Source organism: Streptomyces sp. NPDC000594 (assembly GCF_040299965.1).
GTDB lineage: Bacteria > Actinomycetota > Actinomycetes > Streptomycetales > Streptomycetaceae > Streptomyces.
In genome coordinates, this window is sequence record NZ_JBEPCY010000005.1 from 412334 (window position 1) to 467491 (window position 55158).

A 55158-nucleotide genomic window follows, 5' to 3' on the forward strand; every position below is an offset into this window, starting at 1 on the left:
GCACGCGGCGGTGCTCGTCCAGCTCGGCCGAGTTTCCCCGGTCGGCGATCTCCCGGTCCGGACTCCAGGTGACCACGGCGCCCAGGTCCGCTCCGTCGGGCCACAGGGCCTCGACCGCCGCGTGGGCGCGGCAGCAGCCCAGCCCGGGAGGGATCCGGTTGTCGACCATGGGCAGGCCGCAGCTCGTTCCGGTACTGGTCCAGTGCTCGCCGATGCCTAACAGGTCGAACTGGTAGCCCAGGAAGTGTCGAATGGTGCCGCCGGGGTCTTCCCGGTCGTAGACCCGTTGCGTCACGGTGTCCGGCATCAGGGACTCTCCTATCCAACGAAATGGCTCCCGCCCCGGGCGGGCTTGCATCGATCAGGCACGAAGGGTCGGCGCCCCGGGTCGGTCAGTACTCGCGCGGCCAGGGCAGCGGAGCATCGAGGGCAGCGACGGCCCGGAGGCCCATGTACTCCAGCCGCTCCACGCAGTCCTCGCACCCGTACATCGGCACCTCCCACCGAGGTGTGCGGCAGGGGCCGAGCCAGGTCACCGGCACCTCTCCGCGCCCGCAGAACAACCAGCACCCCCCGACGACCCAGATCGCATCTCTGAGGTGCGGTCCGATGTCCAGGTGGACAGCCGGGGCGGAACGGCGGGAGTGCTCAGGCATCGGGCGGGACCTCGAAGAGCACGACGGCTCTCTTCCCGGAACGGCAGCGCACAAAGGCGAGATGCGCGAGGATCCGGATCAGCGGAAGCCCGCGCCCTCCATCGGCCAGAGCTGTGGGCATACCCGGAGGGGGGTCGGGCAGAACGGTGGAGTCGTCACCCACCAGAAGGATCAGGCTGTGAGGGCCCAGGCGGATCAGGTTCACCCTCACCTCAAGCGAGTCCGTGTGCCGGACCGAGTTGGTGACCAGCTCGGTGACGATGAGCAGGAGGTCGCCGGCGACGCGGTCAAGGCCCCAGTCCTTGAGGACGCGGACGATGTCGTCCCGCGCCTTCCGGGGAGTCGCTTCGGACCGCTCGTAGAAGGCACCGAAGAACGACGCGTCAGACGGTGGCTTGCTCGCCAGCATCGCCGGGGACATCACGGATGCTCCGAGCGAGCGCTTCCACCGTCATCCCATGCGGCAGGCCCGCCCGGCTCGCTGTACTGCTCCACGTATAGCCCGCAGGTCTCGGCCGTCCAGTTGACCGAGGCTCCGTAGCGGTGGACGAAGTCCCTGCCAGGTCCGGTTGGGGGGCAAGCGGGTGGGGGGTTCGTTTGGCTTGTTGACATGACAGCCTCGGCGGGGGTTGAAGGGGTGTCACGACTCTTGCCCCGTAGGGCTGGGGGTGCCCGTGGAACACACGGGTCCAAGCACGGCCGATCCGACTGACACGGATGCCCGGCTCGGTCCGTGACGAACTTAGGAGGGCGTATGCCTAACTGCCAAGAAGATTGCGCCAGTTTGCAGATAGCAGTTTGACTGGGTCAGAAGCCTGATCGAGCATGGAGATGAGCGCAATCTCGCGCAAGGATGCGGACGGGAGAGCATCGTGAAGCTAACGTTCCTGGGTAAGAACTCGACGCCGGGGGACAGCCCCACCCTGTACGCCAGCGACCGGGACAGCTACGTCGTCCAAGGGTGGAGGATCTACGCCCAAGACTTGCTCGCGAAGCTCAACGTCCCGGATGGCCATGCGGCTGTCGAGGTACCGACCGAGCTGTTTGAGCACCTGACCAAGGACGGCCTGGAGGCCGGCGAGATCAAGCGGTTTGAGGCCCCGATCATGTTCGTCACCGAGCAAGGGACCTGCGTTGTGCAGGGCCCGGCGATGCGCGACCCCGAGGCTCTGAGCCAGATGCGCCTGCCGGACTATGAGGATTGCATCGAGGTCCCCAAGTCCTCGATCATGGCCCTACTGGAGGAGAGCAGTGGACCTGATCACCAGCGCACAGCGTGACGAGCTGTTTGACAGCTTCACGCACGACGCGTTTCACCTGGAGCTGAGGGACGACTACGGGTCGCCCATTGAGGACAGCCCCTATGCGCGGTGGCAGCGAGGCGAGTCAGATGACTACGCGTGGCTTGGCCCCTGGATGACGCGCATGAAGCGGGTGACCGGAGAGGGTAAAGCGGTGAGGAGGGTCCGAGTGATCACCGAGCCGCACACGCAGTACGTTCGGTGGGAACACTCGTTGACGAACCTCAACCTGGAAGCCGGGGAGGATATCCGATGGTTGCCCCGGCACCTGCTGCCGGAGGGAGTCGTCTTTCCCGTGGCCGGCCGCGACTGGTGGCTGTACGACGATCGCCTGCTTGCCGTCGGCCACTTCGATCCCGAAGGCCGTGTGTTGGGGTCGGAGATCGTCACGGAGGCTGCCACGGTGGCTGAGTGTGTCCGGCTTCGTGATCTGCTCTGGGCCGTTGCCATCCCGCACGCTGAGTACAAGTCCTGACCCACCAGTGAGCACCGACGCACAGAAGGCACGAGAGGCGCTGGGTGCCCGACTTCGCGCAGCCCGTAAGGACGCGGGCTTCGTCAGCGGTCGGGCATTCGCCGCTGCCACAGGGTGGCAGGAGTCCAAGGTCTCTCGCATCGAACTTGGCCGCCAGTTGGCGAGCGACGAGGACATCCGTATTTGGTGCGCGAAGACCAATACTCAAGATCAGGCTCTCGACCTCATAGCCACGGTGCGGAACATCGATGGACTGTGGCTTGAGTGGAAACGCCAGCTGGGCGAAGGTGCAGAGAAGCGCCAAGGCAAGGCTCTGCCACTCTATGAAAGAACCAAGGTGTTCCGGATCTGGCACCCGACTTTGGTGTGGGGGACGCTTCAGACCGCAGAGTATGCCGCGGAGACGTTTCGACAGGTCGTGGAGTTCTATGGAATCCCAGACGATGCTGAAGAAGCCACGTCAAAGCGGCTGGAGCGCCAAAGATTCCTGACACAGGGTGGCCGCATCTTCAATGTTCTACTCGCCGAGCAGGCCCTCTACTCCAACTTCGGTGGGCCAGAGGTAATGAGAGGCCAGCTCGACCGACTGCTTGCAGTGATGGGTCTACCAGGAATGAGTCTCGGGATCATCCCTAGGTCTGCCCGCCTAGCTATCTGGCCGGGGAACTCGTTCTCGATGTTCGACGACAAGGTCGTCCTGGTGGAGACATATTCGGCAGAGCTTACCGTCACTCAGCCTCGTGAGATCGTGGTTTACGGCAAAGCGTTTTCGACACTGAAGAGATCAGCCGTGTACGGGCGGTCGGCCAGAGGGCTGATTCTTCAAGCAAGTCACCATTTCGAACAGAAATAGATAGGGCGGAGAGGGTAACAGCATGGTGGATCAGCCAAACTGGCGGACAAGTACTTACACAAAGACGGACACCTGCGTTGAGGTGGCCGACAATGGACCGGCGGTCATGGTCCGGGACACAAAGGATCGAGGATTCGCAACTCTGTTCGCCTCCCCCTCCGCCTGGGCTCGATTTGTTGAGTTCGGCAAGACCGCCTCAATTTAAGGATATAATGCGGAGCTATGGCGAAGAGAATTGTAACCACACTCGTAGATGACTTCACCGGCGAAGAAGCGCATAAGACTATTGCTTTCTCCGTGGATGGGAGATCCTACGAGATCGACCTCTCAGAGACCAATGCGGTGAAGTTCCGTGAAGCTCTCCAGCCTTACGTGGAGGCTGGTCGGAGGGCTGGCCGAAGCGGCAAGCCGAAGGTGGTGCCGGCATCCTCCGAGGATTCTGCGCAGATCCGCGAATGGGCCAGGGCTAACGGCTATGAGGTGAACGACCGAGGTCGTGTGGCGGCCACAATCCGAGAAGCCTACGAGAAGGCCAACGGCTGACTGCTCGCTAATGAATGAGTCGAGGCCCCCTTGCCCGAGCGAGGGGGCCTCAGTCGTTGAGAGTCCTTATAGAGAACCCCGCACAGGTTATGTAGGTGTGATCCTGCAAGAGTCGGTACGCCGGTCCGGGGAAGAGTGGTGCGGATCACTTCATTGATTCGTTATTTGTGCCGTGAGGTTGCAGAATCCGAGACGGGCAGGCGGGGAAGCCGGCCTCTGCGGCGGCCCGGGTGCCGGCGCCAGCAGTTCGGGGTGGCTGCCGGAGAAAGATTCATACCCGTACACGGTTCGAGGAAGGCACCCCCGGTGGGTCCTCGTTGAGTGAATGAAGGCATTACCCCCACCCCTTCAAGTGTGCGTCATGTCACATGAATGATTCATTCACGCGCCCGGGGTCGGCGCGCGCTCGAATGCACCCAGCCCGTTGATCACGGTGAGTGAATTATTCGCGCTAGATGATCACGTCAGGTAAATTTTGGGTGCGGAAGACGTGAGCGTCCTCACTCGACTACCCATTGACCTGCACTCCCGAGAAATGCAACGCGCGTCTTCCCTTAGGAAGAAAGCGGATGGTGGCGCGAGGTTTCCGAAAACCAAAAGTTGATGTGCGAGGCGGTCCCGGGTAATGTTCTGGGTGTCGAAAGGCGCCGCCCCAAAGGGCCGACCCGAGTACCGCCCACTGAGTGGGCATGCGGAAAGGGGGCAGGTGGAAGGGATTAGGCGCAGTGACAGGAGGGGCCCTGCGGGGCGAACTCCCAGCCTTTTAGGTGAATGACCGGCCTTGCTGGCAATGAGGCACAGAACGGCACACAGAGCGAAACAGGCACTAGAGCAGGTCCCTGCGTAAGACCCATGCCAATGGGTTGCAGGGAAACCGACTAGGAACAACATAGGCCACACCCGGTGAAGCGAATAGATGGGTTGAACCTAGAGCGCCCGTAGCTATATCTGCATGTGTTGCAGCGTGCGACGGAGTACGTCATAGGAGAGTGAGCGGATAGCGGGACACTGACCAGCCCGTATGTATAGGTCGAATTGCAGGGCAACATGATGTGTCCGGCTTCCCGCGCCAAAGCCGAGAGCGGCGGCGCATTGGATGACCTTAAGCGTCTGAGCCTCTGCCCTGGTGCCCCGACGGGGGGTCTATCGGTTCGATTCCGACCTAGGGCGCTGCGGCGCAGAGATGCGCCTCGCCTTGCCTCAAAAGTTGATGTGCGAGGTTGTGGAACGTACGTCAAAAGTTGATGTGCGATGTGATGGGGGTGGATCCGTGAGAAGTGCCACGATTGCCGACCTGTACGAATCCGTCGTCCGCTGCGGTGGTCTGACGTTCTCTCCGGTTCAACCCGCCCCGCAGGGTGGGTTCATGGTGAGTATCGCCGGAAGTGAGCGCACCATCCCGATTGATTCATTCACCCCTCAGGCACTGTCTGAGTACATGGCTGACTATGGCGGGCGCGTTACCGGAGAAGGGCTCTTCTTCGGCGCATGGATTGATGATGACCTCGTTTATCTCGACCTCTCTATGAACCTGGGGGGCCGTGCTGAAGCAGAGGTGGCGGGACGGCTGGAATCCCAGCTCGCCATCTATGACGTAATGAATGGAAAGGTGATCTCCCTATGACTAATGCAGAAGTGTTGGAGCGCTTGGAGGGCGTGGCCGACCTCGTGAAATGGGAACTTCGGTTCTTCGGTGATGGGCCGGAGGCGGATGTGGTTGACATTGTGGTGAGCGCCCTTCGCCTGACCCTGGAAAACCCTGATGCCTCTATGGAGGACGTGGCGCGAACTCAAGGAACCAGCCTCGGCGAGATGCGTACCTGGTGGAAGTGGAATGTCTGACGGCGCCAGGCAGAAGAAAAATCCCCTACGCCTCAAGAGTAGTGGGTCCTATGAGATCGAACTCTCGGAGGGGGAATGGGCGACGCTAGTTGCAATGATCGCAATTCAGCGTCAGCGATCCCGGTACGTACGCGAAATTGATGCCCTTCAGGGGGCGGCTAAGGCCATTCTCCGAGAGTGGCGCAATGACTGTGTGGGGCTCCGAGGGAGTGAACTGTACTGGATAAGCGCAATGGATATCTCGGGCCACAGGTACTCGGATGAGCTTCTGGTCATCAGGGGCAAGATCCATGGCCAGCTAGAACGGAAAGTATCCGACGACTGACAGTTTTGGTCGATCCTCGCCCGCTCGGGGATCGGTCATGGCTCGCCAGAGTCTGTTTCAGGAGATTGTTCGGAGTAGGGGAATCATGAGTGATGTAAAGGTCGGTAGTCGTGTCCGCATTTCCCTGGGGGCGACTCACGATATGCAGGCAGGTGTCTATTCGGGGGTTATCGAATATGTCAAGCCGGACCATGTGGGTGTATGGGTGAGGTGGAAGGGTCGAGGCGAGGCCGATGGCTTTCTTGCGGGGGCAGCAAAGAGAGACGCTGATGGTGTCTGGGTTGAAGGGCGAAGCTGACATGGGCGACATGAATGCTCTTGATGAATCCATGCTCGTAATTGCCCGCAGAGATGGCCGGAGCGCGAGTCGCCGACAGCGGAGGTACGGGAGTGTCGAGCTGGGTGAGACGGCGATTCGGCGATGGGCTTCCCAAGGTTTCAATGTCTTTTGGGTGAGAGTCGGCGATGGCCCACTGTCTAAGTCCTTCGATCTCGTCAACGGAGAACGAGTCTACGGAAAGTAAGGAGCCTTCATGGTTGACGAATTCGGTCGGGTCTTTTGTGGCGAATGCAAGAAGGAACTCCAAGCCGTAGCCGTCTGACGTGCTCTGCTCTGGGCCACCCACCTGCCGGTGGGTGGCCTTTTGCATGGCCTGTCAGCCGACAAGCCTTTCACGCCCAGGGGGTCAGCGTGCCTATGCAGCGCTGTGAAAAGTTCATTGCAATCCGCTCTGAATATACCGACTATGCCGACAAGCAGCGCACTTCATCCACGTTGGATCGATCTATGGAACGCACTGCGCAAGCTTCGCTGGGCTTGTCCTACGCAACCAGAGTCGTCATGGCTCGCAAGCTGAACAGTCATCTGCGCTACTGCCGTCTCTGCGGCTGAAAGGAAAGGAATCATGGATTTGGAATGTGAGTTCAACCCGGACCACTGGGCTGGTGTGCATATCGTCGCGGCCCGCCCCGATGGGAGGGGTCAGCTGATCACCGCCCATGTCTGCAAGAGCGACGTAGAGGCGTGGGTCGCCCAGCTCCACCGGCAGGACGGGCACCGCCTTGTCTCCCAGGAACCGATGACCGAATACTGCCGCCCGTACGGGCTTTGCGAGAAGGAGAGCTAGGAAATGCGGGGATATCCCGAGATTAGCTATAAGGCTGCTTGGTCACCTACAGAGAAAGAGGTGACGCTCATCCAGGACATCCGGGCCGGGATCTCCGGCCCCCTTGTCTCGCTGCCTGCTGCGACGCAGGACGAGGCCGACTCGGTACTCAATGAGCGGGGGTACTACCGCTTGGACAACTGGGAGAGAGTTTCACTCGGAGATCACTGGGCCGACCTCGTCCACATCGAGCTGCCGGGGGGCCTCCTGTGAGCGGCTGGCGATATGAGGTCTGGGTCTGCGACTCCGGCTATACGCGGCCGGATGAACACGACGGTTCGTGCGGCCTGTGGCAGGGCGCCGGAGTCCACTGGAACGAAAAGTGGTTCGGGGCCTTCGAGGAAGCCGCGCGACACGGCCATGCGACCGTTCAGGCCGTCCCCGTGGGTATTGACCTCGGCTGGAAGCCCTATCAGGCGTTCGAGCACGTCCAGGGTGGCGGGCTGTGCAAGGGCTGCTGGGCGCGGCACGAGCTGGCGCACACCAAGCATGCCGTCGATGCGGCAACAGGTCTGTGCCGAACCTGTGTCGAGGTGACCCAGCAGCGCCGGGGCCCGCTGACACGCACGCCGTTCGGCCCCCGGTTTATGTGCGAGGAGTGCCGGAGTGGATTCCGTCGCATGCACGAAAGCGCGAATCGGGATCCCGATCCCAGGGTGTACCGGCCGGTGCTCGACGTATCCCGTGAAGACTCGGAGGGCTGACGGCATGGGCAAGGGATCAACCCCGCGCGAGATTCAGCATTACCAGGAGCGCGAAGACGGCCGGACCGGCTGCTGGATCTGGAACTGCGGCTCCCCGGCGACGCGATGGATCGACATGGAGCGGTACGGCATCCGGCGCTGGCTTTCTGAGGCGTTCTGCGATGGCCACGGCGAATGGCCGGTCAGGGACTCCTCCCACACCTACCGACTGCGTTTGATCAAGGAGAACGACAGCAAGTGAGCACCAGCACGAGCACGACCCGGTGGATCGCCACCTACGACACGATCACCGGCGAACTGTGCATCCTCAGCTCGGACACCAGCACCCCTGTGCGGGCCTGGAGCCGTCGCCCCGACCTCTTCGCCGCGATACAGACGGTGATCCTCTGGGGCTGGGAGAACCCGACGGAAGCGTGGCGTACCGGCCCGCTTTGGATCGGGATCGGCGACTTCTACGTGACCGAGGTCGAGCCGATCCGGATCACCGTGGAGGCCCGGTGAGCTACATGAAGCGGTACGCCGAGGACCTGGAGCAGGTCCGCGAACTCGCTGGCCTGGCCTGGCACCGGCACGGGGGCGACCCGCACGGCCGAAGGGCTGGGCTCCGCGCCGTCTTGGACCACTGCGGATCTCTGGCCGCGCGCTACCACGACCCGGTCGCGGTCGCGGCGAACCTCTCCGTCGAGGCCCAGAACACCTACCTGGAGACAGCCCAGCAGTCGAAGCGATCGGGGGCCGCTGTCTGATGCGCAAGACCTTGAAGTCGGGCCTCCAGGTGAGCCCGCTCGGACGCTGCGGCGATGGCTTCTGCGCCGAACCCGCCACTGTCGTCGTCACCTTTGTAGGCGGCCGAACCGCAGCTCCGTCGAGCCCAACGGGATACTGCGAGGGGCACGTCGAGAAGCGGTTCGTGGACGACGACGCGTACGAAGAACGGCGCCGAACCTACGGGGCGCACATCGCGGGCCCCGGTGTCTACCCGCGCAGGTACTACGAGTTCCGGGGCCCCACGGACGAAGAGGCTGCCGAGCTGGCTCACGAGCGTGCCTCCGAGGAACGGTGGGCGGCGGAGGGGCGGATCGGCGAGTACCGCCGGATTGTCGAGCTGCGCACCGCTGCGAAGATCGACGGGTTCCTCGTGGACGGCTGGACGGCTGCCGCGTGCGTCGCCGTCCACGACCGGCTGAACGAGAGAAACCGACAGCTCTGGCTCGACATGCCCGTCCAGAAGCAGTGCTGGGTGGCGGTTTCGCTCGCGACTGGGAGCAGCCGATGAGCGCGGAAGAGAGCACGTTCGCCTACCACTGGGCCTTGGTCGAGTGGCCGGACGGAGGCCAGCAGCACATTCAGGTGGTCCGGACGACGAAGGGGGAGGGTGAGGCCCGGAGGCTGGCACGGGCCTGGGGGATCAAGCATCTTTCGCCTGTCACCCACTTCCGGATGCGAGTTCGCTACCTCGGCCAGTCGGACACCCGAACCAGATACTGAAGAAGGAGAGACATGACGAACACCGACGACGTGCCCCGGCTCTGGCAGGACCTTGCCGACGCCCTCAACGCCCTGGAGACGGCGAACAGGCACCTCTCCGTGGGCGACTTCGGAGACCCCACCGCCCGCCGGTACAAGTACCGGCCCGCTGTGTACGCCCGGAACGTTGCCGACCACACCAAGGCGATCTGGGACCCCCGCGCGAAGAAGTGGGTAGTCGCCGGGAGGTAGGCAGCAGCGCAACCGAACAGCAGCACCGATAGAGCGGCCATCGACCGATGGGCCGCCTTTTTCATGCCCGCTCGCTGAGCGGGACACCTCTGGTGGGGGCCAGGCCGACGGCCTGGCCCCTCGCCATGGGTGCTCATTCGAGAGAGGAGAAGCCATGGCGCTCTGCCTGGCATGCAAGACCAAAGGTGAAGAGCAGACCGGCACCACGGTCATCGCCGTGGGACACCGGGCCTGGGACCTGTGCGACCAGCACGCGGGGAAATTCAGCGAGTACCTGGCGGACCTGTTCGCCGACGACGGACTCGTACCTCCGGTGACGCCGAAGGGCACGGTCGTGGTGACCGGCACGATCCCCGGCTACGCCCCTGCCGACGCACGGCAGGCCGTCGAGAACGCGGGCTACTCGATCGTGGGCCACGTCGGCGAGGACACCGTGATGATCGTGTGCGGGATCCGACCCGCGCCGCACAAGGTCCAGGAAGCGGTGGCGGCCGGCGTGCCCTGCATGGACGCCACGAGGGCCGGGGTGTTCCGCAATGCGGTCACCACCGGCCAGTGGACTGCTAACGATCCTCTGCCGGGCGTGGTCGCGAAGAAGACCGCCGAGGACGTGAAGGCGGAAGTTGAGTCCGAGGCGCGCTGGCGCGAGGAGAAGAACCGCCGCCTGGCCGAGTCCAGAGCACGTGGGGCGCGGGAGCGCAAGGAGAAGGACGATGCGGAGATCCGTCGCCTGGCCAAGGCACAGCTCACCCCGGAACTGACCGAGAACCAGAAGGTGAGGGCCTGGGCTGAAGAGGCGGGCTTCACGATCAGCGCAAAGGGCCGCATCCCGGCTGCCGTGAGGACGGCGTACGACCACGCGCACGCTGGCCAGGACGTCCTGGTCGAGGTCGGCTGATGCCCAAGCTGAAGAAGCACCGCCACCCCGTGGACCCCCCGCGTATCTGCGTGGTCTGTGGCGAGGACCTGGACGAGCTGGCCGAGGAAGGTATCCCGTACGGCGACTGCCCGGTATGCGGCTACCTCGTCTGCGAGAACTGCGAAGCCGGGTACGACCCCGGGACCGGCCAGTTTGTCTGCCCCCGGCACGCGGACGATCCGCGAGCTGTCCACTGCACTGAGTGAGACGTCCATGAGCGAAGAGATCACGATTCCCGCACTCCGGAGTCTGCCGCGCCGGACGACCTACTACCGGCTCGATGAACGGCCCTCGCCGGGTATCTGGGCAGCCGCGAGAGCCGAGCCTGTTCCGGCGCGCGACATCCGGGGCGGAACCGAGGTCATCGGCCTCGCCACCCAACCCTCCCCCAACCGGCGCCACGACCCCTGGCGCCTCGGGCGGGTCCTGATCAGGACCAACCATCTCAAGTTCATCCGCATCGAGATCGGATTTCACAGTGAATGGCTGATCTGGGAAGGGGACCCCGAAACCCCAATCCCTGTCTACCGCCACCACTGATGACAAACAGGAGGAACCACGTGTTCGACACCATTCAGTTCGGCCCTCTCGGCGACGCCATCGACGGCGTCATGCCCCAGACCGAAGCCGACCCGATCGGCATCTACGCCAGTGCCCTGTCTCTCTTCTCCGCAGCCATCAACGGCCATGTGCGCGGAGACCGAGGCCGGCCTGTATCCGTGTGGACGGTGCTCGCGGGCCCGTCGGGGCTTGGCTGCAAAGGCACGGCATACAGCAACGCCCGTGCGCTCATGGGGCCCGCGTTCGCGGGCTTCTTCGCCAGCCGTCTCGTCTCCGGGATCTCCTCCGGGCCCTCCCTCGTCAGCAACCTCTACGGCATCGAACTGGCTTCGCTCGGCGGTGAGGACGGCCCCGACGGCCGGGCCCTGATTGTCGAGGAGGAATGGGGGGAGGTTCTGAAGCGCGCGAAGCGGTGCCCGACCTTCGACCAGAAGTTGCGTACGGCCTGGGACGGCAGCGAGATCGCCAACCGGACCAAAGGCAAGAACGGCACGGGCGAGGTGCAGAAGGTCGAGGCTCCACTCTTGGGCTTCCACGCCCACATCACCCCGGCAGAGTGGCACGCGCTCATCAGCCCCACCGCAGCACTCGGCGGCTCCTACAACCGCATCCTTCCCGTCACCGTCGAGCAGAGCAAGATGATCCCGTACGGGCAGAACTCGGCCATCCGGGCGGACAAGCGGATCGCCGAGGCGTACCGGTGGGCAAAGGAGAAGCCCCGCGTCGTCGCGCTCGCCAAGGAGGCGTACCGGCCCTTCGATGAGATCCGTTCCTTCATGGCGGGCAAGATGGCAAGCACACCGCCCCATCACGCGGTCTACTTCGAGCGCACCGCCGAGCAGGTACTACGTGTCGCCACCGTTCTCGCCGCGTCGGAGATGAAGACAAAGATCTCCAAGCAGGCTCTCCTTGCCGCATGGTCCTTTGTCCAGTATTCGATCAACAGTGTTGAGAAGCTGCTCACCTCCGAGGTACCCGGCAGCAAGCCGAAGGTGAAGGCCCTCCCCGACATGATCCGGGAACTGCTGCGCCGACACGGTGGCGAGGCCACGTCCACGCTGCTGCTGCGGTCGCTCCAGGCTCGGACCAACGCAGCGGGCCTCCGGGAAACTGTGGACCAGCTTGATGATGTCGAGTACTACAAGGGAAAGTCTGCCGGAGTCGGAGCGAAGCCGACCATGTACCGGCTGATCGACAGCAAGGAGAGCACACCCCGACAGGTTGCCGAGCAGCGCCCGGTGCTCAAGCTGGTCGAGCCGTCTGTGAAGCGGAAGACACGGCCGGCACCCGCACCCTCGCGGACGGAGATGCCGACCGTTCGCTCAGCGTCCACAGCCCAGTCTGCGGCGGCACCGGTCAATCCCTTCGCTGCCCTGCTGTGACAGGTGCAGCACCGTGTCCGGTGGCGGTCCTCCCGCCACCAGTGTGTCGAGTGCCGGGCCGTCTTCCGCACCGCCGGGGCGGCCCGGCACTCCGCCTTCTCCTGCCCGGGGGAGCCGGTTGCCCATGGTCCGCTGGGCTCCCGCGAGCACCAGGTCTACCCAAAGAGTATGGATCGGTCGTGCGCGCCGTGGGGCTGCCCCGACCCCGATCCCCGCCACCGCTGGCACGGTCCCGACCCGCTGTGCGACGACGGAACCTGCCCACGGTGCCTGCATGCGTGCGACTGCGACGTGTGCCGTGGGCTGCTCGCCGCCCCGGAGCTGTCCTTCCTGGACGGCGTCCCCGAGCACGAGCTACACCAGATCCCCCGAAGGAAGAGAGCACTGATGAAGACCCAGCTCGCCGAGCTGCGCGTCGGCGACTACGTCAAGGCCGAGGGCGTTGACACCCGAGGCCACCCTGTGAGCCGCATGGGAACACTGCTGGCGGAACCCAAGGACGTGACCGCCCAGAGGGACGGCCGGCGCTCGAAGGGATGGCGGCTCTTCGTCGGCCTCGCTGGCACGGACATCTCGGAGCGCTCGACATGGGTGACCATCTTCCCCGACGCCGGTTCGGTGGAGAAAGCCGAGCCACCGGAAGCGGGGAAGTGGCAGAACACTCAGCTGCGGGAGATCCCGGGGGTGAAGGCGACCAACCACGCGCTTCGGATCCACTTCGGGGGCAAGGGAGGGAAACGGTCCACGGAGCCGCAGGAGCCCGTCATGCTCGCTGGCGTGCAGTACACCGATGACGGGGTCTACGAGATCTACGACGTGGACACAGGGGCGGTGCTCCTGGCGGCCAAGCTCCAGACCTACGTCTGGTGGATGTCGGCGAAGCCTGCTCTTCAACCGGCGGCGGCCCCTCTGACAGTGGTCCCCGTTACCCTTCCCGGAGAGGCAGACGACCTCGGCACGCCCGTGTCCCATACCCGTACGGGGGCGATCGTGGGATACCTGCGAGAACCCCGCAATGGAGCCGACTGGGTATTCACGCCCATAGGAGAGACAGAGAAGTGAGCGACGAATTCAGTAACCGGGCAGAGGGATGGGCGCGGGACTTCGCTGCGCAGGCTGGAGTGGTCCATCCCTTCGGTCTTAAGGTGTATGCGGGGGTAACCCGGACAGCCCTCGACTACGATTTTGAAAGGCTGAGCGAGTTCGCGGCGGCGCGGGTGGCGATGAGCCTGGTCGATCAAGGGCACGAGGTCACCCTGAAGGTGCACGCCGGCAACTGGATCCGGCTGACCGTCTCGGTCGAGAACAGCCGGTTCGACCAGGCCGGGGACCGGGGCGTAGAGGCGTGACCGGGGCGGCCAAGGTGATGTGCCGCGACGCGCGGCATGGGGGGTGTGCTGGGCAGGTCCTCTTCCGGGAAGGGCCGACGAGCGCCGGGCCCCCGGTCCCGCGCTGTGACCAGCATCAGTCTCTTGCTGCGGACCGGTCTGAAAAGCGGCGTCTGATGTAGCTCAAGCGCTATTCCCAGGGAAACGAAAAAAGGCCCCCGGCCGCTTCCATATAGGAGCGGCCGGGGGCCTTTCTTGCGTCGGGTGCCAGGGTTTTCAGGCGCGGGGCTCCCCCGGCTCGCTGAGCTGCTGGTGAACCAGCGCCAGTTCGTCGTACGGAGAGGTCGTGTGCAGTGCTTCGCGCGTCTTGCGATCCTCTATGCGCTGGGCGGCTTCACCGAGGCCGAGCACGGCTCCGGCGACGGCCAGGAGGCCGTACCAGTCGATACCCGGGAACTGGGCGACGAGAAGCGGCACCAGGGCGGCGAGGACGGCGGCGATACGGACCGAGTGGGCTCGGACGAATGCCATAGGGCTCCTTTGGTTCATTACTTCACTTCATGAGGCGGGCCCAGGTGGCCGGGCCCGGATAGCCGTCGGCTGCGGGACCCTGCCAGCCCTGGGCCCGTTGGAACGCCTGGGTGGCCCGGCGGTCGGACTCACTCCAGCGGGGCCCCGGGCCGATTGCGTAGAAGTGGCCGTAGCCCTCTCGCACCAGGGCCTCGCCGAGCACGGTGACGTGCTCGTTGACCTGGCCCGTCCGGAACTGCTCGACGCCCGGGAATCGGGGCGTCCGCGGCCGGCTCGGCTTGACGGGCGTCGGCTTCGACGGGGGCTTCTCGGGAATCGCGACCTCGTCACCGGGCCGGACGAGGCTGGGGTTCTTGATCTGCGGGTTGAGCCCGATCACGGTTGCCAGCGACACCCCGGCTGCTGCCGCGATCGTGGCGAGGGACTGGCCAGCCTTCACGATGACTCGCTTCGCCTTCCCGCTCGACGGCTTCGAGTCCCCCGTGCTCGTTGCCGTTGCCCGGTAGGTGAAGCCGGGCTCTCCCTTCCTCGCGGGATCGGCGGTCACGATGCCCCCGCTGTACTTCGGGAGGCCGTATCCGTGGACGTAGGCGTCGCGCCGACGACGCTTGCGGGCCATGACGCCGTTGCCGTTCGCGTCGTTCGACGTCGAGGTGTTGCCCTCGTAGGTGTAGATGTACGTCTCGTCGTACGCGTAGACGATGCCGGTGTGCGTGCTGCCGCTCGTGCCGTAGATGACCTGCGCGCCGACCGCCGGATAGACGCTCCACCGGCCGGCCTGCTTGAACCAGTTCATCGCAGACCACACACTCGCGGTGCGCGGGAACAGGGAGGCGACTCCTGCCTTCATGGCCACCCACGACACCCAGACGGCACACCACGGCTGGTACTGCGACCACTCCAGCCCGGGAACGGCGGGGCTGTACTTCTGATGGCCGCTCGGGCGCTCGCCCGGAGCGCGCTTCGCGCGGTAGCCGACCTCGCCCTTGGCGATGGACAGGACCTTGGAGACCTGCGTCAAGTTCCTCCTTGAGGCATAGAAAAAGGCCCTGCGGGGCCTCGGTGATTAGTTCATTCACTCAGAGCGGGGCGGCGGCTCTACGGCGGTGGTCACCGGCTCGATGCCGGCCTGCCGGAGCTGCCAGGCGTAGTCCGCGCTCATGTGGCGGTAATACTCGACCAGGGCCTGGAGGTCGCGGACGGTCTCTTGCAGCTCCGTGCGCCACTGGGCCAGATCCGCGATGTGCTGGCGTCTGGCCGTGTCGAAGGCGTCCTTGCGCTCCTGCCGGAGCTTCAGGAACCCGCCGAACGACACAGCGCCGCCGGTACCGAAGAGCAGGCTGAGTAGCTGGTAAATGTCGATGGGGATCCCCCTCTCATAGTGTTCCGACCCACCTGATCTCTGCGAACGAGCCCCACTTGTACTGGACGGTGATGTCGTCCCGGGCCCAGCCGAAGACGGAGGCGGAGAGGCAGTTCGCGGCGAACTGGACCTTCGTGCCGGCCGTGAGCTGCTGGACGGTGGTGTGGCCGCCGCAGAGCGTATGCGGGGTGGACTGGGCGGGGGAGAAGGCATCGACGGCCGCAGCGGCGACCGCGTCACCGGTCCCGGCGCTCGGGTCGACGCCGATGCCCACCCACAGGGCGTGCCGGTTGTCCGGCATCTCGGCGTTCGTATTCCAAGCGCCGTTGAGGGTGATGCGGTAGCGGCCGTCCACCGGGACGACGAACTGCCAGGAGGTGTCACGGCCCATCGTCTTGTCGGCCTTGGAGACGGGCACCATGCCGGGCCATGTCTGGTACGAGGTGCCGCCACCTTCTGTGCCGACCGGGTAGAACGGCAGCACGGAGAAGGAACCCCCAGCCATGTTGCTGCGGGCCAGGCCGGTCATGCGGGCCGCCGGAGGGTTCTGAAGGAAGCGGTGAACCTCGGTGACACGTCGGTTGAGCTTGGCCGCGTCGCTCAGCTCCCGGGGCGCCCAGGTCTCGATAGCGGGAATGATCACGGGAGCCTCCCGACCCAGCGCAGCTCCAGCGCGCTGCGGTTCGGCATGTCGTACCGGCCGAGGACGAAGTCCTTGTCCGCGACGCCGCTGACGTGGATCGTGTCGCTCTTCTTGAGCTGGATGGTCGTCTGGATGGACCCGAAGTAGCGGCTGACCCCGTACTGGTCGTGCTGGACGGGGCCGGGGCAGTGGGAGGCGACAGTGCCGGTGCCCAGTCCCCAGTCGCCTTCGGACCGGATATTGCGGCCGAGGCGGAAGTGGATGTTGTTCGCCTGCCCGTTGGACTCCAGGATGCCGCCGAAGGACACGGCGTAGAGACCGTCTTCCGGCGCGATCAGGTGCCACCCGATGCCGTCCGGGCTGAGCTTGGCCATCTCGCCGCCGGTGTTGTCGTACGTCTCGGCTCCCCGCATTCCCCGGCCGGGCATGTGCAGGGGAAACGACTTCCAGGTGTTGAACGACAGCCACGCACCCTGGTTGACGGCGTCGGACGGCTTGGCCTGGGCGTGGGTGCCACGCTGGCGGAGCTGGACCTTGCAGGCAGGAGGCGCATAGAGGAACCGGTGAACATCGGTGATGTATCGATTCATTGTCTCAGCGGTGACCACCTCCCGCTGTCGCCAGATGTGCACGAGCGGAGTGGCCATCAGGGCATCGCCCCCACCCACCGCATTTCAAGGTGCGAGAGTATCTGCGCGTTGCTGTTGGCCCCTAGGTAGGCGGCCGTTTCGGGGTTGACGGCCATGGAGATCCAGTGGCCCTCCGCGAGGGCGACCGTGGCCGACCCCTGTCCTACCTTCTCCGACGCACTGGCCCGGCCGAGGCCGAAGCGCAGGAAGCCGCGGTGCGCGATGTCGCCGGCGACAGTCTCGTTGCGGTTCACCGAAGCCACCGCGAAGGTCAGGCTTCCGGACACCGCCCGGACGACGACGCCAGCTGACACCTCGTAGAGGCCCTGGAGCGGAGCGGTGATCTTGAAGGGGTCGGCGGACATCAGGCCGCCCGTGGTGTCGTACGAGTGTGCCTTCCCCGCCCCCGCCCCCGGCTTGTCGAACTGGACGGTATGCCAGGCCCGCGCAGGCTTCTGCTCGCTGCCGAGATTGGCGACCGTGCGGCGGCACGCCGGCGGGGCGAGGAGCCCCCGCAGGGGGCCGCTGACGTACTTCTTCATATCGGCCGGGGAGATCGTTTCCCCGTCGGCCCAGGTCTTCATGTCGATGCGGGCTCACCCCAGGACTGTCGTTGTGCCGAGTGCGGATGCGGAGGTGTCGCCGAGGACCCAGGTGGGTCGGCCGTCGCTGCTGCCGGGAATCCGGATGGAGGCGCAGGCCGCGGTGGGGACGGTGGTGTCGAGGACCAAGACGCCGGGCGAGGCTCCTGTCCCCGGGGTGTCCGACGCGATGAGGCTGATGGCCGGGGAGCCGTACGGACCGAGGACACGGGCACGGTCGAGCACGCCGTCCGGCCAGGCGTACCCGGTCAGGTTGCTCGACCTGGCCACGACGAGCACGAGGGAGGTGTGCTCGGTGGGCGTGGTCAGCGGTACGCGGTTGACGTTGGCATGCTGGGCGATCTCCGTGATAGGAGCGATCGGAGTCTTCGAGATGTCGCCCCCGCGATAGGCCAGGGACATGGCGGTCGCGGTGACCGCGCCCTCCGTCCTCCACACCGTGTCGCCGGGGCGGCCGTCGTACGGCCAGACGGCCACGGCGAGGCTGAGCCCGTCCGCCAGGCGGTGGGTGTGCGCGACGAACCCGGCCGGGGCCAGAAGCTGAGGGACGGCCCCTTCGACCGCGCACACGGAGACGACGAAGTCCGTGACACGGGCTCCCTGCGGGACCGGCACCGACAGGTGTGTAGTCGCAGCCTGCACGGCCGTACTCGCCGCCACGAAGCGGGGGAAGGCGGTCGCGGGCGGGGGCTTGTCCTTCCAGGTGGTGCCGTCGAAGAACTGGACCGTGGGCATGGGGGCCCAGGTTGTCCCATTCCACACGCGCCGCCGTCCGGTCGCCCAGGCCGCGCCGTCCCACACCTTCACCGCGGTCAGCGGCACATCGCTGCCGATCGCGGAGACCAGGGCGTCGCGGTAACGGTAGAACGCAGGCGTGCGCTTTGCAGGGTCCTCGCGGTTCGGCCGGCTCCAGTCGTCTCCTGGGAAGAAGGACTTCCTCAACGCGGTCGTCATCTCCAACTGGACACCTCGCCCGGCCCGGTTGCGGTTCGCGATGTTCTGCGGGTGGTCGCCGTTGACCTCCTCCGCGGTGCCCCACTCGACCGCGAATCCGGCCGCCTCCAGGGCCTTGCCGATCTTCGCCGACAGCTCCGAGTCCCCGCCGCCGAGGTGAGTGACGGGCGTGTCACCGGAGAGCCCGTGGTAGGAGATCGTCCGGCGCATCTGCGACTGCAAGGCGACACACTGCGGCTCATCGAACCGTGTGCTGGTGATGTGGAGAACCCGGTTCTCGGAGGGCTTCAGCCCTTCCATGAGGTACAGAGGGTCGCCGAGCTGGACGGAGACCGCTCGCGCGATCTCGGAGGTGCCGATCTCGATGCCGCCGGCATGGACGCCGAGGTGCGAGGTGGCGGTGCTCCCGTCCACCACCACGATCCGGTAGTCGGTGCCCGCCGTCTGAGCAGCAGCCAGCGCGGCCCAGTTCGGGTATGTGTCAGCCATACTGCACCCACACGTCCCCCACCTGTGGGTTCGCGGGTGCCGTGGGTCCGGAGAAGACCCGGGCGGATCCGACGTTCGGCGCGGAGATGGCCCCGGCTGCCTCCACACGGCCGTCGGCACGGACCCGGAAGACAGCGGGCTCGACACCGGCCCGGCCCCGGGACACGCTGATCGCGGTGGCGGTGTCGGCCACGCCTTCGTACTGGCCGAGGCACAGCGGAGTGTGGCCGCCGACCGGGTCCACGTACAGCGTTCCGTCGTTCTTGAGCCGGGTGAAGTGCTGGTGCCCGGCCGGGGACTTCCCGGCCGTCTCCAGCTTGAGGACGTGGCCCGTCGAGTCGCCCGCGCGGTCCACGGCATCGGGGACCGTGATCGCCGCCCAGGTGCGGCCTTGCTCCACGGAGAGCTGGCCGCCCCGCTTGGGGAGGTAGTCGGTGAGCTGGTCGTCGGTGTATGCCTTCGATCCGTGCGGGTCGAACTGCTCCCGGTGATCCTTGAACCGCTCGCCCACCGAGTTGGAGACGAGCTTCATCCGGCCCACGCCGAAGTCGGACCACAGGAACTCGCGGCCGTCCGCTGGCCCCCAGAACCGGCCGATGACGCCGCGCTCGTCCGCGACAAGCTGTGTGATGGGTGTCCCGTTGATGTCCACCAGGTCGGTGACCTGGCTGGCGCTGTCGTCCGGGCTGTCCCAGACGAGGCCGACGGCACCGGGCACGCGGACACCGGTCTCGGTCTCGGCGACGTCGGCAGGAGTGCCGCCGAAGAGCACTCGATCTTGCAAAGGGACTCCAGGGGCTAGAACATGTTGGCTTCGTAGGTCCCGGAGAAGACGAGCGAGGACTTCCGGGGGAGGACGAGGAGATAGTCCAGGCCCTCCTTGAGGGTCTGCTCGCTCGGCGACAGCATCCGCACGACATTCGTCCTGTTCCCGATGCTCGACATGCCCGTCACCGCGACATAGTTGGGCAGGCCGCCGGCGCGGGCAGGGTTGATCAGGTAGCCGGTGAAAACCTGCCCGATATCAGGCGTCGGATTCACCGGCAGAGTGAACGAGATGGGCCCGGAGCCAGACTGCTTGATATCCGTATTCGAAGTGTTGCTGATATCGATCGCGTACGAGACGGTGTTCGGTGCGATCCACCGCCACATCCCCCGGTACAGGACCCCGCTCGGGAGCTTTCCCGTGTTGACGATCCGCGGCGCGTACGGGCGCGGCTTGCCGAGGTGCCGGGTCAGCATGTAGCCGTCACGCCCGACGAAACTTTCAAATTGTGTGTCGTTGTTATTGGAATCGAGATCGAGAAGGAAAGTCCCAGTGCGCTGGTAGCTCGCGGCCTGCGGGGCGTTCCACGGCGTGGAGACCGGCGCCGGCGCATCGTAGGGGGCGCAGTGGGTGAGGGTGATCGCGCCGTCCTTGGCCGGGACCAGGACCTCGTGCAGCACCAGTTCCCACCGCTGCCCCGGTACACGCAGCGGACGGGGTGCGACTGGAGTCTTCGACGGCTGGCCCTTGACGACCACGATGTTCGCCGAGCCCTTGGCCAGATCGACCCGGATGACGATGGTGTCCCGGCGGGGGTTCTCGACCGGGTTGGCCTCCACATCCACGGTCAGGACCGAGTCGAGTCGGTAGTAGAACCCCCCGACCCACGCCGCTCCGGGGCGCAGCTCGACGGTACGGCCGTTGACCACACGGGTGGCGAAGGGGAGGCTCGTGGCGCTGTACGAGGCGTTGACGAGCTGGAAGTCGATGCGGTCCCCACCCCAGAGTTTGGCCATGTCTTGCCAGTCGAGCTGTGATACGGCCTCCTGGCCGCCGCTCGCATTCGCCGCGGAGAACGGATAGCTCTTCTCTGCCAAACTCACATCCTCGATTCCAGCTTGCGCAATTTCTCTTTCATTTCCCAGACCGTCTTGTACAGGTTCAGGGGTTCCCCGGTGCCCTGGTTTCCGATCTTGGGTGTGACGGAGGAGATTCGGCCGCCGTCCTCCACGGAGATGTTCACTTCACGGACGATGTCCTGGTATTCCTGGCCGTCGGCTGAAACGGTCACCACGTCACCGACGAAGTAGTCCCTGCCGAACTGGATATGCTCGGTGTCGATCGGATAGATCTGGAAGCGGCCGGTCTTCTCGCCTTCCTTGAGGGCATGGGCGGCTGCTTCCTTGACGACCTCGACGTAGTGGGCGACAGCAACAGGCTTGGCCAGGAGGGTTGCCTTCATCACGTCTCCCCGGGCATCGGCCATACGGGCGCGGGCCTGGGCGAGTTGGGCGGCAGCCGCTGCCTTCTCTTCCTGGGTCGTGGCGTCGGCGAGAGCCTTCTCAGCGACCTCGACCGCCTTCTCCGCGATGCCGAGGGCGGCCTTCGTCGCGGCGAGCATGACGGTCCACTCCTTGCCCTCGGGGCCGAGGCCGATGTCCTCGAACCCGGTGGACGAGTCCGTCTTGGTGACCAGCTCAGGTCGGCCGTCCTTGCCGGTCCTCAGCGGGATGTCCCTGCGGTCCACAAGCGCTTCCCGTATGACGCCCCACTGACGCTCGCCGGCACCGTCGATCTGCTGCCAGAAGTAGCGGTCCCTGCCTTCCCCTTGGCAGCCGACGATGGCGCGGGTGACGGAGGGGGCGTTGAGCTGCCAGGTGAACATGCGGAGATTGCCCAGCTCCTTGGAGAGCCGGACATGCGCCGACCGGTCACGGCATTCGTAGACATCCAGCTCGACCCGCTTGGTCGCCGGGCTCCAGACGAAGCGGTAGCCGACGCGCGTGTCCTTCAGCCACTCCTCGACCTGTTCGCCGATGTTGTCGAACCGCAGGGTGTCCTTCACAGCAGGGCCGACTGGGACGCTCGGACCGGCATTCAGCCCGCTGACCCGCCGGTCCGGCAGCGCGCGGCTTCCCACCGCGAGGTCCACTTCTGTCCAGACGACCTGGCCCACGGGCCCGGAGACCGGGCGGGATCCCATGCCGGTGTACTGCCGGTCGAGCGGCAGTAGCCTCATCTCATCCGTGTCAGCGCTGGAGACGCCGGGAAATGCGAGGAGTCCGTACAACAGGTCGTTGTCGCACTTGCCGCCGACGTACACGGAGCCCTTGGCGGTGTGCTGGTCGGTCGTCCAGTACCGCTCGAAGGCGTCGATCTGACCGGTGAAGACAGGGCGGGCGACTCCGTCCTGATAGATGACGATGCCGCAGCCCTGGCCGAGAAGCTGTTCCTGGGGGGTGCCGCTCTTGATGAGGAGCTGCCAGGTTCCGGGCCCGTTGTGGCGGACGGTGAAGTCCAGCTTGATCCAGGTGTCTATCTCGCCGAGGATCGGCCGCTCGTCCTGCTCGGGAGCACCCCTGACGAAGACGCGGTAGGCCATGTGCGCCTCCTAGTAGGTCTTGTAGCGGGGGTGGAAGGAGAGCCGGAGCGAGGCCGCGGCGGAACCGGGGGCCAGCTCGACGGACATGGTCGAGTCCCCGGCGGGGAGTGGCCACAGATGAGGGTCGGGTGCCAGGAGCGGCCAATAATTCATTCCCTGGTCGTCCAGCAGCGTCTTCACCCCGGGGCGGGTGTCGATGACGAGCGTGCGGCCGACCGGCACAACGTCGGTTGCCGAGGCCGGTGGGATGGCGAAGGAGCCCTGCCCCTGGGAGAACCGGAAGCCGCGGACCGGACCGGTCAGCTCCCACACGGGCCAGGCGTCGGAGTCCCCGGGATTGTGGACGGTGAGGTCCGGTGTTGAGACCAGTCCCTTGTCCAGTCGCAGGGGGAGAAAGGATGCGCCGGCCGTGGTGAGGAACGGGCGGCCGTGACCGAACGTCCACTCGGCCACCTGCATCTGGTCGGCGTAGAAGAATGGGTCGAACGCCGTGAACTGCACCCCGACCCGCTGCCAGCGGAAGCCCGCTTGGTCTTCGCCTTCGTCTCCCTCGAAGCCGCCCTTGTAGTAGCAGCGGAGGGAACGGGGTTGGGCGTCGGCCTCCATGATCTTCAGAACACAATGGCCGCGGGCCGGGTCCAGCGCGTTGATTAGTTCATTCTTGAGCCGTCGCAGAGTCCGGCGGTCGATTCCGTGCAGGTACAGCGGAAGCATGACCTCGCGCTGCGCGTAACGGGAGCCGCGGACGATCGATCCGTGCAGGTTGGGGCTCGCATCGGCATGCAGCTCGACCGGGGGCATGTCGAGCCCCTGCGCTCCGGGCTGGAGCATGATCGACGGCCAGTCGCGGCCCTGGCTGCCGGTGAGGGGGATCTCGGGGCCCTCACCGGCAGCTCCTCGGAGCGAGACGTAGGTGTACCCCCACTCGGCAGGAGTCGGAGGCCGCGGCCGGGGCGGCTGCACCGGAACCTCGACCTGACCCAAAGTAGCCGGGATGGGCAATAGGACCTTCTCTCGCTAGAAGCGGCCGGCCATCACCTCTGCTGTCCGCAGGGCGCGCAGGACCGACTGCGTCGTGTCCTCAGCCTTGGCCTCGTGAATGTGGACTTCGTACCGTCGGCCCGCGACCAACTGCTCCGTCTGCCGGTCGGTATAGACGCGCTCGCCGCCGCGGAAATTGACCAGCTCCGGGCCGTGCTCGCCGACCATCGCCAGGCCGGCGGTCGCCGACTTGGTCCCGGTCCAGTACCCCTTCGTCCCGGAAAGGGCCTGGGGCCAGCGAGACCCGTACCGGCTCACGGCGTAATTGAGACCGGCGTAAATACTCGCCAGAGGATCAGTGATTCCCCGACTCCGAAAAGGTCCCGCATATGCATGGAAAGTTGTCGGAATTGTTTGCATGAGCCCCTCGGAAGGTACGCCATTCTTGGCGTTTATATCCCAAAGATTTTTTGCCTTCGGATTCCCGCCGGACTCCACGCGAATTCGGTGAAGAACGAGATCCGTGTAACTCTGGGAGAGGCCGAGCATGGCGAGGACCTGCTTCACCAGCGGCGTCCAGCGCTTCACAGCGTCCCCGCCGGGATTGATGTCGCCGCCGATCGCCTGGGCCATGTCCGGCTTCTGTGCCGACAGCTTGTCGCTGTCGGAGAAGTCGAACAAGCCCTTGGTGTTGGGCAGGGACTCGCGGGCCGTCGCGTAAACCGACCCCATGACGCGATCTGCGTAGTCCAGCGGGCTGGCACTGACATCCCGCAGGGTACCGACCATGCCGATAAGGTTGTTGTACGTGCCCGATGTGACGTCCCAAACGAGATCGACCGCATCGTTCACCGAATCCATCGGGTCGGTTGCGAGGTCCCAGGCGCCGCCGGCCAAAGCCTTGACAGATTCCCAGAGGCCGGAGAGCAGGTTGCCTGTCGCAGAGGTCAGGGTGTCAACGGAGAAGACATTCTTGAGGTAGCGATTTCCCCGCTCAACAATGTTCCCTTCCCCTCGCCACACGTCATCCCAGAAGTGATCGGCCATAATCGGCGACAACGACCCACCGAGGATTCCAACGGCCTGGCCGATACCGGTCGGTGCCCGCCGGAGCAGGGTGAACATGTCGCCGGTCGCCCAGTCGTACAGGCCCGCGAACTTCTCGGCGATGCCGGTGCCGGCGAACTGGCCAGCGCGGTCGCCGACGTTGAGCATCCCCGCCTTCGCGCCGCCGCCGATGGGGTCGGCCGTGGCGTCGTACCGCATGGTTTGCACGGCCAGGCGGCCCTGCGGGCTGATGTCCTGGAGCGCCAGGAGGTCGGTGACCTCGTTGAGGCCCAAACGCTCCACGATGCCGCCCCGGGCGAAGCGCTTCCTGTTGAGCTGGCCCTTGATGGCCATGCCGTTCCACGAGTTGATCGTGTCGGCACCGAGAGCGGCGGTGACCTCCGGCCGAAGCACCGACTCACCCGGCGATAGGATGGCCGGGATCTCGTCCACCCAGGGCTTGTACCCCGGGAGGACACCGGGCCCCATGAGACCACCGCGGGCGTGCTTCTTCGGCTTGGAAGAGCCCCCCTTGCCGCCCCCGGAACCGGGGCCGGTCTGCCGGGATATGTCGTCCAGCCTGCTGTTGAGCTTGTCGGCCTCGGCCCGTGCGTCCTTCAGCGACTTCCCGAACGCGTCCATCTTGCCGGTGATCGACTTCAGCGACCTGCCGTCGAGATGGGTGATGCGGTTCGAAATCGAGCCCGGCGAGGCTGCCGTACCAATGATCTTGTAGACATCCTCGGCCGCCCCGTACAGGCTCGCCCGGCCGCTACGGAACTGGGCACGGACCCTTGTCAGGGCCCGGCTGTCGAGCGCGGTGACCCGGCGTGAGGCGGTGTCCACCGCGTCCCGGGCCTGGTCCACAGCTCCTCTGACGCTGGTGACCTCACCCTGGAGCTGGTCCGTCTTCTTCCGGTTCAGAGCGGACACCGCACTGCCCGCGGTGCTGAGGGAGTTCTTGAGGTCCTGGACGGTGCCCTCGGTGGTGTCCACCTGGACCCGCAGCGCGACCAGCTTCCGGCCGTCGAGCCGCCCGACTTCCCGGCCGGCAGCCTCCGTGGCCTCCTCCAGCCCGCCGGCCCGCTGCTCCGTATCGCGGAACTGCGCGTGCAGGCGGGCGAGCGACGCCGAGTCGAGCGGATCCGTGCCCTGGGTGATGATCTGGCGTACAGACGCCCTGGCGTGGTCAGCAGCAGAGGAGACGGACTGGCCGCTCCCGCCGAGTGCCGCCGAGATCTGGCGGACCGAGGTCCGATCGACCTCCCGCAGGGACTCCCGCAGCTCGTCGGACCGGCGGTCGGCCGCTTCGAGCTGCCGCCGGAGATCATCGATCTCGCGGGTGATCTGGTCGGCGCGAACGTCGCGGCCCCGCAGGCGGTCGAACCCCCGCCGGGGCATGGAGCGGTCGTCGCCGCCGCGCAGCTCGGTGCGCTTGTCCTTCCACGACCCCCAGAAGCCGCGCTCGGTACCGGCTCCGCGGACGCCCGCGCCGAGCTGGCGGCCGACCTTGCCGATCCCCGCCATGCCGGCGACGAACCCGCGGGCGAGCCCGAGGGACGGGGCCATGATCCGCCCCAACTTGCCGAAGAGCTTGGCCAGCAGTCCGAAGCCGATCAGGAACGGGATGGCGACGGCAGCGATCTGCGCCGTGCGGATCAGGAAGTCACGGAGCCCCGGATGCTCATCAAGGAATCCGACCGTCTCCTTGAGCCAGCCTGTGAAGGTGGCGAGAACTTCGAAGAAGCCTTCCAGGGTCTCCTGCGTGAACGGCAACCCGGCCGCTGCGATGTCCTGGGCATCGTTGAGGAGGCCGCCTTCGTACACGCCGTCGGTGTTGCGCGTCCCCATGATCTTCTCGCCGAGGCCCGTGTACCGGACCTCGCCGGTCGCCGGATCAGTCGTGGCGAAGAGCTGCCCCGCCTCGTAGACGGCGCGTTCCTTCATCTGCTGGAGACGGCCGGTGATCGTGGCGGTGCCGACCTCGCGACCGTAGCCCTTCGACCCCGGTCGGCCCTCTGAGCCGTTCCAGTTCTCCAACAGAGCGTCAAGGACCTGCTGACCGGTGATGCCGCCGCCCTTGGTGGCGGGGGTACCCATCACCTTGTACATCTGGTCGGCGTTCTTGAAATTCAGGAGTTGGGCCATCTCCTGAGCCGGAATGCCGGTCGCGTCAATGAACTGCTTGAAGTTGCGCGTTGGAGCCCGGTCGAGGTCCATGATCTTGTCGATTGCGTAGAGCGACCGCTGCTGTTGGGAAACCGACAGGTTGCCGGCCCGCGCCATCGAGTCGAGGACGGCTTCGATGACATCGGACGTACGCGTTGCCGCCCGATCCGCTGCGCGCTGCCGGACCTCGGGGTCCTTACTGTCGTAGCCCATCTCGCGGGCCACCATGCCGCGCACCATCTTCATCTGGTACTCGTGCATGAGGTCGGAGGAGAACGGCGTGTCCACGGCGTAGAGCTGGAGCCGTTCCATCTCCCGGGCGGAGGCGTGCTGGGATACCCCAGCGGCCTTCATGCCCATCTGGCCCATGATGCGCATGTCGGCGTTCGTGACGCCGATCTGCGTCAGCAGACCCGAGACGACCGACAGTGGGCCCACGAGGTTCTGCGTGATCAGTCGGCCAGCTTCCACTGATGTCGTGCCCAGGGCGTGGATCGTCTGGCCCTGACGCTGCAACGACGCCTGGATGTCCGCGAACGGCCGCGTGGTACTGGCGTTGAGCTGCTGAAGATCCCGCCGGTAGGCCGCGATGGAATCGCGGATCGCCTTCCCTCGGAGCTGGACATCCGCCAGTTCGTGCCGCAAAGCGGCCTTCCGGGCCTGCACCATGTCGGTGAGCATCTGGCGCTCGGCCTGGTGGTGAAGCCGCCCCATCCGCTGAGCATCGGCCTGGGCCTGACGCTGCTGGCGAGCCGCCTCGGCGATCTGCGTCTGCCGGTCCCGCTCCATGCGGACCTGCGTCCGGTGGATCTCGCGATCCATCCGCGCCGAATCCTCCAGGGAACGGCGCCTGCCCGCGGCCAGCCGGCGCTGCTCGTTGTCCAGCTCCCGGTCGGCGCGGGCCATGGAGTCGAGAGTCTGCTGATGGAGGCGGAGCGCCCGCGTGGCCTCGGTGGAGTGCCCCTTCGAGCGGGCTTCTGATGCGGCGAGGGCCTGACGGGCGCGCACCGCCACCTGGGCGCCGTGGGTCCGGGTCAGCTCCTGCTCGACACGGGCGTACCGGTGTGCCTCGTCCGCATGGACAGTGCCACGCTCCCGGACCCCCTGTGCGGCCTGCCGGGTCAGCGCCCGGCTTGTCGCCTTGGCCTCCGCCAGCGCCGCCTTTGACATTCCGGTGAAGCCGCGGCTGGCCCCTGCGCCGAAGGCGCGGCCGGCCTCCCGGCCGATGGCGCCCATCTCTCGTGTGAGGGTGGAACGCATCTGACCGAGGGCTCGCCGGTCAAGGTGCGGCTCGATCGAGATGTACCCGGTGCCGATCTTGATCGCGCCACGGGGGCCTGCCACTGCCGCCTCCTAGAGGGTGTTCATGCTGGTCAAGAAGGCGGTCAGCTCGCGGGCGTCGGCGAAGTCGCGCTCTGGCTCTGGGGCTGCGGACGTTGCCGTCTGACCGGGGCGCGGGATGGGCTCGGGGAGCTGCAACCCGTCTGAGCGCTCTGAATTCGCTTTGATGAAAAGGAAGTTGGCGACCTCGGCGGCATCGGAGAGTCGGGCGATGAGGTGATCAGTGACTGACCACTCCGCAGAGGCGTCGAGTGCCGCGAGGAAGGCGGAGCGCCCCGGCCGCTTCAGCAGTGACTGAAGGAGGACATGGACGCGGCGCAGGGAGAGCCGCCCACGCCACAGGTCCAGCAGGTCCACTCCGAAGTGCTCCAGGCAGTCCGCCTCAAGCTCATCGGAGAACTGCTGCACGGCCTGGACGGCCGCCATCAGTTTCCCGGGTCACCAAACCCGGCGGCCACGGCCACCTTCTCCGCGAGCCTCTGGAAGTCCCGGATGGTGGCGCCCGTGGCCTTGTATACGGCCCACTGCTCTCCGAGGATCAGCTTGATCACCTCGATCTCGTCCTCGGTGTCGAGGAGACCAACCGGCATGTCGAGCGGGGCCGGCACCGTGTATTCGACGCCGCCGTGCTCGAAGGTGGTCGGCTGGTGGGTGGCCTCAGCCTTCTTCGAGGCGTCAGTCTGTCGCGCAGGCTTCGACGTGGTGATGAGATCTCCAAACAGAAAAAGGCCCCTGCAAAGGGGCCTGGAAGCAATGGGGAGTTTGAGGAGCCGGGGAAGTGTGCCCTCCCCGGCCAGGGCGCACGGAACTGCTTTCGCTGCTATGCAGCCCAACTACCGTTGGACACCGCACCCGAGCGGAACCTGAAGATGAAGGACCACCCGTCAGGAACATCCAGGACGATCGGATTCCACGCACCACCGGTTGTAGCCACCCAGCCGTAGGGGCAACTCGTGCCCCCAGTGCCGTCAGTCCAGCACACGGTGATGTGACGGTTTGTGTTCGGCCTGATGTAGATGTCGCTACAGGCAGATGTGGTGAAGAATTCCCGACCCGCAGGAAGATCCACGGTATTGATCGGTTTCGAGTAGCTCCTCGCGCTGTCAAAGCAGGCTGCCGGGGCACTTTCGTTGGCTTGGGCGGCCGGAGCCAGGACCAGAGTGCTCAAGAGCACTGCTGAGCCCATGCTGCTCATGATGACGTTCCTGCGTGAGTTCACGATGAATCCCCCGGGTTGATGTTGATCTCCGATATGAGATCTATACAACGTCCAAGTCGGAAGATGGATTAATCAATCTTGCCAGGGGTTACGGGTCAACGTCGAGGACTACTACCGGCCAACTCATGGTCTACTGGAGTGTCTGGTTCGTAGATCACCAGTTGGCCCCAGGTCGGCATCACGGAGTGATTGGCACTGTCAGTCCACTTCTAGATTGGCGATTTGGTGGTGACGGTCAGCGATCCGGCCTGCGCCTCGACGCCGCCCACCGTGACCTTGATGACGTAGGCCCCCTCGATGGCGTCTGCGGCCACGGTGATCACGGAGGTGACGTTGCCGAAGGCGTCGGTTGTGGCGAGGGCCGCAGTCACCTTGCCCTCGGAAGGTCCAGTGATGGCGATGACCGCTGCCGTGTTCACCGGGAAGTGATCACCGGTGAGTGTGACGGAACCACCCTGCTCGGCAGTGTTCCCCGACAGATGTGCCGCTGCGGGCTCCGTGATGACGGAGCCGGAGTCGTCCAGGTCGTCGTTGGTGAGGACGTAGCCCAGGCCGCCGGCGTAATCCAGGGCGTTGATGGTCAGCTCGTAGCGCCCGTTCTCGACGCGCTGGAGCTGGATGGCGCCGCGGTCGGAGATCATCGCGCGGCCGATGACGCAGCGGTAGCGCACGTCGCCCTGGCCCCAGTCCACGACAAGGGTGATCTCCGTGATGTTCGGGCTCGACTTCAGGTCCAGACGGTAGAGGCCGGGGGTTTCCCGGGATTCCACCCACGGAGCGCCGAAGAACAACTCCGTAGTGACACGCGAGGTCTCCATCAAAGTGGCCTTGATCTGGAAGGCGGCCGACTTGACGGTGTACAGCACGGGGACGGCGGACTGCCACACATTCACGGGTTCCGTCTCGATTGACGGGGTGATGGTGACGCCGGACTCATCGACATAGCCAAGGGCCTGGTACGGGGCGCCAAGCTGGTCAAGGCCGACGGGGAGTGCGGCTATGGTGCCCGGCGCGACGCTCGACACCGATGCAGGAGCAACGAAAAGCTGCCCCTTGGGGGCGAAGCGGATCTTGTGTGGATTACCGACCGACAAAAACGTTTTTCCTAACGAAGGGCACAAGAAGAGCCCCTCAAGGGGGCTGGGGGGAGGGGGGAGGGGGAGTCAGCCGGTGGACCAGGTGATCGAGCCGATCTCCGGTACGGCTGGCGGTATGTACGGCACCGGGGGCGTCCGGTAGGCGGCACTCCACTGGGACTCGCCACCGTCGAGGACGGACAGCTTCGCTCGGACCTCGAAAAGGTCGCCTTCGCGGAACGATGCTCCGTACGCCTCCTGCGTCAGCGTGAAGCCGGTGGCGGGCCAGTCCTGGCCTGTGGCGATCTGCCGTACCCGCTCTGCGGCCGGAGTGTCCGGGTGCGCTGTCAGATGAGCGATCTCAAGGACGATCTCCGTCCCCGGAGTGCCTGCCCACCCTTCCCCGATGAAGTCGAACGACATGGCGGGCGTCATGGGGCTACTCCTCTATATATGAGACGGCGACCTCACCGCCGTAGCAGTGCTCGCGGGACGTGTCGTCGGGCAGATAGCGGACGGCATCGATGTCCGCGGCGTCGAGCACCAGGGCCCCGTCCACCGCTTCTCCGGGGAGCTGGTCAAGCAGGATGCTCCGGACCCGGTGGGCGAGCGCGGCGGCCGACTCGCGTTGTGCTGCGTAGATGCTGTACTCGATCTCGGCGCGGTCCATCCGGTGCCGCACGGCCCGGTGCCCGCCGGCATGCTCCAGGTACACCGTGGTCGAGCCGGGGTCACGGCCGACGAGGTCACCGGTCACCGCCTGTCCGGGCAGGTCGGGCAGCGCGGCCCGGAGGAACGCGACGAGGAAGGCCACGGGGTCGAGCGTCACTCGGCCCTCGCCCGGAGGAGCGCCGCCTTGAGGTAGTGCCGGCCGGGATGGCGGCGCCCGCGGCGGTCGGTCCAGCCACGCTCCTGGAGCATGGCGTGGCGCACCTTGGGATGGTCCTCGACGGTGACGTTGCCGCGCCAGCCCCACTGATCCGCTGCCACAGCGGTGCTGATGTGCTTCCGGATCTGGTTCCAGTTGTCCTTGGTGGCGGAGCGGCGCGGGGCGCTGCGGATCGCATCAGCCGTGATGCGGGTGGCGTGGAGTGTGACCGCGAAGCGGGTGCCGTCGGACTGGAAGACACGGTGCTCCCAGCCGGGCTCGAAGGCGATTCGAAAATTCATTAGTTCATCGCCCTCCAGGCTCGGATGCGGATGTGGCGCAGGGAGCCCTGAGACCACCGCATCGGGGGGCCATCGACGTCGTAGGTCCGGCCCGCCACGGTGATGCGGTCGGTGGAATCGACGGGAACGCCCCAGGGCAGGTAGACGATCAGGCGCTCCTGCGCGGTCTCGCGCTCGGGACTGCGGGCCTCGAATCCGCGGTCCGGCTGGACGCCGGCCAGCCCCGACCACACCGGCCGTGCGGTCGGCCAGTCGCGGCGGGTGGTGTAGGTGCCGGGCACCAGCTCGGCGCGGAGGACGGTGACGGGGTCACGGAAGTGCACTGTCCCCCCGGGTGAGGGGGACGGAGCGCAGACCGGGGCGGTAGCGGCGGAGCGCGGCCTTGGCGATGGGGGAGAGCTGCTGGGCGGAGGAGACGGAGCCGAACTCCACCTCCAGGTCCCCGGTCCGCTCCCGGACCACACCGGGCTGGACGGCGAGCCAGCGGATCACCTCGGAACACAGGACGGCCCGGATCCCGGGCGCGTCCTCGCTGTACGAGGTGCCGCAGTAGTCCCGGGCCAGGGCGGAAGCGTCCGCGATGAACGCTTCCACCCGGGGCTTCTCTTCGGGAGCGAAGGTCCGGCCGATCCTGACCTCGATGTCAGATACGGTCACGGCCAAGGTCTCAGGCCGTCACCTTCGGCTTCGCCGAGAAGACGACCAGCTGCTCCGGTCGGACGATCTTGGCGTCGTAGAAGATGCGGCTCTTCACCGCAGTGGTGAACTTCGCCTCCGGCTCGTACTGCTTCATTTCCGCATGCGGCATGAGCAGGGAGACGGCGGCCGTGGAGCCGAGGATCATGTCGATCCCGGAAGCGTCGGTGTGCGCGGACTTCGTGAACTTCTGCGTGCTCCGGACGTGGTTGCCCAGGGTGGTCGTGGAGTACACGGGCACGCCCAGGATCTCGCCGATCTGGCCTGTGGGCATGACCGCGGCCCCGCCCCAGTGCGAGGCGTTCTTGAACTCCGGGGCCCGCAGGATGGCCGACTTCACCTTCGGCGAGATGACCAGGTACCGGGAGTCGGGGGCCTGGTTGACATCCAGCTCCTGCATCATGTCCACGAAGATGTCGTAGACATCGTCGGTGAGGCGGTCGCCGGGGGCGTTGGGTGTGGACCCCTCGAACTTCTTGACCTTGCCGTGCAGGGTGTTGGCCGCCGGTGCCCCACCGGACTTGACCCCGTTGTAGTCCTTCCCCTCGACGCCGAAGGCGATGGTCTTGGCAATCAGCGAGTCGATGGCGATGGCGGTCTTCCGGGCCCGCTGCGCCAGCAGCTCCAGGAAGAGGTTGACACCGTTCTTGGTCTGCCACTGGTGCACGCCGTCCACCTCCAGCTTGAAGCTAGATCCCTTACGGACGGCGACGTCCATGTACTCCAGGGACGCGTGGTCGGCCTCGCCAGCGATCTCGCCGTAGGCCGGGACCGTGCCCTTGTCCTCGACCGTGTCCACGAAGTGCGGGACGTGCAGCACATCGCCCTCGCGCCGGAACTCGCCCTCGAAGTTCCGGTTGCAGATGGTCGGGGACCCGAGGACCAGCTTCTCTTCGAGGTCGTGGAGGAGCAGGGCGGTGTAAAGCTCAGGGACGAAAACGTTTCCGCTGTTGATCTGGTAGCCGTCGCCAGCAGCGGTGTTGAAGCCGTTAGAGAAAACCGGGGCAGAGGTAATAGGTGGTGCTCCAATAAAAAATGCCGCCCGGGGGCGGCCTAGCGTCGATCAGAAGGAACGTTTCTTCACCAGGGGGAGGTCAGGTCTCGCCGCGCTGGAGGGCAGCGAACTGCCCCGCGTGGAAGGCGGCGTTGACCTGGGCGTGAGTCATGCGGGAGATGTCCGCGGTCGTGCGCTGCGGAACCGGTGAACCGCCCTGACGGCCGAGCCCGAGGTTCTGGGCGAACGCTGGCTTGGTGGCCGGCTGGGGGAGCGACGAGACGAACTGGCTGATCGCGTCGCTGTTGACGGTGCCGTCCGTCACGAAGGCGCCGACGTTCAGATACTGGAGCGCCGGCAGCTCGACGCCGGCAGCAGCGGCGTGGGCGCGCAGCTCGGCCTGCGCGAGGCGGTCGCCGTACTCGCTGGTCACGGCCTGGCGAACTTCCGCGCGTGCCGCTTCAAGGGCATTCTCGAAATCGGCCTGGAGCGCGGCTGCATCGGGAGCCGGCGGGTTGGGAGTCTCGGTCGAGGGCTCAGTCATGTGCGAAATCCATTCGGACGGATGACGGCCCCCGAGTCGGGGGTCGTCATCTGGGAGATGTCTCTACTTGGCAGCCTTCTCGCGGGCCACATTTCCGCTGTTGCCGCGAGGGGGCTTACTGGCGGCGACCTTGGCGTCCAGCGCGCCCTGATCCTGGCGCGGCTGCGGCGGAGGGTACTTCCGTGCCAAATCCATCGCTGCCTTGGCCTCCTCCTCCAGGAGCCCCTGGAATCGCTCGATCTGCTGGGGTGTGTAACCGGCGTCGATCCAGAGCTGCTGCCGGGGGACATCGAGCATCCTGCGCTTGAGGAGAGCATCCATATGCTGTGCCTCGGTCCGGTTCTCCGGATCCCGCCACATGACCTCGGCCTGGTACGCCTCGGCGCGCTCGCTGTCCTTCTTGACCAGGAACGCCAACCGCATCACTTCTTCCCAGGCTTCGCCGAAATGCAGCATGCGCTCGCGGGTCTTAGCGATTAGACCGGCCTCCGCTGAAGTGATGGAATCCCCGGAGGGGACCTGGCCACCCTTCAGCAGGTAGAAAAAGGGGATGCGGGAGATCGAGGCGAGGTGCTGGACGAGCATGTCCACGAGCCCCACGTAATTGGAGAGGTCGGCGGCGTCGAACTGGCCGAAGCTGGCTGCGGGATCCTCGGCCTGGAGCAGCTTGTCCACGGCGACCCGGAACGGCTCGATGGGCTGGCCCTGGTCGTCCTCGCGGATCTCCAGTCCGGTGACGTAGCGCTGGGGCCAGGCCGCGTACTCACTCGCGATCAGGGCATCCGCGGTGACCTTGTTGATGGCGTTCTGGATCGGGATGATCGGAGCGAGATCCGAGGTCGGGCCGCCGCTGAGCCGACCCCGGTTCTGAAGGGGAACCACCGGCACGCGACCGAGGGGGTTGGGCTTCGTCTCCTCAACCTGGTAGCCCGACAGGGACGGGCCACCCTTGCAGACAACGTTGTCAAGCCACAGAGTGCAGTGCTCGCGGCCCCAGTCGTCGGTGAAGAACTTCGCAGCAGCCTCAACTTCCCTGCGGCTGCCGGGCTTCAGTTGGACGACCGTTGTCTCGGCGGACTCGACGGTGATCGTCGGCTCACCGTCACCGTCTGCCCAGACGACGACGTAGGCGTGGCCGGACACCATGGCGTCGAGCTGGCCGGCCGCGGACTCGGCGTCCATACGGGACCGCTGCCAGATCGCGCGGGCCTCCCTGTCGGCCTGGGGCTCGTCCGTCATCCGGAAGCCCTCGACGGCCAGGCGCTCGTTCACGGAGTCGATGATCAGGCCGCAGAAGTTGTCACTCCACCGGGCAAAAGCGCCGGCGAAGGCGTTCTCGTACTTGGCCTGGGCGAACAGCATTCTCTGGTGACGGCCGTCGTAGTAGTCGGTATACCGGCGGATCTCGACCTTCTGGGCGGAGAGTTTCCCCTTGAGATAGTCCATCCACTCGGCCGGGGTGCCGGGCGGCGAGCCGACCTGGGCCACCGATATGTTCTTTGAGATGGCGGTGGTGATTCGGGCCCCTCTCTATGCGGGGCCTTACTTAGAACCCAACTACACGCCTTCTCTTGGTTTGCATGCGGCCGTCGGCGATTGCATCGGCTCGGGCCTCGAAGGCGAGGACCGAGCAGACAGCCAAGTCAATGACTCTTTTGGAACGCGGGGACTCCTTGGTGATCAGGATTCCCTGGGGGACCTCACGTGTCACCGCGTTGAGGCAGTGGCGGGTGAGATCCGGATTTCCGTCGTGCGTCAGGTCCCCGACGGCAACGGCTGAGTGGAAGCGCTCGATTGCCTGGCACATTCTCAGCGGCTTGTTCGTCCAGAATTCGAAGACGCGGTCGTCGCCGTGGGTGATGGCCCAACGGCCCAGGGCCTCTTGCCAGTACGGGGGATCGCCGTAGAACCACTCGACGCGGTACGTCTCGAAGGCCCGCTTCACCGCCGCTTCGACGGCCAATACGTCCACTTCCCAGTCGGGCTGCTTCGGGTCCCGGGGGTTCTCCCAGAGCCCGAGGACGAAGAGCTTGCCGTCCCGCAGGCGGGCGCCGACCAGTCCCGAGCTGTCTCCGCGGAGACTTCCATCGAAGCCGAGGGCTATCTGGTCGCCGGGGCGGATGGGGTCCTCGGTGTCGAGGCAGGCGTCCCACTCCTGCTTGACGAGCCAGCCGTCGGCGTTCTCCTGGATCTTGTTCAGGTAGAAGCGGAAGGCGACTGCGTCCGAAGTCCGGGGGTCCTGGACGGCGGCGACGATGCCGTCCACATCGACCCAGTGGGACTCGCCGTAGGCGTCGATGACGGCCGCACGGACGGCGGCCTCGTCCTTGAGGTCGATCTCGCCGACTGCCTCACGGCAGTCGTAGAGGATGCCCGGAGCGCGGGCTTCCATCGCGGCTTCGAAGGTCCGCTGCGCGATCGACGCCTCGTTGGGGTTGAACGCGTTGGTGGTCTCAATCAGCCGACTACCGGCGCCCGCCGTCTTCTGGACGTTGCGGTCCAGGGTTTCCCAGACCCGGGTGCCTTGGTTGCTGTCGACCCAGTGGTGCACCTCGTCGCAGACCACGACAGGGCATGGCCCGGCCCCGGCAGAAACGATTCTGCCGGGGCCGGGCAAAGGTGGGCCTCGCCCCCTCTAGGCCCCGAGAAGACGCTGTCACCGGTTCGATCCGACCAGGACGGCCGGACTTGAACTGGATGATCCCCTTGCCGATGTCGAGGTTGAACTCACGCTCGGCCGGTGACTCGGCCAGCATGCCGCGGATCATGTCCCGGGTGTTTGCGGTCTGGTCAAGGCTTGTCGCAGCGATCTGTACGAGAGGCAGGGGCACGCGTCGGGCGACCGGGTGCTTCTCCGGGCCGGTGTGCGGATGGCCGCCGCAGGTATAGCAGGGTTCGCCGTCGGCGGCCCAGTGGGAGAACCGGGCGGGGCCGATGAACTCGATGATCGCGATGGCGGCGAGCAGGGGCGTCTTGCCCCACCCTTTGGCCCTGCGCAGGGCGGCGGTCCGGTAGACCCAGCGGCCCCGGTCGTCAAGGGCGTACAGCCAGAGGATGAACCGGATCTGCTCACCGGTGAATCGCAGCGGCTGACCGGCGGTCTCACCGTCGGGCTGGACGATGTACTTCTGAGCCCAGCGCATGATCTCGTAGCCCAGGCTCCGGGAGCGGTGAGGTACGCCCGAGGGTAGGTTCCCCGTCTGCGGCATCGCTCACCGCCTTTCACTCCGAGAGCAGGTTGAACAGCTCCTCATCCAGGTCAGCAGCACAGGGCGCTGCTGCCGCGGCCTCGTGCTCGGCCTGCTCGTTGAAGTTCATCCGGAGTCGGGCGCGGTCTTCGGTCGTCGCGCCCCACCGGCCGACGCGCTGCCGGATCTCGCCGGCCAGGCGGGTGTTGCCCTGGTAGAAGGAGTCCACGAGGACCGTGGTGATCTCCAGCTCGGTCCAGTCGGTCTCAAGCCAGTGCTGTGTCTGGGGCGCCCGGCTCCAGCTCTTCCAGAAGCGCTTGGCCCCCGAGGTCTGGATCCCCAGGGCCTTGGGCAAGGCCCTGCCGCCGTCGCCCAGGGCGGGCGACAGCTCGTGCACTCCGAGCGCATGTGCGGTGTTGCGTCGCCGGGCGTTGGGATCGGGCGCAGGCCCGCGGCGAGACGGCATCGATACCTCCGCCTCGGGCTTGCAATGAATGAATGGACACCGGCTCGGTGTCGGGCTCAGAGGCCCCGGTCTTCGTAGTGGGTCTTCCGGCGGTGGCAGGTGCGGCACAGGGTCCACAGGTTCGACAGCTCCCAAGAGCCGCCCTTGGCCGCCGGGACCACGTGGTCCACCTCCAGCTCCCTGCGGGAGCCGCAGCGCTGACAGGTGAAGCGGTCACGGGCGAGCACGGCGGCCCGTCGCCGGTGGAAGTCCCCGGGGCGTGATCGGTTGCGAGCGGACGGGCTCCACCCCCTCGGGGGAGGGGCATGCTCCTCGCATCGACCGGACCGAACAGTGATTCTTGTGCATCCGGCATGCAGGCAGATGCTCTTCGCCCTGGGCGAGGTGTCCCCTTCCCGCTGCCCCCGCCGCAGTGACCGGTCCATCCGGTGACCGCCGATGCGGTCTGCATGTGTGTGATGCGCTGCGCTGCGGCGGGGGTGCATGGGCCCCGGCCGGATGCTGATCTGGCGGCCGGGGCGATTCTTCCTGGATCTCAACCAACGGGAGTTCAAACAGGAAGAAGGTCAAATATCAATTCATTCATGCTTCTTCTGTCTGAGGGGTGTTCGACCTCGCTTTGCTCGGTCTCACTAAGTACGTAGGTGTGATCCGTGTGAATGTGGACAGTCGACCCTTGAAGTGAGAGGTGTGTCACATTGGGTTGCGCTGGGGCTCGTGAGTCCACTCAGAAGTTGATGTGCGACGCCGCTCCTGGTAAGGTCGCACTTAATCGAACCAGCCCTGAAAGGCACCCCGTGGCCAAGCTCCCCTCCGACGCCGAACTGGTCAAGCTGTTCCACTTGGGGGCGGACGACAAGGCCCTCGCCGAGGAGTACGGGGTTACCGTCCAGGCCGTCAACAAGCGTTTTGTGAATCTCGGGCTGAGGAAGAAGCCGGCCGCTCTCCGTGCGAACGAACTGGTCCGCTCTATCTGGGATGTCAAGACGTCCAGGGAAGGGCCCAGTCACCACAACGCGTACACGGTGAAGGCTCTTAAGGTTTACCTCCGAAGCCGCCTGGGCGACACCGGGCTGAGTCAGACCCAGCAGCGTGAGGCGGAATGGCTCATCGGGCGCCTGGTCCGGGACAACACCGTGGTCACCTACGACCCTGAGAACGGCTGGCAGTACGCCCCCCGTGAGCCAGCCGACGGCCGGATGATCGTCCGGTGGCCAGCAGGCAAGGAGCTGCCGAAGGAAGACCTGCGTCAGGCTCTGACGCTCCCGGAGCCTCCGGAGGCTAGCTCCTCATAGAGGTTGCTCAGGTCTGCGACTGCTCCTGAAGACGCCGGTAGACGTTGCGCTGCCAACTGCGGGCCATCCTGAAGCCTGCCCGTTCTGGCTGCTAAGCGGCAGGCTCTACACCACCAGGAACGCTGTCGGCGCACATGGACACGATGAGCCGCAGGGTGGGGTCCCGCAGAGGAGAGAAGGCCAGCCAGACGACCTCGAATGCCTGCTCGTGATGGTCCGGCAGGTAGAGGAACCGACGGGAGCCGTCGGGGTGGGAGTACGACATCACGTCGGCATCGAGGATCTGTCGGGCGACCTCATCCCGTTCACGGATCTCCCTGACCACCTCGGCAAGCCGCTGATGCCCCGTGTGCTTGCGCGCAGCCATGCGGAGCTGAGCGGCCATCGGCCGAGCCCACGTGTTCTCCCAGTCGATGAGCTGCATACGGGCTTCGGGGTAGGTGAGCACCCAGATCATGATGTTCAGCCCGTACGCCATCCAGGGAAACTGAGCGAGAGCAGCCCGGTTGTAGATGACCAAGTCCCACGCAAGGTTCGAGATGTACGTCGGAAGCTCCTGCTGCCGCACGTAGTCCGCAACGTAGGGGTCGAGGCTGCTGGCATCGGGCCGGGGCCGAGAGGCCGGCTCTTTCCCCGCTCCGTAGAAGAAGAGGGCATGCCGTTCGCTCTCCCCGAGCTGGAGGACGCGGGATACCCGCTCCAGGAAATCGAGCGAGTACGGGCCGGGTGCGCCCGACTCCAGTTTTCCGTACCAGCGGGAACTGGTCCCCACGAGGTCAGCAACTTCCTCTTGGGTGAGCCCTTGCCGCCGACGGCGGCCATATCGGGCCGTCAGCCCCGGAACCTCATCCCGGGGCAGACGCTTCCGCCAGGCAGGAAGAAGGCGGTTCAGCTCTTTCGACTTAGAGTCAGACATCGATTGATCATTTCGCTCTTGTTGCGGTGCGGCATCGTTGGCGCTCCATCAAAAGATGCCCGTACGGGGGAGTAATGTCCATTTGATCTTGCGGGGTCCGCCACATTGTAAAGGATCTCTCATGAAATCGCGATCTTGAAGCCGAAAGGTGGAACTCGGTTGTTCCGGAACTACCCAGTTCCGGAACAAGTTCCTTCCAACCTGAAGATCCGTAAAGAGTTCATAATGAGCTTGGGGCAAGCGAAACGGCAGCCCTGAAGCCTCGTCGGGCGATCCCCGGCGAGCTGCACAAAGAAATGGGGAATCGAGTGAGCCGACCCGTCTTCGCCTCCACCGCCACCAGCGGGGAGGCTGCGCACGCGAGCCTCAAGGACTCCTTGCTGCACGATCGGCTCCCTGGTCTTCGCGACGGTCGCAACTCCAGGCAGTGAGTGCCAGCCGGCGCACTCCTGCGCCGGTTCTGCCACCTGAAGATCAATGTGAGACCGCCCCGGGGGGAGCGCCGCTGCGTCCTCCGGGCTCTGCAAGGAGACCCCGTCCATGGCGCTGTTCTACGGCCTGGCCACCGCCAGGCCGCACCTGACTCATAGTCTCGTGGCGGCGATCGATGCCGCGCCGATCGCGCACGCGCCTCGATACCTGCTCGTCAGCATCGGAGTCATGGTGTGCAAGATCGTGGCCGCCGGCGGCATCACGTACTACCACCTCGTGGTGAGCGACCGGGCCACCCAAGGCTGCGAGGAAGACGCCGAAGCCGTCTTCCGGGAAGAGGGCTTGCAGCGGTGGCGAGAAGCCGTGATCGAGGCCGTGCATATGCCGCGCCGCCACCCCTTCTTCCCCGGCAGTTCCAGTTCCACCCTCTACGTCCTACATCCGGAGGCCACCTCGTGAGCATCGAGACCCAACCCCGCTCCGTATCCCAGGTCGAGCAGTACGAGAAGTGCCCCATGCGCTACTACCTCCAGCGCGTCGAGCGGGTCACACCGCGGCCGGCGGCCTGGAGCCACCACGGCGTCGCCTTCCACAGCGCCGCCGAGGCCGTCGAACGGTCCGGCCGCACCATGACCAGAGAGGAGGCCGAGGAGGTCTTCTCCGACCGCTACAGCGCCTTGGTGAACGCGGCCCTGGATCAGGAGCCCGACACCGGCCGCTGGCTCGCTGCGGGCTGCGCCGGCGGCGAGGACATCGAGCGCCGGTTCCTGCTCGGGCGGCAGCAGATTGCGGACTACGTCGAGTGGGCCGCCCACAACGGCGCCGTCACATGGACGACTCCTGACGGCATTCAAGGGATCGAGCTGTACTTCCGGGTGACCCTGGGCGGCGTCGTCGTCCGAGGCTTCATCGATCAACTGGTCCAGAACGAGGACGGCGTCCGGCCGCGGGACTGGAAGACCGGCTCGACCAAGTCCCGGTTCCAGCTCGAAACCTACGGGATCGCTGTCCGCAAGCTCTACGGCGTCGAGGTCAACGACGCGGACTGGTACCTCGCTAAGCGCGGCCGGCTTTCCCGGCCCATCTCTCTGACGGGTGTCACCGAGGAAGCGGTCGCAGAGCGGTTCGAGGCTATGGACTCCGAGGTGAAGCGGGGCAACTTCCCGGCCCGCCCCGGGTTCTCCTGCCGGTTCTGTGACGTTTCACACGCCTGTTCATTTAAGAAGTAAGTTGATGTGCGAGGTGAATAGGGTTAGCGTGAGAAGAGAACGAGAGAGAGAAGTCAGATGTACTCACTGAGTCAGTCCATACGCATGAAGGGTGCGGCGGGAGAGCCTATTCGATCACCCTTCAAGGCCCTTTCTAGGATGGGGGCAGACTTCCGCAGGGGGGAGCTTTCCATACTCGCTGCGGCTGGCGGAACTGGTAAGTCGGTGGCTGCGCTGAACGTTGCGATTCGGAGTAACGTTCCGACCCTGTACTTCTCGGCGGACTCGACTGCGGCCACCCAGCTCTCCAGGGCGACCGCCATCCTGACGGGCGAAGATGCCAGGAGTATCAAAGAGAAGCTGCATGCTGGCCAGTTCGAGGAGTACAGCGAGACCCTAGCTGGGCGCTGGTGGCAGCGATTCAACTACTCAGCCCGGCCGACCCCGGCCGAGATCGAGACCCACCTGGAAGCCTACTGGGAGGTGTTCAACATTTACCCCCATCTCGTGGTAATTGACAACATCACCAATGTTGATGCAGGTGCCGGGGGATACACCGCCGAGGAATTCACCTTCTCGCTGGAAGGGATGTGTGACTACCTCAACGAGGTTGCCCGCGAAACCAAAGCGCACGTCATGGCCATGCATCACGTGGTCGGCGAATATGCGGACGGGCTCAAGCCGATACCGCAGTCCGGCCTGAAGGGGAAGATCAGTCGAGTGCCAGCGCTCGTTGTGACCATTCATAAGGAGATCGACGGAATGGGCAGCCGGATACTCAATTTCAGCCCCGTCAAGAACAGAGAGGGATTCGAAGACAGCTCCGGGGAGACCTACGTGTCATACAACTTCAACACGTCGAACATGCGACTGGAGGAGCTGGCGGTTGGCGCAGCCTTCTGATCCGAGAGTCAAATGTTGATGTGCGATGTGCACCTCCTGGAATAGAGGAAAAAATGATCACCCCCCATCCCCGCCGGCGGCGCCCAGCCGTCTCCATCACGCTCGACTTCACCAGCAGCCTCGCCGACCGGGCCCCCGACATGGCCCCCGGCGAGCGGTCAAAGCTGACCGAGCCGGTAGCGCTCCTGGTCGAACTCGGCGAGCAGGTCACCCCCGCCGTTGTCCGTCAACTCGCTCTGGAACTCCGCGGCCGGCAGCAGTTCCAGGCGATCGTCACCCGACGAGGTCGGGGCGGGCGCCGACTTGTGAGAGTGATGCCCGCCGACGTGCTGTGCGCCTATGCCGCGGAGTGCCACCAGGACGCTCGTCTCCAGCGTCTGGAGCGGTCCCTCCGGAAGCCGGCGTGACGGCACGCAAGGGCTACCGACGCTGCACCCGCTGCGAGAGGGGCCGGGCAGAGAGATTCTTCGCCCCTCGGGGAAAGGTCTGCGCCGCCTGCAAGAAGACGGCCAGGAGCGAGGCGGCCCACGACGCCCGTGTCCAGGCCACCTACGGGCTCCGGCCGGGCGAGTACAGCCAGCTCTTCCAGCGGCAGAACGGCCGGTGCGCCATCTGCGGCGAGACCCGTCGGCAACGCCTCTCCGTGGACCACTGCCACCGAACCCTGCTCGTCCGCGGCCTCCTCTGCCGCATGTGCAACGGCCGGCTGCTGACCTCGGCGCGTGACCGCCCGGCGGTCCTCCGGTCCGCTGCCCGCTACCTCGAAGACCCACCGGCCCCTCATCTCATCGGCTGGCGGTACTACCAAGGGAAGAAATGATGTCCGGCAAACCCAGTAGATCGATCGTGTCCGCCCGGGAGTGGCGCGGGGACCGCGCGTTCATGGAAGCCGCGTACCGGCGCTATCAGTTTCCCGTCCATACCCGAAAAGTTGAGGTGCGAGGCGAAAGTGAGCGAAGCCAGAACAAATAGACCGGCCATCGGGAGGGTCCTGGCGTACTACTTCCCGGACTGGCGCCCTCCGAAGCCGACTCAGCGCCCGGACACCTGGGCTCGGTGCCTCTGCCCGTTCCACTCGGAGCGCAGGCCATCGGCCGGCATCAACTACGCCCGGAACAAGGTCGCATGCTTCGTCTGCGCCCTCTCCCTGGACTCGATCGACGTCATCATGCAGCAGGAGAAAGCCGGATTTGCCCAAGCTAAACGAATCGCAGAAGTCCGATTTGGTCGCGGCGGCCAAGAGGTATGCGGCGAACTACCCGGGGAGCCCCGCCCAGACCTATATGGCTCACCGCGGGCTCGGCGCCGCGCTAAACCGGTACGGCTACGTTTCGGAGCCAGCCGTAGGCCATGAGCGCTACCGGAACCATCTGGCCATCCCCTACTGGCGCCCCGCCGGAGGGATCCACGCCGTCGCCACGATCCGATTCCGCTGCATCTCCGACGAATGCGTCCGGAAGCCCGACGGCTCATACCGCCCGGTCCATCAGGAGCGGCATGAAGGGCACGGCAAGTACCTAGGGCTCCCAGGGCATCCGCCCCACCTCCACAACACCAGCGCGCTGCTGACCGGGACGCCCTACCTGGCCCTCACCGAAGGTGAAACCGATGATGAGGCGGCATCGATCGCAGACGTGCCAGCGGTGGGGACCCCCGGGGTGGCGAGCTGGCGTGATCATTTCGCGCCCGCGTTCGCCGGCTTCGAGGTCGTCTTCGCCCTGGGCGACGGTGACCCCGCCGGCCGTGCCTTCGCCACCCGGATGTGCGAGCTGCTGCCCAACGCGGTAGCCATCGACCTCGGCGACGGATACGACACCAGCAGATACGTCCAAGAATTCGGCCCCGACGCATTCCGGGAAAGGCTGGGACTCTGATGCCGCCGTTCAAAGTCGGAGATGAGGTCATCGTCGTCGGAGTCCCCGGAGAGGCCGCGAGCTGGCTCTACGAGGACCGGCGCGGGACCGTCCAAGCAGTCTACGAAGGCAAGCCCTACCCCAATGAAGTCCAGCTCCGGCATGGCGGTGCACTCTGCTTCACCGACGCGGAGCTGACTCACACAGCGGAGTCCAGTCCTGGCCGTCGGCTGCTCAACGAGACCAGCGGCCTCGCCATGGGTGTTGATCCGTTCAAGGCACAGGAAGTCATGAAGAAAGCCTTCTCGAAACCGAAACCACCTTCGTCCTCAGTCCTGAGCCCAACCCACTACACCAGTCACCCGAGCGGAATCGAGTGCATTCAGATCACCAAACACCTCAACTTCCCCGTAGGGAATGCCATCAAGTACCTGTGGCGCGCTGATTTGAAGGGCGATGCTGTCGAGGACCTGGAGAAGGCCCGCACCTACATCGACATCGAGATCGAGCGCCGCAGGGAGGCCGCGTGAGCGTGAAGGAGATCGTCGTCGTCTCGGATGTGCAGTACCCCCTTCACGATGCCCGAGCAGTCCGGAACCTCTGGGGCTACATCGCCGAGCGACAACCCTCCGAGGTTGTGATCATCGGCGACTTCATGAACTATGCGGCGCCGAGCCGTTGGTCCAAGGGGAGCCGAGCCGAGTTCGAGACCTCCGTCCTCCGTGAATCAGAAGGAGGGAAGACGCTCCTGAGCGACCTGCGGGAAGGCTACGGCGGGCCGATCAAGTTCGTCGTGGGCAACCATGACTCTCGGCCATCCGACTACCTCCGACGGTATGCTCCGGCACTCGCCGACAGCAGGGCCTTCGACGTGGACGTACTCCTCGGGTTTGAGGAGCTGGACATCGAGGTCCTGCCCCCCTTCACCGAGGTCGCGCCCGGGTGGATTGCGATGCACGGCCATGAACTCCAGGGTCTGAACCAGATCCCCGGCCGGACCGCCGCGGCCAAGGTTCGGAAACTCGACCGTTCCGTAGTCATGGGCCACACCCACAAGAACGCGGTGTCGCCAGAGACCGTGGGGGTCGGGAAGGACCGGCGGACTCTGTTCGGGTTCGAGGTCGGACACCTCATGGACGAGTCGAAGGCCGAGTACCTGTCTCGGGGGGTCGCCAACTGGCAGAAGGGCTGGGGACGGCTGCTGGTCGGGTCGTACAGCGCGGTGCCCGTGCCGGTCTACGTCGAGCGGGACGGCAGCTTCGTGGTGGACGGCGTCCGGTACGGCGCCATCCGACGGCGGCCTGACGGCCGCTTCGCTGGCCCGACGGAGAAGGGGAATCGGGTTGCCTGAGCCGGTAGAGCTGGACTGGGCACACCTCTCCGAACTCGCCCGGAGAGTCGCTTACAACATCGCCCAGAAGTGGGTGGTGGTCGAGGCCGACGATGTCATGCAAGAGATCATGGCCCACGCCTACGAGCACCGTACGACCATCGAAGCGAACTACGGATCACAGGACTTCCTCTGGAAGATCTTCCAGAAGGCCGGCACCCAATACGCCTCCAAGGAACGTGACCGCCGCGACCTCCTGGACGACACCTACTACTACACACCCAACGAAGCCAAGACCGCGCTGGGCAGCTTCCTCTACACCGACGAAGAGCTTGGGGCCCTCGTCGGGCAGAAGGACGACCTTTTGCAGTCCCGAGTCACCGACAACCTGCTGTCCGCACGGATCGACGCCGAGGCAGCCCTCAAGCGACTCCCTGAGCGGTACCGCCAGCTCCTCATGAGGCGACACGTCTACGGGCTCCCCGTCCCCGAGCCCGCGGACCGCCAGGCCCTCAGCCGGGCGGCGGTGGCCCTGGCGCAGCAGATGAACCGCACCCTCCGCACCCGGAGCCACGCATGATCGAAACCACCCTGACCTATATGCTCCGCGCCGCCGCAGCCCACCGAGGAGACACCCCGTGACACACGACGACCCCTTCGCCGACACCTCCCCCTGGGACGAGCCCACCCCCACCGAGACAGCCCCTACCGAGGAGAACCCCGTCACCACGGCCCCCACGCCTGCAACCGGCCCCGCACCCTTCAAGATCGGTTTCACCGCCAAGGCCAGCGGCGACTACGCCGCCGAGTGGCTGACCCCGACCGTGTACGGCCACACCGCCGATGAGACCGCCGCCCGCGGCGTCGAGCTGCTGACCGCGATGAAGGAAGCCGGGCTCATCGAACTCAACGCTAAGTTCGCCCAGTACACCCGCGAGAAGCACCAGGGCGGAGCCGGAGCGACAACCAAGCCGAGGTTCGAGAACGGCAAGGTCGTGGCCGGCGCCTCCTCCAGCAGTGACTACACCTGTGACCACGGCCAGCGGAACTTCCGCGACGGCGGGAGCTGGGCCGCGTACTTCTGCGGGGGCCGGGGCCTCGACAAGGCGCAGCAGTGCCCCCCGCTCTGGAAGCAGAAGGACGGCTCCTTCCGGGCGAAGTAATGAATCAACTCTGCCCAAAAAGTTGATGTGCGATGGGGGTTGGTGTCCGGCCGGCCCCCACGGCAAGGAGGAACAGCATCCGGGTCATTGACTACCCGATCAAGGGCCAGCCGGTCCGCATACATGTGGTCGAGACTCCGGAAGATCTCCCCGACTTCCAGGCGTTCGTCCTGGCCAACCAGCACCTCCTGGCCCACGACGCCGAGACCACCGGCCTCGACTGGTGGAACGCCAGCATCGGCACCTTCCGAGCCCGCCTGTGGCAGTTCGGCACCGAGCACGAGTCGTTCGTTGTGCCCGTCGAGCAGGGGTCCGTGTTTCGCGACGCGACCAGCTGGGCGCTCCGGACCGCCCGCCGCCTCGTCGCCCACAACGGCTCGTACGACCTTCACGTTGCCGAAGCCTGCCTGGGCATTCCCATGGAGGAACTGGCACCAAAGAGCTGGGACACCAAGCTCCTGGCCCACCTGGTCGACCCCCGGGCCGTCAAGGAGGGCGGCCCCGGGCTCCGTTTGGAAGAGCTGACCCGGTACTACATCTGCGAGACCGTCGCCACCGAGGTCAAGGGCTCCATGGCGACCCTCGCCAAGGAACTCAAGGTCAAGAAGGATGATGTCTGGTCGGCTGCCCCGATCAATCACCACGGCTTCACCCTCTACGCGGGGATGGACCCCATCCTCGCTGCCCGGCTCTACAGAATCCTCAAGCCGAAGGTGCCAGCCCGAACTTGGGCACGAGGACTGGTCTCCTGGGAGCATCGGCTCGCACACATCTGCGCCAAGATCGAGCGGACCGGCTACCTGCTCGACAGCCAGTACGCCGAGGCCAAGTCAGCCGAGCTGGCCGCCCAGCAGGCGCACTGGGAAGAGATCGCGCACCGTGAGGGCGTCGAGAACGTCAACTCAACCGCGCAGATCATCGCCGCCCTCCAGGGGCGCGGCATCCAGCTCACCAAGAAGACGAAGAAGGGGAACACATGCGTCGATGACGAGGTGCTGACCTCGATCGGCATCCCGCTGACCGAGGCCATCATCAAGGCCAAGCGGGCCGGGAAGTGGAAGGCAACCTGGTTCGACCGAGCCCTCGACGGCCAGGACCAGGACGGCCGGGTCCACGCCAGCATCAACAGTTGCCAAGCCAGAACCGCCCGGATGACCATTACGGGAGTGCTCTCGGCGAATACCCTTCCGGCGGGCGACTCGTACGTGAGGCACGGTTTCCTCGCGGAGCCTGGCCACGTCACCGTGTCCTTGGACTACGGGAACATGGAACTCCGGGTGCTGGCCGCTTTCAGCGGCGACCCGACGATGCTCGATGCCTTCCGTCGCGGCCTCGATCTTCACCAGCTCACGGCCGACGCCGCAGGCGTCAGCCGCAAGGTCGGCAAGGGCGTGAACTTCACCGTCGTCTTCGGCGGAGGCTGGCGAACGGTTGTCGAGCAGTACGGCGTCCCCGAGGACGAGGCCAAGCGGGCAGTCAAGGCGTTCTGGGAGACCTACCCCGGCGTCCGCCGCTTCGCCGACCGACTTCAGAGAGAGGCCCGCCGCACAGGGCACATCTACACCGGCACGGGCCGGAGGTTGCCGGTCGATCGAGCAAGGATCTACGCCTCGCTCAACTACTTCATCCAAAGCACCAGCCGCGACATCACGGCCCGCGCCCTGATCGAACTCGACCGGGCCGGATACACCCCCCTCGTCCGCCTCCCGATCCATGACGAGCTGATCTTCAGCTTCCCGGAGGACGAGGCGGAGGAGCTGGCCGACAAGACGGCCCGACTCATGGAAATGACGGTCCGGGGCCTCCTCATCCCCGTGGACGCCGAGATCGGCGAACGGAGCTGGGGCAGCGTCCTGGATCTCGAAGCAAGCAAGCACTGAGCATGTACGAAGGAATGAATTGATCAACCCTGATGGCTTTGACGATCTGGTCGCAGGCATCGAGACCGAGATGAACCAGGCCGTGATCGAAAAGCGCGGAACCCTGGCCGTCATGCTCGCCCGTGTCGCAGGGGCCGTCTACACCGAGGCCATCGCGGCCGGAGTTCCCCATGCTCTGGCGCAGGAGATGGCCACGGACTACTGGGCGGGCGAGATGCCTTCCGCTGCTGCTGTCGCCGAGGAGGACAGTGCCGATGGCTGAATCGGAACGGCGCCAGTTCCTGGTGTACATCTACAAGGTCAGCTCTACGGGAGAGCGTGAGCTGATCAAGGTCGTCCAGCGTTAGACGAGAGGGGCCCCGCCAAGCGGCGGGGCCCCTCTTGCTCTACACCTTCATCCTGGTCTTGAAGTAGTCATCCTTCACGACAAGGCGTTGCTTCACGTCATCGGGGATCAGCAGCTCGGCTCGGTCCGCGTAGAGCACGAAGGTGATGCCAGCCCGTATGAGGTCAGATTCCATCTGGTGCAGACCCTCCCGCTCCCAGTGCTGCCTGTACGTCACGCCCTTCGAGGCGTACACCCATCGGTCCTCAAGAGATGCCGGGTCGATCTTGGAGAGCTGGTCACCCAGGGATCCCAGCGTCTTCCTGGCCTCACTCTCGATGAACCCGCCTACGGAGTAGGAGCCGCCGGGCGCCAGCTCCTTCATGTGATATTGAATTGATGCCTCCAGTTCCTTCTTCTTCATCAGGTTCTCGGAGCCCCGTGCGTAGGTTCGGTGAACGACCTCCATGGCTCCGATCTGGTCGAGAACGGTGGCGGTGAGTGCCCCGTATGTGTCGTCTGGATCAAAGGTCGGGCCACCGCATATGCCTAGCTGAGTGGCCGACTGGCACCGCATCTTGTTCCCGGAGACCCGGTAGGTTCCGTCCTTACGCTTCTTCCGAGTGATGTGCTGATACATGTTCTGCTCGGCACCGCACCAGCCGCACTTGATCACGCCCAAGAATTTGGTCCGCTTGTTCCGGCCAGCCGCGGGCTTGGCCCCCGCGTTCCTCGATCGAAGCCGGAGCAGTTCCTGTATCTCTTCGAACTCGGCCGGGGTAAAGATGCCGGGAGCCACGCGGATCGGCTCGCCGTCGGTGCCGTAGAGGATGAACGGAGGCTGGTTCGTCGGCATCCCTGCTTGGCGCCGGGTGCGGTAACCGAGCAGGGCTGGGTTGGTAAGGACGTTCTTGAGATTGCCCGGAGCCCACTTCCCTCCACCGGGAGAGGGGACCTGTGCCCTGTTGAGGATGATGCAGATGCTGTTCAGCGCCCTGCGACGCCGAAGCATTCCCATGATCCAGTGGAGAATCAGGCGCTTGTACGGGTCTATGACCAGGCGCTTGCCGTCAGGAGTGTCCTCTGAGGCGTAGCCGTAGATGATCCTGCCGATCACCCAACGTTCCACCGTGCGGGCGTACTGCCACAGGGACTCCAGCCGAACCCCGGTGTTGGCCGCCTCGATGCGAGCCATTCCGGCGATCATCGACACCATCAGCTCGCCCAAGGGCGAGGAGAGGTCAATGGGATCCTTGACCGCAGCAAGATCCTTCTTGAAGGTCTTGCACCATTCGATCATCAAGTGCAGGTCTGAGATCCGGCGAACGAAGCGATCGAGCTTCCAGAACAAGATCACATCGAATTCGGGTGCGCGGTTCTGGATCCAGTCACCCAGCGCCTTGCGCTTCCACGGCGGAATTTTGGTTGCACTGACGCCCAGGTCCCGCGCGACACCGGCAATGCGGCACCGCCGGTCCAGAGCCATGCGCCGGAGGTCGAGTTCCTGGCGGATGGGGGAGGTGGTCTCCTCGGTGAGGACCGAGAGGCGGATCGACAACAGAGCCCTCGGCGCGTCGGGCGGGAGGAGGGCTTCCCTGGCCTGGAGGTCTTCCAACTCCTTGACCTCGGCCGCAGTCCATGTGACGCCGGCGATGGGCGGTATGGATATCTCGGTGGTGGGGCGCGACATCACTGTCCAAACTCTATCAAGATCACTTAAACAGGACAGTTCAAGGACCTGAGTCAGGCGCCCCAAGGTGGGGAGAGCCGTGGCGGCTACAGCGTCTGTGGTTCTGGCCCGACATCCATATGACTCCCGCCGAGGGCATGCGGGCCCATCTCGACCTCCAGGGCGGCCGGCCCGCCGGGGTGATGCTGCCGATCCACTGGGGCACCTTCAACCTCGCCCCGCACCCCTGGTCCGAACCGGCCGAGGGGACGGTCGCCGCCGCCGCGGCGGAGGGGGCCGCCGTGGCCCTGCCCCGGCCCGGTGAGCCGTTCGAGCCGACCGGGGACGCCGTGCCCGCCGAGCGCTGGTGGCGAGCGGTCGCCCGGACCGCTCCGGCCGTCCCCGTGTCCGCCACGGCGGGCGGCGGGGCCACCGCGCCCGCCGTCACCGTCCGTGAGAGCGACACCGCCCCCGCCACCCCCGCCTCGGTCGGCACCCCGGTCGACGCCCGGCCGGCCGGCGGCACCGACGCCCCGGACCTCACCGCACCCACCGGCTGACCCGCCCGCCCCCGCGCCACCGCCGCCTCCGCCCCGAGACCGGCCCACGGCCCCCGCCCCCACGGCGGGGGCCGTGTCATGTTCCCGTCCGTGACCGTCCCGATCAACACGCCGTTTTCGTACCGGAGTGCGGTCCCTCATCCCAGGGCGGGGTGAATAGCGGGGAAGTTTGTCAACTCCCGCGCCTCCTTGCTCGTTGGACGACTACCGTGTGTGGCCGGTGATCAACGGTGGGCTCACCTTCCCCGTGCCCGGAATGCCGTGATCCCCGTCGTACCCCCGCATTCGGTGCCCACCCGGCCATCCGCAGGACCCACAGAAAAGCAGCGCCCACAGAAAAGCAGCGCCCACAGCGAAGCAGTACCCACGGAACAGCAGCACCCGCCGCACAGCGGCACCCACCGAAAACGGGACCCCCCACGTACCGAGGACGCCGATGACTCCCTTAAGCGCACCCGTCACACGGCCCGACCGCCGTGCAGGCGGGCGTCACGGCCGGCCGGCCCCCCACCCCGCCGCCCCGGCGGAGGAGCCGCTTCCGCGACTGCCCCCGCCGGAGGACCGCATCCGTCCGCGACTCCTCCGGACCGCGGTGCTGCCCGCCCTGGTGGCCGCCGTCAGCGGTGCCGCCGCCGTCGCCTTCACCGTGCACACCGCCACCCCCGAACCGACCCCCGCCCTCTGGACGGTCCTCACCACCACCGCGGCCCTCGCCATGGCCGCCGTCGCCGCCGCGGCCGTCGGCGCCGAACGCATGGCCGCCTCCCTCCTCCACCGCTGCCACGCCCTGCGCCGCGCCACCCAGCGGCGCCAGGCCGATCTGCGGACCGTGATCGAGGGCCTCCACCGCGGCGAGAGCACCCCGCACCACCCCGGCGGACCCCCGCCCGCCCCGCCCCACCAGGACGAACTCGATGAACTCGCCGTCGATCTCGGCCGCGCCCACGAGAGCGCCGTCCGCGCCGTCGTCCAGGCCTCCCAGCTCTCCACCCGCGTCGGCAGCGAACAGAAGCTGGAGGTCTTCGTCAATCTGGCGCGGCGCCTCCAGTCACTCGTCCAGCGGGAGATCCAGCTCCTCGACGACCTGGAGAACCAGGTCGAGGACCCCGACCTCCTCAAGGGCCTCTTCCAGATCGACCATCTCGCCACCCGGATCCGCCGCCACGCGGAGAACCTCGCCGTCCTCGGCGGCGCCATCTCCCGCAGACAGTGGTCCAACCCGGTCACCATGACCGAGGTACTGCGCTCGGCCATCGCCGAGGTCGAGCAGTACCCCCGGGTCAAACTGGTGCCCCCGGTCGACGGCACCCTGCGCGGCCACGCCGTCGCCGACGTGATCCACCTCCTGGCCGAACTGGTCGAGAACGCCTGTGCGTTCTCCAGCCCCCACACCCAGGTCCAGCTGCGCGCCCAGCATGTCACCGCCGGTATCGCCGTGGAGGTCGAGGACCGGGGCCTCGGCATGCCCCTGGACGAGCAGAACCGTATGAACGCCCTGCTCGCCGACCCCGACCAGGTCAGCGTCGCCCGGCTGCTCCAGGACGGCCGGATCGGCCTCTTCGTGGTCGCCTCGCTCGCCCGCCGCCATGGCATCGCGGTCCGGCTCCAGCCCAATATCTTCGGCGGCGTCCAGGCCGTGCTCGTCCTCCCCCAGGGGCTGATCGGCGCGGAGACCGGCGGCGGACTCCAGCACCCCGAGGCGAGCGCCGCCGTCGGGGCGGCCGACCGGTACGGGCTCACCGCCGACCCGGCGGCCGGGCGCACCCCCGTCCGGCGCGGGCTCCCCACACCCCCCGCCCCCCAGCTCCCCCGCGTACCGGAACAGCAGGCCCCGCCCGACGAGGAGAGCCTCCCCGCGCCGGTACCCCCCTCGGCGGACGGGCCCGTACCCGCCGGGGACACCCCCGCGGAACCCCCCGGACCCGACCCGCGCCGACGGCCCCCGGCATACGAACCGGGGCCGGGACCAGGGCCGGGACCAGGTCCGGGGCCGGGGCCGGAACCCGGCGCCGCCCGGGAGCGCGAGCACCCCGACGAGGGGGACGGCCCCGCCGCCCATGAGCGCCCCCACGACCGGGGCGCCGCCGGGCCCGTGTACGGCTCATCCCGCACCCTCGCCCCGCTGCCGGTGCGCTCCGGCAGCGCCGCCGACCGCCCCCATCCGGGCGCCGCCCGCCGCCGCGCCCCCGCCCCCCTCACCGGTGGCACCGGCCCCGGGACCCGGGAGCGCCCGGCCGTCCCCGGCACCCCCGTGCTGCCCATCGGGGCGGTCCGCGGCGGCTCCGAGCGCCCCCGGCTGCCCGTCCGGCGGAGCCAGCAGCATCTCGCCCCCCAGCTCCGGCAGGGCCCGCCCCGGACCGGCGGCGACTTCGGGCCCGCCGTCCACGACCCCGGTCTGATGGCCGCCTTCCGCCGGGGCATCCGGCTCGCCGAGGCGGAGCCGGCCCCCTCCCTCCTGTACTCCCTCCCGGCGGACGCCCCCGCCCCCCACCCCGAGCCACTGCGCCACGACACCCTGCCCAAGGAGTAGATGCACCATGGCGAGCGATGCGCCGACAGGCCACGTATCGGACCTCGACTGGCTGTTGGGCGGGCTGGTCCAGCGAGTGCCCTACACCCGCAGCGCGGTACTGCTCTCCTCCGACGGCCTGGTGAAGTCCGTCCATGGGCTGGAGCCCGACAGCGCCGACCATCTGGCGGCGCTCGCCTCCGGCCTCTACTCCCTGGGCCGCAGTGCGGGAGTGCGCTTCGGTGACGGCGGCGAGGTCCGCCAGGTGGTCGTGGAGCTGGACGCCACCCTGCTCTTCGTCTCCACCGCCGGCTCCGGCACCTGTCTCGCCGTGGTCGCCGACCGGGAGGCGGACGCCGCCGTCCTGGGCTACGAGATGGCCATGCTGGTCAAGAGCGTCCGCCCGTATCTCACCACCCCCGCCCGGCAGGGCGGGACAACACCGAGCGCCGCGGGGCACTGACCGTGCCGGCCCCCGCGGACGGGCCGCTCCTCGACGACGAGGCCGGCCGGATCGTCCGGCCGTACACCGTGAGCGGTGGCCGCACCCGCCCCACCGCGGCCCTGGATCTGCTCACCCTGGTGATGGCCACGGGCGACGCCCCGGCCGGACGCCTCGGCCCCGAGCACACACCGGTCCTCGCCCTGTGTGCCGCACCGACCCCGGTCGCCCAGGTCGCGGCGGAGCTGAGGCTCCCCGTGGCCGTCACCGCGGTGCTGCTCTCCGATCTCCTCGACTGCGGAGCGATCGTCGCCCGGCCGCCCCGCGCTTCTGTAACACCGACCGACCGCTCTGTGCTGGAGGCAGTGCTCGATGGCCTACGACGACGGCTGTGAGGCCGACCGTTCCGGTGGATGTGCCGCAGACCGCTTCGGCGGACACCCGGCCGGCGGCGGCGCGCCCGACGACTTCCCCACCGCCCTGAAGATCCTGGTCGCGGGAGGCTTCGGGGTGGGCAAGACCACCTTCGTGGGAGCGGTGAGCGAGATCGACCCGCTGAGCACGGAGGAACTGCTGACCCAGGTCAGCGCGGCGACGGACCCGCTCGACGGCGTCGAGGACAAGTCCCGGACCACGGTGGCCATGGACTTCGGCCGGCTCACCCTCGACCGGCGCCATGTCCTCTATCTCTTCGGCACCCCGGGCCAGGAGCGGTTCTGGTTCATGTGGGACGAGCTGTGCCGGGGCGCGCTGGGCGCCATCGTCCTCGCCGACACCCGCAGACTCCAGGACTCGTTCTCGGCCGTGGACTTCTTCGAAGGGCGCGGGATGCCGTTCGTGGTGGCGGTCAACGAGTTCGACGGGGCCTACCGCTATGAGCCGGACGAGGTCCGGACCGCCCTCGGGCTGCCGCCCCGGGTCCCGGTGGTGATGTGCGACGCACGGATCGCCAGCTCGGGGATCGGCACCCTGGTCACCCTGGTCCAGCACCTTCTCACCACGCGTCCCGCGGTGCCCGCGCCGCGCCCCAGCCAGAGCCAGGGAGCCCCGACATGACCTATGACCCCACCGGGCATCTGCTGCTGACCCCGGTCGATCCGGAGGCACCGGTCCGGGTACGGCGGCTGCGCCGGCTGGGCTTCGGGGACCGTCCCGACGCCGTGTTCGACGCCTTCGCCGACCGGCTCGCCCAGGTCACCGGCGCTCCCTACGCCATGGTCAACTTCATTGACGAGAACCGTCAGTTCTTCGCCGGTCTGCACACCCCCTCCGGGCGGCACAGCGGGGGCGATCTGACCGCCGCCGCCGCGTCCGGCGGGGCGGTCAGCCGCTTCATGGCCCGTGACCACGGCTACTGTCCCCATGTGGTGGTACGCCGCAAGGCGCTGGTCCTGGAGGATGTCTGCGACTATCCGCGGTTCGCGGGGAA

Annotated in this window: 71 protein-coding genes and 2 pseudogenes (2 of these 73 only partly in view); 41 read left to right on the forward strand and 32 right to left on the reverse strand. The window is 66.4% G+C overall.

The window, feature by feature from the left end; genetic code table 11:
- The 3 genes from ABT354_RS11045 to ABT354_RS11055 all read right to left on the reverse strand — a co-directional run.
- Positions 1–307 carry the 5' portion of a hypothetical protein gene (locus ABT354_RS11045; RefSeq protein WP_351491842.1) on the reverse strand. The gene continues 527 nt to the left of window position 1, outside the view, so 307 of the gene's 834 nt are visible here — the first part of the coding sequence; it begins with the start codon at positions 305–307; its stop codon lies beyond the left edge, outside the window.
- Between the two features lie 85 nt (positions 308–392).
- Entirely contained in the window at positions 393–656 is a 264-nt protein-coding gene (locus ABT354_RS11050; protein WP_351491844.1) for a hypothetical protein, read from the reverse strand.
- Positions 649–1077 carry an ATP-binding protein gene (locus tag ABT354_RS11055; protein ID WP_351491846.1) on the reverse strand — a complete coding sequence of 143 codons (429 nt, stop codon included), beginning with the start codon at positions 1075–1077 and terminating at the stop codon, positions 649–651. Before ABT354_RS11055 ends, ABT354_RS11050 begins: the two co-directional genes overlap by 8 nt.
- A 451-nt stretch (positions 1078–1528) precedes the next feature.
- On the opposite strand from ABT354_RS11055, the gene ABT354_RS11060 reads away from it, so the two are divergent.
- From ABT354_RS11060 to ABT354_RS11160, 21 genes are all read left to right on the forward strand, one after another.
- Complete coding sequence (locus tag ABT354_RS11060) at positions 1529–1936, forward strand: hypothetical protein (protein ID WP_351491847.1); 408 nt, start codon at positions 1529–1531, stop codon at positions 1934–1936.
- Positions 1908–2432, forward strand: coding sequence for a DUF6879 family protein (locus ABT354_RS11065; protein WP_351491849.1), 525 nt, complete (start codon positions 1908–1910; stop codon positions 2430–2432). The genes ABT354_RS11060 and ABT354_RS11065 overlap by 29 nt, the downstream gene beginning before the upstream one ends.
- Before the next feature lie 7 nt (positions 2433–2439).
- Positions 2440–3285: a helix-turn-helix domain-containing protein gene (locus ABT354_RS11070; RefSeq protein WP_351491851.1), complete on the forward strand. Its 846-nt coding sequence runs from the start codon at positions 2440–2442 to the stop codon at positions 3283–3285.
- A 22-nt stretch (positions 3286–3307) separates the two neighbouring features.
- Positions 3308–3490, forward strand: a complete 183-nt coding sequence (locus ABT354_RS11075) for a DUF397 domain-containing protein (protein WP_351491853.1) — start codon at positions 3308–3310, stop codon at positions 3488–3490.
- A gap of 17 nt (positions 3491–3507) precedes the next feature.
- On the forward strand, positions 3508–3828 hold the full coding sequence (locus ABT354_RS11080; protein WP_351491855.1) for a histone-like nucleoid-structuring protein Lsr2: 321 nt from the start codon (positions 3508–3510) through the stop codon (positions 3826–3828).
- Positions 3829–5194: 1366 nt separating this feature from the next.
- Positions 5195–5452, forward strand: a complete 258-nt coding sequence (locus ABT354_RS11085) for a hypothetical protein (protein WP_351491857.1) — start codon at positions 5195–5197, stop codon at positions 5450–5452.
- Positions 5449–5670 (forward strand): hypothetical protein, encoded by a 222-nt coding sequence (locus tag ABT354_RS11090; protein WP_351491859.1) that lies wholly within the window; start codon positions 5449–5451, stop codon positions 5668–5670. Before ABT354_RS11085 ends, ABT354_RS11090 begins: the two co-directional genes overlap by 4 nt.
- 1230 nt (positions 5671–6900) lie before the next feature.
- Complete coding sequence (locus ABT354_RS11095; protein ID WP_351491861.1) at positions 6901–7122, forward strand: hypothetical protein; 222 nt, start codon at positions 6901–6903, stop codon at positions 7120–7122.
- A gap of 60 nt (positions 7123–7182) precedes the next feature.
- Positions 7183–7374: a hypothetical protein gene (locus tag ABT354_RS11100; protein WP_351491863.1), complete on the forward strand. Its 192-nt coding sequence runs from the start codon at positions 7183–7185 to the stop codon at positions 7372–7374.
- A complete protein-coding gene (locus ABT354_RS11105; protein ID WP_351491865.1) occupies positions 7371–7865 on the forward strand; it encodes a hypothetical protein in 495 nt (164 codons plus the stop codon). Before ABT354_RS11100 ends, ABT354_RS11105 begins: the two co-directional genes overlap by 4 nt.
- A 4-nt stretch (positions 7866–7869) precedes the next feature.
- Positions 7870–8106, forward strand: coding sequence for a hypothetical protein (locus ABT354_RS11110; RefSeq protein WP_351491867.1), 237 nt, complete (start codon positions 7870–7872; stop codon positions 8104–8106).
- Positions 8103–8366, forward strand: a complete 264-nt coding sequence (locus ABT354_RS11115) for a hypothetical protein (RefSeq protein ID WP_351491869.1) — start codon at positions 8103–8105, stop codon at positions 8364–8366. Before ABT354_RS11110 ends, ABT354_RS11115 begins: the two co-directional genes overlap by 4 nt.
- Positions 8363–8611, forward strand: coding sequence for a hypothetical protein (locus ABT354_RS11120; RefSeq protein ID WP_351491871.1), 249 nt, complete (start codon positions 8363–8365; stop codon positions 8609–8611). The genes ABT354_RS11115 and ABT354_RS11120 overlap by 4 nt, the downstream gene beginning before the upstream one ends.
- Positions 8612–8775: 164 nt before the next feature.
- Positions 8776–9141: a hypothetical protein gene (locus tag ABT354_RS11125; RefSeq protein WP_351491873.1), complete on the forward strand. Its 366-nt coding sequence runs from the start codon at positions 8776–8778 to the stop codon at positions 9139–9141.
- A gap of 224 nt (positions 9142–9365) precedes the next feature.
- Positions 9366–9584, forward strand: coding sequence for a hypothetical protein (locus tag ABT354_RS11130; protein ID WP_351491875.1), 219 nt, complete (start codon positions 9366–9368; stop codon positions 9582–9584).
- A gap of 154 nt (positions 9585–9738) precedes the next feature.
- The gene (locus tag ABT354_RS11135) at positions 9739–10482 is read left to right on the forward strand and encodes an Lsr2 family DNA-binding protein (protein ID WP_351491877.1); all 744 of its coding nucleotides are present in this window, start codon (positions 9739–9741) and stop codon (positions 10480–10482) included.
- Positions 10482–10709 (forward strand): hypothetical protein, encoded by a 228-nt coding sequence (locus ABT354_RS11140; protein ID WP_351491879.1) that lies wholly within the window; start codon positions 10482–10484, stop codon positions 10707–10709. The genes ABT354_RS11135 and ABT354_RS11140 overlap by 1 nt, the downstream gene beginning before the upstream one ends.
- Positions 10710–10716: 7 nt before the next feature.
- Positions 10717–11043, forward strand: coding sequence for a hypothetical protein (locus ABT354_RS11145; protein ID WP_351491881.1), 327 nt, complete (start codon positions 10717–10719; stop codon positions 11041–11043).
- A gap of 20 nt (positions 11044–11063) precedes the next feature.
- Positions 11064–12446 (forward strand): DUF3987 domain-containing protein, encoded by a 1383-nt coding sequence (locus ABT354_RS11150; RefSeq protein ID WP_351491883.1) that lies wholly within the window; start codon positions 11064–11066, stop codon positions 12444–12446.
- A 387-nt stretch (positions 12447–12833) separates the two neighbouring features.
- Complete coding sequence (locus ABT354_RS11155; RefSeq protein WP_351491885.1) at positions 12834–13508, forward strand: hypothetical protein; 675 nt, start codon at positions 12834–12836, stop codon at positions 13506–13508.
- Positions 13505–13795 (forward strand): hypothetical protein, encoded by a 291-nt coding sequence (locus ABT354_RS11160; RefSeq protein ID WP_351491887.1) that lies wholly within the window; start codon positions 13505–13507, stop codon positions 13793–13795. Before ABT354_RS11155 ends, ABT354_RS11160 begins: the two co-directional genes overlap by 4 nt.
- Before the next feature lie 255 nt (positions 13796–14050).
- Here ABT354_RS11160 and ABT354_RS11165 read toward each other — a convergent pair whose 3' ends face one another.
- The 27 genes from ABT354_RS11165 to ABT354_RS11295 form a co-directional block, all read right to left on the reverse strand.
- Positions 14051–14305, reverse strand: coding sequence for a hypothetical protein (locus ABT354_RS11165; protein ID WP_351491889.1), 255 nt, complete (start codon positions 14303–14305; stop codon positions 14051–14053).
- A gap of 22 nt (positions 14306–14327) precedes the next feature.
- Entirely contained in the window at positions 14328–15326 is a 999-nt protein-coding gene (locus tag ABT354_RS11170) for a peptidoglycan-binding protein (RefSeq protein WP_351491891.1), read from the reverse strand.
- Between the two features lie 54 nt (positions 15327–15380).
- Positions 15381–15620 (reverse strand): hypothetical protein, encoded by a 240-nt coding sequence (locus tag ABT354_RS11175; RefSeq protein WP_351491893.1) that lies wholly within the window; start codon positions 15618–15620, stop codon positions 15381–15383.
- Positions 15621–15681: 61 nt separating this feature from the next.
- A complete protein-coding gene (locus tag ABT354_RS11180; RefSeq protein ID WP_351491895.1) occupies positions 15682–16311 on the reverse strand; it encodes a hypothetical protein in 630 nt (209 codons plus the stop codon).
- Positions 16308–16958: a hypothetical protein gene (locus ABT354_RS11185; protein WP_351491897.1), complete on the reverse strand. Its 651-nt coding sequence runs from the start codon at positions 16956–16958 to the stop codon at positions 16308–16310. Before ABT354_RS11185 ends, ABT354_RS11180 begins: the two co-directional genes overlap by 4 nt.
- Positions 16958–17524, reverse strand: a complete 567-nt coding sequence (locus ABT354_RS11190) for a hypothetical protein (protein WP_351491899.1) — start codon at positions 17522–17524, stop codon at positions 16958–16960. The genes ABT354_RS11185 and ABT354_RS11190 overlap by 1 nt, the downstream gene beginning before the upstream one ends.
- A gap of 12 nt (positions 17525–17536) precedes the next feature.
- Entirely contained in the window at positions 17537–18985 is a 1449-nt protein-coding gene (locus tag ABT354_RS11195) for a poly-gamma-glutamate hydrolase family protein (RefSeq protein WP_351491902.1), read from the reverse strand.
- Positions 18978–19769 carry a hypothetical protein gene (locus tag ABT354_RS11200; RefSeq protein WP_351491904.1) on the reverse strand — a complete coding sequence of 264 codons (792 nt, stop codon included), beginning with the start codon at positions 19767–19769 and terminating at the stop codon, positions 18978–18980. Before ABT354_RS11200 ends, ABT354_RS11195 begins: the two co-directional genes overlap by 8 nt.
- Before the next feature lie 14 nt (positions 19770–19783).
- Positions 19784–20848 carry a hypothetical protein gene (locus ABT354_RS11205; protein ID WP_351491906.1) on the reverse strand — a complete coding sequence of 355 codons (1065 nt, stop codon included), beginning with the start codon at positions 20846–20848 and terminating at the stop codon, positions 19784–19786.
- 2 nt (positions 20849–20850) lie between these two features.
- Positions 20851–22353 (reverse strand): siphovirus ReqiPepy6 Gp37-like family protein, encoded by a 1503-nt coding sequence (locus ABT354_RS11210; RefSeq protein WP_351491908.1) that lies wholly within the window; start codon positions 22351–22353, stop codon positions 20851–20853.
- A gap of 9 nt (positions 22354–22362) precedes the next feature.
- Complete coding sequence (locus ABT354_RS11215) at positions 22363–23184, reverse strand: phage tail domain-containing protein (protein ID WP_351491911.1); 822 nt, start codon at positions 23182–23184, stop codon at positions 22363–22365.
- Between the two features lie 186 nt (positions 23185–23370).
- On the reverse strand, positions 23371–27894 hold the full coding sequence (locus tag ABT354_RS11220) for a transglycosylase SLT domain-containing protein (RefSeq protein WP_351491914.1): 4524 nt from the start codon (positions 27892–27894) through the stop codon (positions 23371–23373).
- Positions 27895–27903: 9 nt separating this feature from the next.
- Positions 27904–28317, reverse strand: a complete 414-nt coding sequence (locus ABT354_RS11225; RefSeq protein ID WP_351491916.1) for a hypothetical protein — start codon at positions 28315–28317, stop codon at positions 27904–27906.
- Positions 28317–28724: a hypothetical protein gene (locus ABT354_RS11230; RefSeq protein ID WP_351491918.1), complete on the reverse strand. Its 408-nt coding sequence runs from the start codon at positions 28722–28724 to the stop codon at positions 28317–28319. Before ABT354_RS11230 ends, ABT354_RS11225 begins: the two co-directional genes overlap by 1 nt.
- 595 nt (positions 28725–29319) lie before the next feature.
- Complete coding sequence (locus ABT354_RS11235; RefSeq protein WP_351491920.1) at positions 29320–30204, reverse strand: phage tail tube protein; 885 nt, start codon at positions 30202–30204, stop codon at positions 29320–29322.
- A 69-nt stretch (positions 30205–30273) separates the two neighbouring features.
- A complete protein-coding gene (locus ABT354_RS11240; RefSeq protein WP_351491922.1) occupies positions 30274–30621 on the reverse strand; it encodes a hypothetical protein in 348 nt (115 codons plus the stop codon).
- A 4-nt stretch (positions 30622–30625) separates the two neighbouring features.
- Positions 30626–31000, reverse strand: a complete 375-nt coding sequence (locus ABT354_RS11245) for a hypothetical protein (protein WP_351491924.1) — start codon at positions 30998–31000, stop codon at positions 30626–30628.
- Positions 31001–31011: 11 nt separating this feature from the next.
- Positions 31012–31356 carry a hypothetical protein gene (locus ABT354_RS11250; RefSeq protein ID WP_351491926.1) on the reverse strand — a complete coding sequence of 115 codons (345 nt, stop codon included), beginning with the start codon at positions 31354–31356 and terminating at the stop codon, positions 31012–31014.
- The gene (locus ABT354_RS11255) at positions 31356–31679 is read right to left on the reverse strand and encodes a head-tail adaptor protein (protein ID WP_351491928.1); all 324 of its coding nucleotides are present in this window, start codon (positions 31677–31679) and stop codon (positions 31356–31358) included. Before ABT354_RS11255 ends, ABT354_RS11250 begins: the two co-directional genes overlap by 1 nt.
- Positions 31666–32013: a hypothetical protein gene (locus ABT354_RS11260; protein ID WP_351491930.1), complete on the reverse strand. Its 348-nt coding sequence runs from the start codon at positions 32011–32013 to the stop codon at positions 31666–31668. Before ABT354_RS11260 ends, ABT354_RS11255 begins: the two co-directional genes overlap by 14 nt.
- Before the next feature lie 10 nt (positions 32014–32023).
- Positions 32024–32872: a phage major capsid protein gene (locus tag ABT354_RS11265; protein ID WP_351491933.1), complete on the reverse strand. Its 849-nt coding sequence runs from the start codon at positions 32870–32872 to the stop codon at positions 32024–32026.
- A 274-nt stretch (positions 32873–33146) separates the two neighbouring features.
- Positions 33147–33590, reverse strand: coding sequence for a hypothetical protein (locus ABT354_RS11270; protein WP_351491935.1), 444 nt, complete (start codon positions 33588–33590; stop codon positions 33147–33149).
- A gap of 63 nt (positions 33591–33653) precedes the next feature.
- Positions 33654–35078, reverse strand: a complete 1425-nt coding sequence (locus ABT354_RS11275; RefSeq protein ID WP_351491937.1) for a phage portal protein — start codon at positions 35076–35078, stop codon at positions 33654–33656.
- 58 nt (positions 35079–35136) lie between these two features.
- Entirely contained in the window at positions 35137–36156 is a 1020-nt protein-coding gene (locus ABT354_RS11280) for a hypothetical protein (RefSeq protein ID WP_351491940.1), read from the reverse strand.
- Positions 36056–36733, reverse strand: coding sequence for a terminase large subunit domain-containing protein (locus ABT354_RS11285; protein ID WP_351491942.1), 678 nt, complete (start codon positions 36731–36733; stop codon positions 36056–36058). The genes ABT354_RS11280 and ABT354_RS11285 overlap by 101 nt, the downstream gene beginning before the upstream one ends.
- Before the next feature lie 79 nt (positions 36734–36812).
- A complete protein-coding gene (locus ABT354_RS11290) occupies positions 36813–37244 on the reverse strand; it encodes a phage terminase small subunit (protein WP_502983385.1) in 432 nt (143 codons plus the stop codon).
- 56 nt (positions 37245–37300) lie between these two features.
- A complete protein-coding gene (locus tag ABT354_RS11295) occupies positions 37301–37471 on the reverse strand; it encodes an HNH endonuclease (RefSeq protein WP_351491947.1) in 171 nt (56 codons plus the stop codon).
- A gap of 570 nt (positions 37472–38041) precedes the next feature.
- Here ABT354_RS11295 and ABT354_RS11300 point away from each other — a divergent pair.
- A complete protein-coding gene (locus tag ABT354_RS11300; RefSeq protein WP_351491949.1) occupies positions 38042–38539 on the forward strand; it encodes a hypothetical protein in 498 nt (165 codons plus the stop codon).
- 91 nt (positions 38540–38630) lie between these two features.
- On the opposite strand, the gene ABT354_RS11305 is transcribed toward ABT354_RS11300, so the two are convergent.
- Positions 38631–39455 carry a helix-turn-helix domain-containing protein gene (locus tag ABT354_RS11305; protein ID WP_351491952.1) on the reverse strand — a complete coding sequence of 275 codons (825 nt, stop codon included), beginning with the start codon at positions 39453–39455 and terminating at the stop codon, positions 38631–38633.
- Between the two features lie 540 nt (positions 39456–39995).
- On the opposite strand from ABT354_RS11305, the gene ABT354_RS11310 reads away from it, so the two are divergent.
- The 13 genes and pseudogenes from ABT354_RS11310 to ABT354_RS11370 all read left to right on the forward strand — a co-directional run bounded on the left by ABT354_RS11310 (position 39996) and on the right by ABT354_RS11370 (position 48486).
- A complete protein-coding gene (locus tag ABT354_RS11310; RefSeq protein ID WP_351491954.1) occupies positions 39996–40346 on the forward strand; it encodes a hypothetical protein in 351 nt (116 codons plus the stop codon).
- Complete coding sequence (locus tag ABT354_RS11315; RefSeq protein ID WP_351491957.1) at positions 40343–41116, forward strand: RecB family exonuclease; 774 nt, start codon at positions 40343–40345, stop codon at positions 41114–41116. The genes ABT354_RS11310 and ABT354_RS11315 overlap by 4 nt, the downstream gene beginning before the upstream one ends.
- A gap of 57 nt (positions 41117–41173) precedes the next feature.
- A complete protein-coding gene (locus ABT354_RS11320) occupies positions 41174–41998 on the forward strand; it encodes an AAA family ATPase (RefSeq protein WP_351491960.1) in 825 nt (274 codons plus the stop codon).
- Between the two features lie 53 nt (positions 41999–42051).
- The gene (locus ABT354_RS11325) at positions 42052–42405 is read left to right on the forward strand and encodes a hypothetical protein (protein ID WP_351491963.1); all 354 of its coding nucleotides are present in this window, start codon (positions 42052–42054) and stop codon (positions 42403–42405) included.
- Positions 42402–42818, forward strand: a complete 417-nt coding sequence (locus ABT354_RS11330) for an endonuclease VII domain-containing protein (protein WP_351491965.1) — start codon at positions 42402–42404, stop codon at positions 42816–42818. Before ABT354_RS11325 ends, ABT354_RS11330 begins: the two co-directional genes overlap by 4 nt.
- A 129-nt stretch (positions 42819–42947) precedes the next feature.
- Positions 42948–43142 (forward strand): annotated as a pseudogene (locus ABT354_RS11335) (hypothetical protein); the annotation flags it as partial.
- A gap of 46 nt (positions 43143–43188) precedes the next feature.
- Positions 43189–43872 (forward strand): toprim domain-containing protein, encoded by a 684-nt coding sequence (locus ABT354_RS11340; RefSeq protein WP_351492071.1) that lies wholly within the window; start codon positions 43189–43191, stop codon positions 43870–43872.
- Positions 43872–44381 carry a DUF3310 domain-containing protein gene (locus tag ABT354_RS11345; RefSeq protein WP_351491967.1) on the forward strand — a complete coding sequence of 170 codons (510 nt, stop codon included), beginning with the start codon at positions 43872–43874 and terminating at the stop codon, positions 44379–44381. Before ABT354_RS11340 ends, ABT354_RS11345 begins: the two co-directional genes overlap by 1 nt.
- Positions 44378–45202 (forward strand): metallophosphoesterase, encoded by an 825-nt coding sequence (locus ABT354_RS11350; RefSeq protein ID WP_351491969.1) that lies wholly within the window; start codon positions 44378–44380, stop codon positions 45200–45202. The genes ABT354_RS11345 and ABT354_RS11350 overlap by 4 nt, the downstream gene beginning before the upstream one ends.
- Positions 45195–45761 carry a sigma-70 RNA polymerase sigma factor region 4 domain-containing protein gene (locus ABT354_RS11355; RefSeq protein ID WP_351491971.1) on the forward strand — a complete coding sequence of 189 codons (567 nt, stop codon included), beginning with the start codon at positions 45195–45197 and terminating at the stop codon, positions 45759–45761. Before ABT354_RS11350 ends, ABT354_RS11355 begins: the two co-directional genes overlap by 8 nt.
- A 58-nt stretch (positions 45762–45819) precedes the next feature.
- Positions 45820–46344 (forward strand): hypothetical protein, encoded by a 525-nt coding sequence (locus tag ABT354_RS11360; protein ID WP_351491973.1) that lies wholly within the window; start codon positions 45820–45822, stop codon positions 46342–46344.
- Between the two features lie 125 nt (positions 46345–46469).
- Positions 46470–48224: a DNA polymerase gene (locus ABT354_RS11365; protein WP_351491974.1), complete on the forward strand. Its 1755-nt coding sequence runs from the start codon at positions 46470–46472 to the stop codon at positions 48222–48224.
- Positions 48225–48243: 19 nt separating this feature from the next.
- Positions 48244–48486 carry a hypothetical protein gene (locus ABT354_RS11370; RefSeq protein WP_351491976.1) on the forward strand — a complete coding sequence of 81 codons (243 nt, stop codon included), beginning with the start codon at positions 48244–48246 and terminating at the stop codon, positions 48484–48486.
- Between the two features lie 124 nt (positions 48487–48610).
- Here ABT354_RS11370 and ABT354_RS11375 read toward each other — a convergent pair whose 3' ends face one another.
- Complete coding sequence (locus ABT354_RS11375) at positions 48611–50239, reverse strand: recombinase family protein (protein ID WP_351491978.1); 1629 nt, start codon at positions 50237–50239, stop codon at positions 48611–48613.
- 101 nt (positions 50240–50340) lie between these two features.
- Between ABT354_RS11375 and ABT354_RS11380 the strand changes: the two are divergent.
- The 6 genes and pseudogenes from ABT354_RS11380 to ABT354_RS11405 form a co-directional block, all read left to right on the forward strand.
- Positions 50341–50778: pseudogene (locus tag ABT354_RS11380) on the forward strand (MBL fold metallo-hydrolase); the annotation flags it as partial.
- A 436-nt stretch (positions 50779–51214) separates the two neighbouring features.
- The gene (locus ABT354_RS11385) at positions 51215–53308 is read left to right on the forward strand and encodes a sensor histidine kinase (RefSeq protein WP_351491981.1); all 2094 of its coding nucleotides are present in this window, start codon (positions 51215–51217) and stop codon (positions 53306–53308) included.
- Between the two features lie 7 nt (positions 53309–53315).
- On the forward strand, positions 53316–53750 hold the full coding sequence (locus tag ABT354_RS11390) for a roadblock/LC7 domain-containing protein (RefSeq protein WP_351491983.1): 435 nt from the start codon (positions 53316–53318) through the stop codon (positions 53748–53750).
- A 2-nt stretch (positions 53751–53752) separates the two neighbouring features.
- Positions 53753–54124, forward strand: coding sequence for a DUF742 domain-containing protein (locus tag ABT354_RS11395; RefSeq protein ID WP_351491985.1), 372 nt, complete (start codon positions 53753–53755; stop codon positions 54122–54124).
- Entirely contained in the window at positions 54102–54785 is a 684-nt protein-coding gene (locus ABT354_RS11400) for a GTP-binding protein (RefSeq protein WP_351491988.1), read from the forward strand. The genes ABT354_RS11395 and ABT354_RS11400 overlap by 23 nt, the downstream gene beginning before the upstream one ends.
- Positions 54782–55158 carry the 5' portion of a GAF domain-containing protein gene (locus tag ABT354_RS11405; protein ID WP_351491990.1) on the forward strand. Its footprint extends 196 nt past the window's final position, so only the first 377 of its 573 coding nucleotides appear in the window; its start codon is at positions 54782–54784; the stop codon falls past the right edge of the window. Before ABT354_RS11400 ends, ABT354_RS11405 begins: the two co-directional genes overlap by 4 nt.

Bases quoted from the DNA above. Each gene is read 5' to 3' on its own strand.
- ABT354_RS11050 (WP_351491844.1), bottom strand. From the start codon at position 656: ATGCCTGAGCACTCCCGCCGTTCCGCCCCGGCTGTCCACCTGGACATC.
- ABT354_RS11055 (WP_351491846.1), bottom strand. From the start codon at position 1,077: ATGTCCCCGGCGATGCTGGCGAGCAAGCCACCGTCTGACGCGTCGTTC.
- ABT354_RS11075 (WP_351491853.1), top strand. From the start codon at position 3,308: ATGGTGGATCAGCCAAACTGGCGGACAAGTACTTACACAAAGACGGAC.
- ABT354_RS11080 (WP_351491855.1), top strand. From the start codon at position 3,508: ATGGCGAAGAGAATTGTAACCACACTCGTAGATGACTTCACCGGCGAA.
- ABT354_RS11085 (WP_351491857.1), top strand. From the start codon at position 5,195: ATGGTGAGTATCGCCGGAAGTGAGCGCACCATCCCGATTGATTCATTC.
- ABT354_RS11090 (WP_351491859.1), top strand. From the start codon at position 5,449: ATGACTAATGCAGAAGTGTTGGAGCGCTTGGAGGGCGTGGCCGACCTC.
- ABT354_RS11095 (WP_351491861.1), top strand. From the start codon at position 6,901: ATGGATTTGGAATGTGAGTTCAACCCGGACCACTGGGCTGGTGTGCAT.
- ABT354_RS11110 (WP_351491867.1), top strand. From the start codon at position 7,870: ATGGGCAAGGGATCAACCCCGCGCGAGATTCAGCATTACCAGGAGCGC.
- ABT354_RS11130 (WP_351491875.1), top strand. From the start codon at position 9,366: ATGACGAACACCGACGACGTGCCCCGGCTCTGGCAGGACCTTGCCGAC.
- ABT354_RS11135 (WP_351491877.1), top strand. From the start codon at position 9,739: ATGGCGCTCTGCCTGGCATGCAAGACCAAAGGTGAAGAGCAGACCGGC.
- ABT354_RS11140 (WP_351491879.1), top strand. From the start codon at position 10,482: ATGCCCAAGCTGAAGAAGCACCGCCACCCCGTGGACCCCCCGCGTATC.
- ABT354_RS11145 (WP_351491881.1), top strand. From the start codon at position 10,717: ATGAGCGAAGAGATCACGATTCCCGCACTCCGGAGTCTGCCGCGCCGG.
- ABT354_RS11155 (WP_351491885.1), top strand. From the start codon at position 12,834: ATGAAGACCCAGCTCGCCGAGCTGCGCGTCGGCGACTACGTCAAGGCC.
- ABT354_RS11165 (WP_351491889.1), bottom strand. From the start codon at position 14,305: ATGGCATTCGTCCGAGCCCACTCGGTCCGTATCGCCGCCGTCCTCGCC.
- ABT354_RS11185 (WP_351491897.1), bottom strand. From the start codon at position 16,958: ATGGCCACTCCGCTCGTGCACATCTGGCGACAGCGGGAGGTGGTCACC.
- ABT354_RS11190 (WP_351491899.1), bottom strand. From the start codon at position 17,524: ATGAAGACCTGGGCCGACGGGGAAACGATCTCCCCGGCCGATATGAAG.
- ABT354_RS11195 (WP_351491902.1), bottom strand. From the start codon at position 18,985: ATGGCTGACACATACCCGAACTGGGCCGCGCTGGCTGCTGCTCAGACG.
- ABT354_RS11210 (WP_351491908.1), bottom strand. From the start codon at position 22,353: ATGGCCTACCGCGTCTTCGTCAGGGGTGCTCCCGAGCAGGACGAGCGG.
- ABT354_RS11215 (WP_351491911.1), bottom strand. From the start codon at position 23,184: ATGCTCCAGCCCGGAGCGCAGGGGCTCGACATGCCCCCGGTCGAGCTG.
- ABT354_RS11225 (WP_351491916.1), bottom strand. From the start codon at position 28,317: ATGGCGGCCGTCCAGGCCGTGCAGCAGTTCTCCGATGAGCTTGAGGCG.
- ABT354_RS11240 (WP_351491922.1), bottom strand. From the start codon at position 30,621: ATGACGCCCGCCATGTCGTTCGACTTCATCGGGGAAGGGTGGGCAGGC.
- ABT354_RS11250 (WP_351491926.1), bottom strand. From the start codon at position 31,356: ATGAATTTTCGAATCGCCTTCGAGCCCGGCTGGGAGCACCGTGTCTTC.
- ABT354_RS11270 (WP_351491935.1), bottom strand. From the start codon at position 33,590: ATGACTGAGCCCTCGACCGAGACTCCCAACCCGCCGGCTCCCGATGCA.
- ABT354_RS11285 (WP_351491942.1), bottom strand. From the start codon at position 36,733: ATGCGCTGGGCTCAGAAGTACATCGTCCAGCCCGACGGTGAGACCGCC.
- ABT354_RS11290 (WP_502983385.1), bottom strand. From the start codon at position 37,244: ATGCCGTCTCGCCGCGGGCCTGCGCCCGATCCCAACGCCCGGCGACGC.
- ABT354_RS11305 (WP_351491952.1), bottom strand. From the start codon at position 39,455: ATGTCTGACTCTAAGTCGAAAGAGCTGAACCGCCTTCTTCCTGCCTGG.
- ABT354_RS11310 (WP_351491954.1), top strand. From the start codon at position 39,996: ATGGCGCTGTTCTACGGCCTGGCCACCGCCAGGCCGCACCTGACTCAT.
- ABT354_RS11320 (WP_351491960.1), top strand. From the start codon at position 41,174: ATGTACTCACTGAGTCAGTCCATACGCATGAAGGGTGCGGCGGGAGAG.
- ABT354_RS11325 (WP_351491963.1), top strand. From the start codon at position 42,052: ATGATCACCCCCCATCCCCGCCGGCGGCGCCCAGCCGTCTCCATCACG.
- ABT354_RS11345 (WP_351491967.1), top strand. From the start codon at position 43,872: ATGCCGCCGTTCAAAGTCGGAGATGAGGTCATCGTCGTCGGAGTCCCC.
- ABT354_RS11375 (WP_351491978.1), bottom strand. From the start codon at position 50,239: ATGTCGCGCCCCACCACCGAGATATCCATACCGCCCATCGCCGGCGTC.
- ABT354_RS11385 (WP_351491981.1), top strand. From the start codon at position 51,215: ATGACTCCCTTAAGCGCACCCGTCACACGGCCCGACCGCCGTGCAGGC.
- ABT354_RS11390 (WP_351491983.1), top strand. From the start codon at position 53,316: ATGGCGAGCGATGCGCCGACAGGCCACGTATCGGACCTCGACTGGCTG.
- ABT354_RS11400 (WP_351491988.1), top strand. From the start codon at position 54,102: ATGGCCTACGACGACGGCTGTGAGGCCGACCGTTCCGGTGGATGTGCC.